At 61.9% G+C, this 57,671-nt stretch carries 46 protein-coding genes, 2 pseudogenes and 1 riboswitch (1 of these 49 running past the window's edge); of the genes and pseudogenes, 21 read left to right on the top strand and 27 right to left on the bottom strand.

Going from position 1 to position 57,671, the window contains the following annotated elements; genetic code table 11:
- The 10 genes from BM235_RS26250 to uxaC form a co-directional block, all read right to left on the bottom strand.
- A complete protein-coding gene (locus BM235_RS26250; RefSeq protein ID WP_090117326.1) occupies positions 1-1,029 on the bottom strand; it encodes a glycoside hydrolase family 88/105 protein in 1,029 nt (342 codons plus the stop codon).
- A gap of 26 nt (positions 1,030-1,055) precedes the next feature.
- Positions 1,056-1,931 (bottom strand): carbohydrate ABC transporter permease, encoded by an 876-nt coding sequence (locus tag BM235_RS26255; RefSeq protein ID WP_177244293.1) that lies wholly within the window; start codon positions 1,929-1,931, stop codon positions 1,056-1,058.
- Between the two features lie 22 nt (positions 1,932-1,953).
- Entirely contained in the window at positions 1,954-2,856 is a 903-nt protein-coding gene (locus BM235_RS26260; protein ID WP_090117212.1) for a carbohydrate ABC transporter permease, read from the bottom strand.
- Between the two features lie 439 nt (positions 2,857-3,295).
- A complete protein-coding gene (locus BM235_RS26265; protein WP_090117213.1) occupies positions 3,296-4,642 on the bottom strand; it encodes an ABC transporter substrate-binding protein in 1,347 nt (448 codons plus the stop codon).
- Between the two features lie 642 nt (positions 4,643-5,284).
- On the bottom strand, positions 5,285-6,829 hold the full coding sequence (locus BM235_RS26270) for a response regulator transcription factor (RefSeq protein WP_090117214.1): 1,545 nt from the start codon (positions 6,827-6,829) through the stop codon (positions 5,285-5,287).
- A gap of 26 nt (positions 6,830-6,855) precedes the next feature.
- A complete protein-coding gene (locus tag BM235_RS26275) occupies positions 6,856-8,622 on the bottom strand; it encodes a sensor histidine kinase (protein ID WP_090117215.1) in 1,767 nt (588 codons plus the stop codon).
- A 375-nt stretch (positions 8,623-8,997) separates the two neighbouring features.
- Positions 8,998-10,701: a glycoside hydrolase family 3 protein gene (locus tag BM235_RS26280; RefSeq protein WP_090117216.1), complete on the bottom strand. Its 1,704-nt coding sequence runs from the start codon at positions 10,699-10,701 to the stop codon at positions 8,998-9,000.
- 408 nt (positions 10,702-11,109) lie between these two features.
- Positions 11,110-12,777, bottom strand: coding sequence for a UxaA family hydrolase (locus BM235_RS26285; RefSeq protein WP_255374610.1), 1,668 nt, complete (start codon positions 12,775-12,777; stop codon positions 11,110-11,112).
- Positions 12,774-14,333, bottom strand: coding sequence for a tagaturonate reductase (locus BM235_RS26290; RefSeq protein WP_090117217.1), 1,560 nt, complete (start codon positions 14,331-14,333; stop codon positions 12,774-12,776). The genes BM235_RS26285 and BM235_RS26290 overlap by 4 nt, the downstream gene beginning before the upstream one ends.
- Positions 14,330-15,784 (bottom strand): glucuronate isomerase, encoded by a 1,455-nt coding sequence (uxaC, locus tag BM235_RS26295; RefSeq protein WP_090117218.1) that lies wholly within the window; start codon positions 15,782-15,784, stop codon positions 14,330-14,332. Before uxaC ends, BM235_RS26290 begins: the two co-directional genes overlap by 4 nt.
- A 166-nt stretch (positions 15,785-15,950) precedes the next feature.
- Between uxaC and BM235_RS26300 the strand changes: the two genes are divergently transcribed.
- Positions 15,951-16,835 (top strand): AraC family transcriptional regulator, encoded by an 885-nt coding sequence (locus tag BM235_RS26300; protein ID WP_090117219.1) that lies wholly within the window; start codon positions 15,951-15,953, stop codon positions 16,833-16,835.
- Between the two features lie 91 nt (positions 16,836-16,926).
- On the opposite strand, the gene BM235_RS26305 is transcribed toward BM235_RS26300, so the two are convergent.
- A complete protein-coding gene (locus BM235_RS26305; protein ID WP_090117220.1) occupies positions 16,927-18,216 on the bottom strand; it encodes a Gfo/Idh/MocA family protein in 1,290 nt (429 codons plus the stop codon).
- Positions 18,217-18,345: 129 nt separating this feature from the next.
- Between BM235_RS26305 and BM235_RS26310 the strand changes: the two genes are divergently transcribed.
- On the top strand, positions 18,346-19,209 hold the full coding sequence (locus BM235_RS26310; RefSeq protein ID WP_090117221.1) for an AraC family transcriptional regulator: 864 nt from the start codon (positions 18,346-18,348) through the stop codon (positions 19,207-19,209).
- Positions 19,210-19,455: 246 nt separating this feature from the next.
- A complete protein-coding gene (locus BM235_RS26315) occupies positions 19,456-20,328 on the top strand; it encodes an Rpn family recombination-promoting nuclease/putative transposase (protein ID WP_158543792.1) in 873 nt (290 codons plus the stop codon).
- 69 nt (positions 20,329-20,397) lie between these two features.
- Here the strand turns inward: BM235_RS26315 and BM235_RS26320 are convergent, their stop codons facing one another.
- A complete protein-coding gene (locus BM235_RS26320) occupies positions 20,398-22,488 on the bottom strand; it encodes an S-layer homology domain-containing protein (protein WP_090117223.1) in 2,091 nt (696 codons plus the stop codon).
- A gap of 191 nt (positions 22,489-22,679) precedes the next feature.
- A riboswitch (cobalamin riboswitch) is annotated at positions 22,680-22,870 on the bottom strand.
- A 237-nt stretch (positions 22,871-23,107) separates the two neighbouring features.
- Between BM235_RS26320 and BM235_RS26325 the strand changes: the two genes are divergently transcribed.
- Positions 23,108-23,968: an SDR family oxidoreductase gene (locus tag BM235_RS26325; RefSeq protein ID WP_090117224.1), complete on the top strand. Its 861-nt coding sequence runs from the start codon at positions 23,108-23,110 to the stop codon at positions 23,966-23,968.
- A 74-nt stretch (positions 23,969-24,042) separates the two neighbouring features.
- Here BM235_RS26325 and BM235_RS26330 read toward each other — a convergent pair whose 3' ends face one another.
- The 3 genes from BM235_RS26330 to BM235_RS26340 all read right to left on the bottom strand — a co-directional run bounded on the left by BM235_RS26330 (position 24,043) and on the right by BM235_RS26340 (position 26,268).
- Positions 24,043-24,777, bottom strand: a complete 735-nt coding sequence (locus tag BM235_RS26330; protein WP_090117225.1) for a hypothetical protein — start codon at positions 24,775-24,777, stop codon at positions 24,043-24,045.
- Positions 24,770-25,309: an RNA polymerase sigma factor gene (locus BM235_RS26335; RefSeq protein WP_090117226.1), complete on the bottom strand. Its 540-nt coding sequence runs from the start codon at positions 25,307-25,309 to the stop codon at positions 24,770-24,772. The genes BM235_RS26330 and BM235_RS26335 overlap by 8 nt, the downstream gene beginning before the upstream one ends.
- 77 nt (positions 25,310-25,386) lie before the next feature.
- The gene (locus BM235_RS26340) at positions 25,387-26,268 is read right to left on the bottom strand and encodes a LysR family transcriptional regulator (RefSeq protein ID WP_090117227.1); all 882 of its coding nucleotides are present in this window, start codon (positions 26,266-26,268) and stop codon (positions 25,387-25,389) included.
- Positions 26,269-26,390: 122 nt separating this feature from the next.
- Here BM235_RS26340 and BM235_RS26345 point away from each other — a divergent pair.
- From BM235_RS26345 to BM235_RS32765, 4 genes and pseudogenes are all read left to right on the top strand, one after another.
- Positions 26,391-27,130 (top strand): annotated as a pseudogene (locus BM235_RS26345) (SDR family NAD(P)-dependent oxidoreductase).
- 167 nt (positions 27,131-27,297) lie between these two features.
- A complete protein-coding gene (locus BM235_RS26350) occupies positions 27,298-27,804 on the top strand; it encodes a hypothetical protein (RefSeq protein WP_090117328.1) in 507 nt (168 codons plus the stop codon).
- Between the two features lie 89 nt (positions 27,805-27,893).
- Positions 27,894-28,760, top strand: coding sequence for an AraC family transcriptional regulator (locus tag BM235_RS26355; RefSeq protein ID WP_177244291.1), 867 nt, complete (start codon positions 27,894-27,896; stop codon positions 28,758-28,760).
- A 177-nt stretch (positions 28,761-28,937) separates the two neighbouring features.
- Positions 28,938-29,800, top strand: a pseudogene (locus BM235_RS32765) (Rpn family recombination-promoting nuclease/putative transposase).
- Between the two features lie 41 nt (positions 29,801-29,841).
- On the opposite strand, the gene rlmN reads toward BM235_RS32765, so the two are convergent.
- Complete coding sequence (gene rlmN, locus BM235_RS26370; RefSeq protein ID WP_090117231.1) at positions 29,842-30,909, bottom strand: dual-specificity RNA methyltransferase RlmN; 1,068 nt, start codon at positions 30,907-30,909, stop codon at positions 29,842-29,844.
- Positions 30,910-30,926: 17 nt separating this feature from the next.
- Positions 30,927-31,316, bottom strand: a complete 390-nt coding sequence (locus BM235_RS26375) for a winged helix-turn-helix transcriptional regulator (protein ID WP_090117232.1) — start codon at positions 31,314-31,316, stop codon at positions 30,927-30,929.
- Positions 31,317-31,427: 111 nt separating this feature from the next.
- Here BM235_RS26375 and BM235_RS26380 point away from each other — a divergent pair, with 111 nt between their 5' ends.
- A complete protein-coding gene (locus BM235_RS26380; protein ID WP_090117233.1) occupies positions 31,428-32,660 on the top strand; it encodes an MFS transporter in 1,233 nt (410 codons plus the stop codon).
- Between the two features lie 24 nt (positions 32,661-32,684).
- Positions 32,685-33,542 (top strand): aldo/keto reductase, encoded by an 858-nt coding sequence (locus BM235_RS26385; RefSeq protein WP_090117234.1) that lies wholly within the window; start codon positions 32,685-32,687, stop codon positions 33,540-33,542.
- A 72-nt stretch (positions 33,543-33,614) separates the two neighbouring features.
- Here BM235_RS26385 and BM235_RS26390 read toward each other — a convergent pair whose 3' ends face one another.
- The 3 genes from BM235_RS26390 to BM235_RS26400 form a co-directional block, all read right to left on the bottom strand.
- Positions 33,615-33,803, bottom strand: a complete 189-nt coding sequence (locus tag BM235_RS26390; protein WP_090117235.1) for a hypothetical protein — start codon at positions 33,801-33,803, stop codon at positions 33,615-33,617.
- Positions 33,804-33,915: 112 nt separating this feature from the next.
- Positions 33,916-35,355, bottom strand: a complete 1,440-nt coding sequence (locus tag BM235_RS26395; RefSeq protein ID WP_090117236.1) for an HD-GYP domain-containing protein — start codon at positions 35,353-35,355, stop codon at positions 33,916-33,918.
- 106 nt (positions 35,356-35,461) lie between these two features.
- Positions 35,462-36,382 carry a methyl-accepting chemotaxis protein gene (locus BM235_RS26400; RefSeq protein WP_090117237.1) on the bottom strand — a complete coding sequence of 307 codons (921 nt, stop codon included), beginning with the start codon at positions 36,380-36,382 and terminating at the stop codon, positions 35,462-35,464.
- Between the two features lie 182 nt (positions 36,383-36,564).
- On the opposite strand from BM235_RS26400, the gene BM235_RS26405 reads away from it, so the two are divergent.
- Both BM235_RS26405 and BM235_RS26410 read left to right on the top strand, forming a co-directional pair.
- Entirely contained in the window at positions 36,565-37,497 is a 933-nt protein-coding gene (locus BM235_RS26405; protein ID WP_158543794.1) for a MerR family transcriptional regulator, read from the top strand.
- A gap of 145 nt (positions 37,498-37,642) precedes the next feature.
- Positions 37,643-39,583 carry a sensor histidine kinase gene (locus BM235_RS26410; protein ID WP_158543795.1) on the top strand — a complete coding sequence of 647 codons (1,941 nt, stop codon included), beginning with the start codon at positions 37,643-37,645 and terminating at the stop codon, positions 39,581-39,583.
- On the opposite strand, the gene BM235_RS26415 is transcribed toward BM235_RS26410, so the two are convergent.
- From BM235_RS26415 to BM235_RS26425, 3 genes are all read right to left on the bottom strand, one after another.
- Positions 39,560-39,796, bottom strand: coding sequence for an NHLP leader peptide family RiPP precursor (locus BM235_RS26415; protein ID WP_090117240.1), 237 nt, complete (start codon positions 39,794-39,796; stop codon positions 39,560-39,562). The two genes, BM235_RS26410 and BM235_RS26415, sit on opposite strands and share 24 nt — an antisense overlap.
- 71 nt (positions 39,797-39,867) lie before the next feature.
- Positions 39,868-40,830, bottom strand: coding sequence for a hypothetical protein (locus BM235_RS26420; RefSeq protein ID WP_090117241.1), 963 nt, complete (start codon positions 40,828-40,830; stop codon positions 39,868-39,870).
- Between the two features lie 215 nt (positions 40,831-41,045).
- Positions 41,046-41,816, bottom strand: a complete 771-nt coding sequence (locus tag BM235_RS26425; protein ID WP_090117242.1) for a spermidine synthase — start codon at positions 41,814-41,816, stop codon at positions 41,046-41,048.
- Between the two features lie 116 nt (positions 41,817-41,932).
- Here BM235_RS26425 and BM235_RS26430 point away from each other — a divergent pair, with 116 nt between their 5' ends.
- Positions 41,933-42,496: a GNAT family N-acetyltransferase gene (locus BM235_RS26430; RefSeq protein ID WP_090117243.1), complete on the top strand. Its 564-nt coding sequence runs from the start codon at positions 41,933-41,935 to the stop codon at positions 42,494-42,496.
- 31 nt (positions 42,497-42,527) lie between these two features.
- On the opposite strand, the gene BM235_RS26435 is transcribed toward BM235_RS26430, so the two are convergent.
- Positions 42,528-42,869: a YrdB family protein gene (locus tag BM235_RS26435; RefSeq protein WP_255374611.1), complete on the bottom strand. Its 342-nt coding sequence runs from the start codon at positions 42,867-42,869 to the stop codon at positions 42,528-42,530.
- A gap of 144 nt (positions 42,870-43,013) precedes the next feature.
- Complete coding sequence (locus BM235_RS26440; protein WP_090117244.1) at positions 43,014-43,379, bottom strand: hypothetical protein; 366 nt, start codon at positions 43,377-43,379, stop codon at positions 43,014-43,016.
- 214 nt (positions 43,380-43,593) lie between these two features.
- Between BM235_RS26440 and BM235_RS26445 the strand changes: the two genes are divergently transcribed.
- On the top strand, positions 43,594-46,203 hold the full coding sequence (locus BM235_RS26445) for a PAS domain S-box protein (protein WP_090117245.1): 2,610 nt from the start codon (positions 43,594-43,596) through the stop codon (positions 46,201-46,203).
- A gap of 18 nt (positions 46,204-46,221) precedes the next feature.
- Here the strand turns inward: BM235_RS26445 and BM235_RS26450 are convergent, their stop codons facing one another.
- Positions 46,222-47,031, bottom strand: a complete 810-nt coding sequence (locus BM235_RS26450) for an ABC transporter permease subunit (protein WP_090117246.1) — start codon at positions 47,029-47,031, stop codon at positions 46,222-46,224.
- Positions 47,028-47,915, bottom strand: a complete 888-nt coding sequence (locus BM235_RS26455; protein ID WP_090117247.1) for an ABC transporter ATP-binding protein — start codon at positions 47,913-47,915, stop codon at positions 47,028-47,030. The genes BM235_RS26450 and BM235_RS26455 overlap by 4 nt, the downstream gene beginning before the upstream one ends.
- A gap of 156 nt (positions 47,916-48,071) precedes the next feature.
- Between BM235_RS26455 and BM235_RS26460 the strand changes: the two genes are divergently transcribed.
- The 7 genes from BM235_RS26460 to BM235_RS26490 all read left to right on the top strand — a co-directional run.
- The gene (locus tag BM235_RS26460; RefSeq protein WP_158543796.1) at positions 48,072-48,665 is read left to right on the top strand and encodes a TetR/AcrR family transcriptional regulator; all 594 of its coding nucleotides are present in this window, start codon (positions 48,072-48,074) and stop codon (positions 48,663-48,665) included.
- Positions 48,666-48,852: 187 nt separating this feature from the next.
- Positions 48,853-50,391 (top strand): response regulator transcription factor, encoded by a 1,539-nt coding sequence (locus tag BM235_RS26465; RefSeq protein ID WP_090117249.1) that lies wholly within the window; start codon positions 48,853-48,855, stop codon positions 50,389-50,391.
- 7 nt (positions 50,392-50,398) lie between these two features.
- Entirely contained in the window at positions 50,399-52,132 is a 1,734-nt protein-coding gene (locus tag BM235_RS26470) for a sensor histidine kinase (protein ID WP_090117250.1), read from the top strand.
- Positions 52,133-52,894: 762 nt separating this feature from the next.
- On the top strand, positions 52,895-54,286 hold the full coding sequence (locus BM235_RS26475; protein ID WP_255374612.1) for an extracellular solute-binding protein: 1,392 nt from the start codon (positions 52,895-52,897) through the stop codon (positions 54,284-54,286).
- 22 nt (positions 54,287-54,308) lie between these two features.
- Complete coding sequence (locus BM235_RS26480; RefSeq protein WP_255374613.1) at positions 54,309-55,271, top strand: carbohydrate ABC transporter permease; 963 nt, start codon at positions 54,309-54,311, stop codon at positions 55,269-55,271.
- Positions 55,268-56,089: a carbohydrate ABC transporter permease gene (locus tag BM235_RS26485; RefSeq protein WP_090117252.1), complete on the top strand. Its 822-nt coding sequence runs from the start codon at positions 55,268-55,270 to the stop codon at positions 56,087-56,089. Before BM235_RS26480 ends, BM235_RS26485 begins: the two co-directional genes overlap by 4 nt.
- A gap of 267 nt (positions 56,090-56,356) precedes the next feature.
- A protein-coding gene (locus tag BM235_RS26490; protein ID WP_090117253.1) for a glycoside hydrolase family 2 TIM barrel-domain containing protein crosses the window boundary here: on the top strand, positions 56,357-57,671 show its beginning. 1,673 nt of this gene lie beyond the right edge of the window; only the first 1,315 of its 2,988 coding nucleotides appear in the window; the start codon lies at positions 56,357-56,359; the stop codon falls past the right edge of the window.

Below are 57,671 nucleotides of genomic sequence, written 5' to 3' on the forward strand. Positions count from 1 at the left end.
TTACCACTCCTGCCGCGCCAGCAGCGACGACAGAAACACGAGCGCGAGCCCCTGGCCCCAGCCCTGGATGCGCTTCTCCGACGTGTCCTTGTAGCCCTGGACGTCGCGCATGACGGCGGTGCCGGCCGACACGCCCGAGACCATGCCGTCCTCGGTGATGCGGTCCAGGATGCCGCGCACCGAACGGTTCGCGTACTTGTTGTACAAGCGTCCGCGCGACAGCAGCGCCGCGGCGATGCCGGCCGAGCCCGACGTCTCGAAGTACGACGACGGATCGTCCAGCACGGTGTGCCACAGTCCCGTCTCCTCGTCCTGCAGCCGCACGAGCGCGCTCAGCTGGTCGCGCAGCGAGCCCTCGATGATCATGAACGACGCATGGTGCACGTCGACGAGCTCGAGCGCGCGCGCCATCGTCAGCGCCGCCCACGCATTTCCCCGCGCCCAGAAGACGCCGGACATATGATTGCCGCCGATGTTGTCCCAGCCGTGGTAGTACAGGTTCGTCTTCGGATCCTGCAGGCAGTTCTCGTGGCCGTGGTACTGGCGAATGCCGTCCATGATGTAGTCCTGCCGCCCGAGCAGATGGCCGACCCGCAGCAGGAAGTAGCCCGCCATGAACATTGTGTCCACCCATGCCTGCTCCGGAAAGTCGTAGGTGTGCGAGTTGACGGTATGCTGGAAGATGCCGTCCCCGAAGCGCACCGCTTCGTGCGTCAGGAACTCCGCCATCTCCGTCGCCTTGTCCAGGTATAGCTGCTCGCCCGTCGCCTTGTGCAGCGTCAGCAGCGAGTGCCCCACCGAGACCGCGTTGACCGTCAGCTTCGGAATGCCGTCCTCCAGCTGTTCGTCGACCCACGCCTTTAACTTTTCCAGATACGCCTTGTTCCCTGTCGCCTCGTAAGCTTCGCATACGCCATAGAAGGCGACGCCCGCCGGCCAGTCCCAGTTGAAGTCCATGCGGAACGTGCGGTCGACCACGCTACCGATGGCCGCGCGTACTTCCGCCTCGTCGAATTGCAATGCTGGCATGTCTACGTCCCCCTTTGCGCCGATCATTATTTGAGACCGCTGGTGCTGATGCCTTCCACGATATAGCGTTGGAAGACGAAGAAGATGACGAAGATCGGGACGAGCGACAGCGTGGCCATCGCGAACATGCCGCCCCAGTTGTTGACCGAATCGCCGTCGAGGAACATCTTGAGCGCCAGCGACACCGGATACAGCTTCGGATTATTTAGGTACAGCAGCGGGTTGATGAAGTCGTCCCATCTCCAGTAGAAGGAGAAAATCGCGGCGGTGACGATCGATGGCACGATGAGCGGCAGGACGATGCGGAAAAAGATGCCGTATTTGCTGCAGCCGTCCATCTTGGCCGCCTCGTCGAGACCGTGCGGGATGGTGCGGATGAACTGCATGATCAGAAAGACGAAGAACGGTACGGCGAAAAACTGCGGCACGATAACCGGCTTGAACGACGACAGCCAGCCGATCTTGGAGAACATGACGTACTGCGGAATCATCGTGACGTCGTGCGGGAGCATCATCGTCATCATCATGCAGGCGAACCAGAAGCCTTTGCCCGCGAACGGGATGCGCGCGAAGCCATAGGCGACGACCGCCGAGGACGCGACCGCGCCGATCGTCGAGATGACCACGATGATAAGCGAGTTTTTAAAGAACGTCGTGAACGTATTGCCCGCGAAGCCGGCCCAGCCGCTGCTGTAGTTTTCCCATGCGATCCGGCTCGGGATCAGGTTGTACGCCTGCGAGAAAATCTCGCCGTTAGGCTTCAGGGAACTGGAGATCATCCACAGAATCGGGTAGATCATGACGAGCGCCAGGAGACCGACGACGAGGTGGAACAGAATCGGTTTCCATCTCTTTCTCGGATTCGCCTTCAGCCTCGTTTGCGCGGGACTGGTCGTCAGCATCGCTTTTGCCGGGATCGCCATCTTAGCTCTCTCCCTTCGACTCGTAGTGGACCCAGTACTTGGACGTCTGGAACAGGATCAGCGCGATGACGCCGACCGTCAGCAGCATGACCCAGGCCATAGCGGAGGCGTAACCCATTTGGGTAAATTGGAAAGCGCGTTTGTAAAGGTACAGCGAGTAGAGCAAGGTACTGTCGAGCGGGCCGCCTTCGCCGCGGGAGATGACGTAGGCCGGCGTGAAGGTCATGAACGCGGAGATCGTCTGCATGATCAGGTTGAACAGGATGATCGGGCTCAGCATCGGCAGCGTGATCTTGAAGAAGCGGCGCACGGCGCCGGCGCCGTCCACGTTCGCCGCCTCGTGCAGCGAAGCCGGGATGCTCTTGAGGCCGGCCAAGAAGATGAGCATCGAGGAGCCGAACTGCCAGACCGACAGAGCGATCAGCGTCCAGATCGCGGTGCCCGGCGAGCCGATCCAGGAGGTGGTCACGTTGGCGCCGAACAGGTTCAGGAACGAGTTGAGCAGCCCTTTGTCGCCGAACACTTGCGTCCACATGATCGATACGGCGACGCTGCCGCCGATCAGCGAGGGCAAATAATAAGCGGAGCGGTACAGGCCGATGCCGCCGATCGCCTTGTTCAGCAGCATCGCCACCGCCAGCGCGAACGCCAGCCGCAGCGGCACGCTCGCGACTACGTACGTGAACGTGACACGCACCGATTTCCAGTATTGGTCGTCGCCGGTGAACATCGTCTTATAGTTGTCGAACCCGACCCAGTTCGGCGCCTCGAACAGGTTGTAGTCGGTGAACGAATAATACAGCGATGCGAGCATCGGGAACATCGTGAAGATCAGGAAGCCGATTATAAACGGGGCGGTGAACAAATATCCGACCAAATGGTTGTTTTCCCGGAACTTTGTCATCTCGATCACTCCAATCTAGGTCGCGTACGCGAATGTAAGCGTATACCTCATACTCTAATTATAAATTTCGGGGCCAAAACCAGAAGGCAAAAAACCGTTCTCTTTGTTCAAAAAACAGGCCTTCGGCAGGGGGAGACCTGTTTTTTGGAAGCTGCATGGGACGTGAAAGCAGACGAGCATGCGAGGTAGGGGTATCCGAATCCGCAACCGTTGATCTACATGCATACTTGAAGGACTGAAGGTCGGTTAGTTCGCAAACTGTTGATCTACGTTCACACTTCGGTTGCCGGAGGTCGGTTAGTCCGCAAACTGTTGATCTACGTTCACACTTGGGCGATCGGGCTTCTGAACGCATTCGCGCCGCAAAAAAAGCCGCCCCCGCACGATTGCTCGCGGCGGGACCGGCTCCGTACCCGTCCGATGACCGGACGGCTTGACGTTATTTATTTTTCGCCAGGATGGCATTGGCCTTCTCGCGGAATTCCGCGGCGCCCTTTTCGACCGTAATTTGCTTATACAAAATCTTCTCGACCTCGGCCTTGAGGAGCGCGTCGACTTCGACGGCGCCGACCGGGTTCGGCGGGTTCATCTCGCTGCTGTTCTTCTCCGCCCAAGCGACGTAGTCGAATACTTTGGTCTGCTCCGGCGTCAGGTTCGGACGGATCGCTTCCTGCACCTTGGACGACACCGGCACGCCGCGCTCGCCGAGGATGACCTTGTTCGCTTCGACGTCGTTGATGAAATAGTTGATGAAGTCGATGGCCGCGTCCTTCACCTTGGACGAGTTGGCTACCGTGAAGTACATGCTAGGCTTCAGGAAGAGCGCCTTGTTCGTATCCCAGCCCGGGACCGGCAGCAGATCGAGATCGCGCTTCGCGGCGGCGGAGATGCCGATGAACTGGTTGGACCACTGGTTCGACGACAGCGCCGTGCCGAGCGCCACGAGATCTTCTTCGGGCGTTCCCTTGCTTTGCGACAGCTTGTCGAGCGACAGCGTGTAGCCTTTGTCGTACCATTCCTGATACTTGTTGTAGTAGTCGATGAAGTATTTGTCGTCGTCGTAGCCGAGCTTCGTGCCGTCCTTCGCGTAGAGCAGCTGGCCCTGGCCGCGCAGGTAGAACGGGAAGAAGACGTCGTGGCGCAGATCCGAGAACAGCAGCTTGCCTTGTGCCTTGGCCTTGTCGCCAAGCGCGGCGAACTCATCCCACGTCCAGCCCTTGTCGGCCGCCGGCTCTTCGATGCCGAGCGACTTCAGCATTGCCGGGTCGACCATCATCGTGAGCGCGTTGGAGCCCGCGTTCATCGCGTACAGCTTGCCGTCGATCTTGCCGCCGGCGAGCGTCGTCTCGGCTACCGAGCTCACGTCGAGCTTGCCGCTCTCGGTGTACGGCGTCAGATCGGCCAGCTGGTTGCGGCCCGCGTACTGGTTAAGGTAGGAGATATCCATCTGGATGACGTCGGGCAGCTGGTTGGCGGCCGCTTGCGGGGCGAGCTTCTTCCAGTAATCGTCGAACGCCGCGTACTCCGGCTCGATCGTCACGTTCGGGTGCAGCTTTTCGTACATGTCGATGACCTTGAGCGTGTAGTCGTGGCGCGATTGTCCGCCCCACCAGGCTACGCGCACCGTGACCGGCTTGTCGTCGCTCTTCGCCGTCGCGCTCGCGCTGCTTCCTGCGCTGCCGGATGCGGCTGCGTTGCCCGCGTTGTTATCGTTGTTCCCGGAGCCGCAGGCGGCAAGGCCGATCATCAAGCTCGCGGCCACCAGCGTCGTCGTCAATTTTTTCATATTTCGTTCCTCCCCCAGGATCGATGGATTCCGTAATTGATAGTGCTTACATTTACTATTATTGCGTTTATGCGGGAGGATTTTAACTCAAAAAACAGAGGTGTTTGTATAAAAAACAGAGTTTCGGAAAGCGCTTTAACGGTGTGAATCTAGCAGGCTGGCGAAGCTGTATTTCACGCACAGTCCCTCCCGGCACGGGTGAGGGAAGCCTATCCTGCAATTGTGCACGATGAAGCGGCGGCGGAGCGATCGCGCGAAGCTATCCTGCAAATCTGCATCATCCAACTCCGAATTTCGCGAAATCGGGCGATTTGGGACTCCTATGATGCACAATTGCACGATAGCAGGGCAATTCCAGAATTAAAGCGAACCTATCGTGTACTTTTGCGCGATAGCAGTCCGTGTTCGGCTCGCGGCAAGCATGATGGGGCCCGAGAAAGACATCATCTGGCTCGTTTAGGTCGTGGTCGGATCGAGCAAGTCATGATTAGGCTCGTTTAGATCGTGGTCGGATCGAGCAAGCCATGATTAGACTCGTTCAGGCCGTGGCGGCTCGGGCAAGCTATGATCGGCTCATTGCATGGCATGACTCGGGAAGCCGGTCCGGACATGGCCAATACGCACAGCCACACCGCCGACTCCTCAACCAAGGCTCTTGATATATTCCGATGGCGTGCAGCCCGCGTATTTTTTGAAAATCTGGCTGAAATACTGCGGATTGTCGCCGAAGCCCAGCCGCTCGGCCAGCTCGAAGATTTTTACGTCGGGCTCGGCCGCGATGTCGGCCATCGCCTGCTTGATGCGCGACTGGGTGACGAAAGCGGAAAATTTCTCTCCCGTTTCCTTTTTGAAAAGCTTGCCCAGATAGTCCGCGTTCATGTACAGCATCTCCTGCGCCACCCAGTTCAGCGACAGCTCCGCATTGCCAAGCTGCGCCTCGACGATCGCGATCACCTTGCGCACGATGGCGCTGTGCTTGTTCACGTTCTGCTCGTAGTTCCACCGCGCGATCTCCTTTGCCGCCTCTTCCAGGAAAGCCTGGATCGCATGAAGCGTCGTCAGATCGACCAATGCGGGGATCTTCTGATAATAGTCGCCCATTCGGCCCGGCTCGCACAGCCGGATCAGCGCGACGAACTGCTGAAGCACGTATGACTTGGCGACGCCGATATCGAGCTGGGCTTCCTTCAAGCCGCCGATGAATTCGGCCAACGCGGCCTCCGCCTCCTCGAGATGGCCCGAGCGCACGGCCATGCACAGCCGCTCCTCGTCGAACGCGAACGAGTCGTCCCGGCTCGGCAGGAGCGTATCCTTGCGGGTGATCAGGCTGCCTTCCTCGACGTAGAAGCCGTAGTTCAGGCAGGACAACGTCTCCCTATACAGACCGCGGGCGTTGGTGATGTGGTCCGGCTCGCTCAGCGCGACCGTCGCCTTCAGCTTGTAGTAGTCTTGGAAAATGTCGCGGATGCGGCCCAGCCTGCGCTGCAGGTCGTCGCCGTCGCCCGCTTCCCGAATGACCAGCAGCACGTGGTCGCCGATGGTCGTGCTGAGCAGCGGTTGCGCGAGCACGTCGCCCGCGATGTTCCGGATCGCGAACAGATGCTCGAACTCGAACGGCGCTTGCAGCTGGAACAGGATGAGCCTCACCCGGTAATCGTAGTCGAGCTTGAACAGCTGCCTGTACCGCTCCCAATCCCGGATGCCGAACGTCTTGTTCGTCACGAATTCCTTCAGGAATTGCTCTTTGACGTGCGGCATGACGGCGTCCATCTCAGTCTTCATCTGCTGCAAAAACGCTTCGCGCCGCTCCTCCTGTCCGAGCTCCGCGATGAGCTCGGACAATGCGCCCGTTATCTTATGCTCGTTGGTCGGCTTGAGCAGGTAATGCTTGACCCCGTACTGCATCGCGCGGCTCGCGTATTCGAATTCGCCGAAGCCCGACAGCACGATAAACCGGATGTGCGGATAGGCTTCGCTCGCTTTTTCCACCAGCTGCAGGCCGTCCATGACCGGCATCTTGACGTCCGTAATGACGATATCCGGCGCCAGCTCCGCGATGCGCTCGAACGCCTCCGCGCCGTTGCGCGCCGTGCCGGCGAGCGCGGTGCCCGCCGACGCCCAGTCGACGATACGGGAGATGCCGTCCAAAATAAGCCGCTCGTCGTCTACCAGAAGCACCTTGTACATGGTCAGTCCTCCTTCGTTCGGTTCGCTCAGGTTCGAGCATCTTCGGCGGGCAACGCCAGCGTAACGCGGGTGGCTTGCCCCGGCTCGCTCTCCACGCGAACGCCATAGGCTTCGCCGAACGCGATTTTGATGCGCTCGTCGATGTTGAGCAGGCCGATGCCTCTGCCTTGACCGCGGGCTTCCCCGCTGCGCAGCCGCTCCAGCATGCGGGGGTCCATCCCCGGTCCGGAATCCTCCACGGTCAGCAGGAGCAGTCCTTCCGCGGAAGATTCCCTGGCGCGGATGACGATCCGGCAGGGCGACATCGAAGGCTCTACCGCGTAGTTGACGGCGTTCTCGAGGAGCGGCTGAAGCGTCAGCTTCGGGATCGTGCGGCCGAGGAGCGCCTCGGGAATGTCCGTCTCGAATTCCAGGCGTTCCTCGAACCGGTACTTCTGGATCGTCACGTAGCTTTCCACCAGCCCCAGCTCCTCACGCAATGGGATGAGCGGGTCGCCGAGCGAGATCGAGTTTCTCAGCAGAAAGCCGAGCGCCTCGACCATTTGCGAGATTTGCGGTTGACGGTTGATCTTGGCCATCCAGTTGATCGATTCGAGCGTATTGTACAGAAAATGCGGGTTGATCTGCGCCTGAAGCGCCTTGAATTCGGTCTCCTTCACCAGCAGCCGGCTCTTGAAGTTTTCGGTGATCAGCGTGTTGATGCGCTCGATCATGATCCGGAACGAACGGTGCAGCAGGCCGACCTCGTCGCGCGGCACGCTGGCCGTGTCGATCGACAGCAGGTTCGCCTCCTCGAAGTTGCCCCGCTCGGCGAGCCGCATGCGGGCGATCAAATCGTCGATCGGGCGCGTCAAACTGCGCGAGAATCGGAAGCCCCACGCGATCACGACGATGAGGAGGCCGACGAACACGAACACGACGAGCTCCTTGATGAAGATAATGCGCTCGAAGATTTGGTTGAACGGCGTCAGGTTGAAGTACATCCAGCCTGAATTGCCCGACTCGATATGGGACACGAAGTACCGCTCGCCGCCGAAGCTGCCGACGAAATACCCGCTGCCGTTGCGGCTCTCCTCCTCGTCCAGTCCGACGTCGGCAAACGCGGGATGAACGGGGTATACGATATCCGAGCCGGACCGGATGAGCAACTCGCCCTCGGCGGGCGCATTCTCGCGCACGATCCGCTCGATATTGATGCGGATGACGAGCATGCCGAGCCGCTTGAGGCTGAAGTCGGTGCCCTCGTACGCACGCACCTTCCTCGCCGTGACCAGCGCGCTGTCGCTCTCGTCCGGATAACGCAGTACCTGCTCGCCCTCCGCCTCATCGGACCGGCTTAACAGATCCGCGATTTTCGCGTCGTTGAGCGCCTTGACGTTGCCCGCGGCATTCTCGTGCCCGAGCGCGTCGTACAGCTGGATCGAGAGCAGGTACGGCTCCGTGCCGGTATAGTTGAGCAGCCGGTCGACGAGATCGCGCCGAAGCAGCAGCCGGTCGTAATCGCTGGTGTCCGGATTCGCGATCTTTTTCAGCAGCGACTGGATCTGCCCGTCCGCCGTCACGTTGTAGGAGATCTGCCGGATGCGCTTCAGCTCCGCCTCGATCGCGGAGGAGGACAGATTCAGCACCTGCGACGATTTGCTGTAGATCTGGCTGTCGTAAATGGAAAACGCGTACTGCTGCACGAGCAGCGTCGCGGAAAAGGAAAGCGCCACGATGAGCGCGATCAGCAAAGACAGCTTGTTGCGTATCCGCATGTTGCGGTAAAAATCGAATCCGAACCGTTTGCGCATGGGATAAACTCCTTCGCGGGAAGACCGGCTCGGAAGCGCCGGCAAGCGATCGGACAAGCCCCGCGCTGCGCGGCGGCCAGTCCGGCCGTTAGCCTCATTTTACTACATAACGCGGCATCTCCGCCCCGCTGCGAATCCGGGGGAAATGTTCAAAATTCAGAGGAATCCGCCGGCGAGGGCGGCATGTGCGAGGATAGGCGCCAATTGCGCGAGTCAGGCTGAATTTGTTTCTATGTAGGAATTCCCGGGGGTGTTGGGTGCAGCGCTGGCCAAATGTGTCCTATGTAGGAATTCCTGGGCGCGCTGGGCGCAACGCAATCGACTGACATGCAAAACGGGACGAAGCAACCGATCTGCTTCATCCCGTTTTTCTAGTTAAAGATTGTCGACCGGCGCTACGCCTGCGAACGGAATCTCGCCGAACAAGGCGCGCACGAACGCTTCGTGGGACGCCGGCACGTTGCTGTAGGCATTGATGGCGACCGGCGCCATGTCGAAGTAGTCGGCGATGAGGTACGGCGAGCCGAATGAAGCCACGACCGACTTGTCCCTGCCGGCCGTCAAGGCGCTCCAGCAAGCGGAGGCTTCTTCGGCGCTGAAGGCGAGCGGCCCCATCGGATGATGGTGGCGCAGGATCGGCGCATAGACGATCAAGTCGACCCCAGGCTCGCGCGCGATCAGATCCTCGTACCAGACGTTGCGGATGAGCTCCGTCTCGATGCCGCGCCGCTCGAACGCTTCCTTGAGCGTGATCAGGTCGTCGTAATCGGCGGTCGACGGGCTGATGCCGACGATGAGCGCTTTGCGCACCGCGCCGGACGCCAGCGGCAGCAGGCCCTCCTCGTCGCGGACGAGCGTCAGGCCGCCCTCGGCCACGCTTTGCGCCGTGCGCTCCGCGAAAGCGGCAATCTCTGCCTGGCTCGCGGGCAAAGCCGTCGCCTTCACCTCGTAGGCAGGCTCGCTCGCTGCGGAAGCTTCGCTGCGCGCCGCGCTCTCGGACGCCTCATCGCCCGCGGCCAGCACGCCGAAGCGCCGCTTCATCTGCAGCACGCGTTCCACCGCATCGTCCAGCCGCTCCATCGTCAGCGCCCCCGTCTCGAGCGCTTTTTCCGCCTCCTCGAAGTATGTGAGCTCCGGCCACAGCAGCATGTCCGTGCCCGCGTTCAGCGTGTGCAGGTACGCTTCGTTGCGCTCGTACCATTTCAGATAGCCGCCCATGATGAGCGCGTCGCTGACGATGGCGCCCTTGAATCCCATCTGCCGCTTAAGCAGTCGGTCGCTCAGCTCCGCCGACAGCGTCGCGGGCAAGTATCGGCCCCCAAGTGCGGTCTGCGACTGGAACGCGGGCAGCGAGATATGACCCGTCATGATGGACGCGAGCCCGTCGTCGACGAGCGCCTGGAACACCGCGCCGTGCTGCGCGAGCCACTCTTCGCGGGACAGCGAGTTGGTCGTCGTCGTCATATGCTGGTCTCGGTAGTCGACGCCGTCGCCCGGGAAGTGCTTGGCAGTCGCGGCCAGCCCGTGATCCTGCATGCCCCGCACGACCGCCTTCAGCAGCGGGATCGCCCAGGAAGGCTTGTCGGAGATCGCCCGGATGGCCGTGATCGGATTGAAGCGGTTGACGTTCAGGTCCGCCACCGGCGAGAACGTCCAGTTCACGCCCGCGAGGCCCGCCTCGAGCGCCGTCGCCTTGCCGTAATCGTACGCGAGCTGCTCGCTGCGCGTCGCGCCCAACGCCATCGGGAACGGCAATTTCGTGAGGCCGGGAATCATGCTGCCGCAGCCGTTTTCCAAGTCCGATGCGAAAATGAGCGGGATGCGCGTCGCCGCCCGGTACTGCTCGGTCGCTTCCTTCACCTGCTCGAAACCGTTGCTCGTCATGACGTCCTTGATGATCTCCGCGCCGACGAAAAAGCCGCCCACAGGATAACGCTCCAAAAAGGCCTCCAGGCTGCCGTGCTTCTCGATCTCCTGCGACCGGCTGGACAGCAGGACGACGGTCTGGCCGATTTTCTCCCTGACGGACAAGTCCGCGAGCTTGACGCCGCGAAGCTTATGATTGTTGTTCGTATGCATATAGTTCTCCCCTTCCAATTGCGTTCATCGACCAGTATGGGGTCTTGAACAGGGGCGCGCCTACTGTAAATTATCCATTTTGTTGCCTTCCGGACTGTCCATTTTTAACTTTACTGTACGGAGGCGGACAGGAAGAAAAAAGAAGCGCTCCTGCGTCATAAAAATGACCGAAGGGCGCTCCTCGTCTATGTGCTTTGCCGACAATGCGGACTATGGATTCGCTATTTTCGCGATATTGGATCGTTTAGCGAAGATTGCGGACCGTGAGTCCGCTATTTCGGCTGAAAGAGGGACACGCCTGCTGCTTCATCGCGAATAGCGGATCCTGAGTCCGGAATATCGGCAGCATGCGCGTTATGGGGACAAATAGCGGATCCACGGTCCGACCGGGCGGGAAAATGGGCTATATTACAGGATGACCCCGTCCTTGAAAATGGCGATCTCGCGGAATCCGTTCCGCTCGTTGTTCGTCTGCGTCTCGCCGGAAACCAGGCCGACGATCTGCGCGAGCAGTTCGTCCCGCAGCGCGTCCATGCCCATGCCTTCGATCAGGCGGCCCGCGTTGAAGTCGATCCAGTTTTTCTTGCGATCCGCGAGCTGGGAGTTGGTAGCGATCTTCACGGTCGGCACCGGTCCGCCGAACGGCGTGCCGCGCCCGGTCGTGAACAGGACGACGTGCGCGCCCGCGGCGGACAGGGCGGTGACCGAGACGAGATCGTTGCCCGGCGCCTGCACGAGATTGAGTCCCGGCTTGCGCGAAGGCTCGCCGTAGGCCAGCACGTCGGTGACCGTCGCATGGCCGCCCTTTTGCGTGCAGCCGAGCGACTTCTCCTCGAGCGTCGTGATGCCGCCGTCTTTGTTGCCCGGCGACGGATTCTCGTAAATCTCCTGGCCGTGGCGGATGAAGTAGTCCTTGAAGTCGTTGACCAGCTTCACGATGTCCCCGAACACGGCCTCGTCGGCCGCCCGCTCCATCAGGATCGTCTCCGAGCCGAACATCTCCGGCACCTCGGTCAGCAGCGCCGTGCCGCCGACCGACGTGATGGCGTCGGCCACGCGGCCGACCAGCGGGTTGGCGGTGATGCCGGAGAAACCGTCGGACCCGCCGCATTTGAGCCCGATGCGCAGCTTGGACAGCGGCACCTCCGTCCGGACGAAGCGCTCCGCATAATCGACCAACTCGCCGATCAGCGACAGCCCTTCCTCCAGCTCGTCTTCGACCTCCTGCGACTTCATGAACTTCACGCGCTCGGGGTTATAATCGCCGATGACCTTCTTGAACGCGTCGACCTGGTTGTTCTCGCAGCCGAGCCCGACGACGAGCACGCCGGCGGCGTTGCCGTGGCGCACGAGCGCGGCCAGCAGCTTCTGCGTGGCGGTCAGGTCGTCGCCGAGCTGGGAGCAGCCGTACGGGTGCGGGAAGTGGAACACGCCGTCGATGCCGCGCCCCTCGAACTGCCGCGACGCCAAGCGGGCGAGCGTCTCGCACGTCTTGTTGATGCAGCCGACGGTGTTCACGATCCAGATCTCGTTGCGGATGCCGACCTCGCCGTCGTCGCGTACGTAGCCCTTGAAGGTGGACTGTCCGCCGGGAAAAGACGCCGTCGATGCCGCCTCCGCGCCGGACTCGGCGGGTTGCGGCTTATAGGTATAATCGAGCACCGCGCCGAGGCCGGTCTTGAGATTATGCGTATGCACCCAGTCGCCGACCGCGATGTCTTCCTTCGCGATGCCGATCGAATAGCCGAACTTGTTCACGTGCTGTCCCGCCGCGACCGGCTTGATCAGCAGCTTGTGCCCGCGCGGCACGTCCCGCAGCGCGCGCGCCGCGCCCTCGCCTCCCGCGCCGTCGGACCAGTCCACCGTCTCGCCGGCGCCGATGTCGCGCAGCGCGATGGCCACCTGGTCGCGCAGATTCAGCACGATGGTGTCGTTCGCCGCGGCAGCCGCAACCGCCGCTTCTGCGGATCCGACAACCGCCGTGCCGGCTGCTATGGCGCCGTCGACAACCGATCCGGCTGCCGCCGTGACGTCCATTCCGGCCGGCGTCGGCTGCCCCTTATCCCTCTCGCTCATGATCCGCTCGCCTCCATTTTCGTCAGCGCGCCGGTCAGCGCCGCGCGCAGCCCTTTGATCTCGCCCAGGTCCCTTCCCCACCAGCTAACGCGGCCGAGGATGTCCGCGACGAGACCTTCCAACGTCAGCTCTCCCCGGTCCAGCCGTGCCCACAGCGCGGCCAGCTCCGTCAGCGTAGCCGCATCGTCCCGCAGCGCGACCGGCCTGCCGTCCAGCCGGCTGCCCGCGAACCCGCCGTCCCCCGTCTCCCGCGCGCGGTACAAGCGCAGCAACGAGGCGAACGCCTCCACGATTCGCGGCGGCAGTCCGCCGGTCCTCTCCGCGTAAGCCTCAAGCGTCGGCAGCAGCCGCACCTTGAACTTGGACAGGCTGTTCAGCGCGATGTCGGCCAGCTTGTGCCGGACGTGCGGGTTCGCGAAGCGCTCCAGCACCTCGCCGGCGTAGCGGCGCATGTCATCCTCAGGCAGCGGCACCGACGGCACGATCTCGTTGATGATCGCGTCGCGGATCAGCTCGCCGTAAACGGGGTGACCTACCGCCTCGCCGACCGTCTCCAGCCCGTTCAACAGCCCAACGCTCGCCATCAGCGTGTGCGCGCCGTTCAGGATGCGCACCTTGCGAAGCTGGTACGGCCGAAGATCGTCCGTCCACAGCACGTTCAGCCCGGCGCGCGCCAGCGGCAGCCTCGCGTCCAGCGCGGCTTCGCCCTCGATCGCCCACAGATGATACGGCTCCGCCGCGTTCAGCAGCCGGTCCTCGGTTCCCTGCGCCGCGAAGACGCGCCCGGCCTCCTCGGCCGGGTAACCGGTCACGATCCGGTCGACGAGATTGTTGAGGAAGCGGTTGTGCGCGCGGATCCAGGACTTGAACGCCTCCGGCAGTCCCCAGTCCTCCGCATGCCGCAGCACGATGTCCCGCAGCTTGTCGCCGTTATTCTCAACCAGCTCGCACGGCAAGAGCAGCAATCCCTTCGCGGAATCGCCGCCGAACGTCTCGAACCGCCGGTGCAGCAGCGCCGTCAGCTTGCCCGGATACGACAGGATCGGCCGCTCCGGCTGCCATTCGGACGCCTGGTAAGCAAGGCCCGCCTCCGTCGTGTTGGAGACGACGACTTCAAGCTCCGGCAGATCCCCCAGCGCCAGGAATCGATCCCACTGCGCGTAAGGATCGACCGTCACAGCGAACACCGACACCAGGTCAAGCTCGTCGACCGGACGGCCGTCCTGCAGACCGCGAATCCACTGATAATACAAGCCGTCCTGCTCCCGCAGCTCGGCCAGCTTGGCCGCGCCCGAAGGACGAGGCTGGCAGACGGCTACGCCGCCTTCGAACAGCCCCTGCCGGTTGCAGCGGTCGATCATCCAGTCCGCGAACCCACGCAAAAAGTTGCCTTCGCCGATCTGCAGCACCTTGACCGGATACGCCTTCATCCGGTCGTAACGCGCCGCCGCTTCTCCGTCCAGCGTCGCCCGGCTCAGACGGGGCAGCGCCGTCCCCTCCTCTGCAGCCGCTACGTTCGCTTGGTTTGCGCGCTCCGCGCCCGCGCCCCCGCTCATACGCCGCTCGCCGTCCGCGCGATCTCGATGCGGGCGGAGTCGGCGCCGAAGCGGAAGTAGGCTTCCGCGTTGCGATAGCAGACGCCCTCGACGATCTCGCCCAGCAGCTCCGTATCGGCGGGCACGAGGCCCGACTCGACCCAGTCTCCGAGCAGATTGCACAGGATGCGGCGGAAATACTCATGCCTAGGGTATGAAAGAAAGCTGCGCGAATCGGTCAGCATGCCGACGAACCGGCTCAGAAGCCCCATGTTCGCGAGCGACTTCATCTGGGCGAGCATGCCGTCGATCGTATCGTTGAACCACCAGGCGGAGCCGAGCTGGATTTTGCCCGGAATGCCGTCCCCTTGGAAGCTTCCGATGATCGAGGCCAACACGTCGTTGTCGCCGGCGTTCAGCGAATACAGGATCGTGCGCGGCAAACCGCCCAGCTTCTCGATCCCGTCGAGCAGCTTGACGAGCGGGCCCGCGAGCGCGCCCGCGTTGATCGAATCGAAGCCGGTATCCGGGCCGAGCCGCTCGAACATCGCCGTATTGTTGTTGCGATGCGCATGGATGTGCAGCTGCATCGTCCAGCCGCGCTCGGCGTATCGGCGCCCCAGGAACAGCAGCGTGAACGTCTTGTACTGTGCCTCCTCGTGAAGGGACACGGCTTCGCCGCGCAGCGCCTTCGCGTAGATCGCCGCGGCCTGCTCCTGCGTCGCGTCGGCATGCATGACGGTATCGATCGCATGGTCGGACAGCAGGCAGCCGGTATCGTGGAAAAATTGCACGCGCTCGCCCAGCGCCGCAAGCAGCAGGCCGTAGTCGGACAGCTCGTAGCCGCAAGCCTCGCGAAGACGCGCCAGCCAGGGGAGGAACGTCGCCCGGTTGATCTCGAGCGCCTTGTCCGGACGGAACGACGGGCGCACCTGGAAGCCGTGGCGGTCCTCTTCGATCAGCTTGCGATGGTACTCGAGCGAGTCCGCCGGATCGTCGGTCGTGCAGACGACGCGCACGTTCGAGCCGCGCACGAGATCCTGCGGGGCGAAGCCGCCGCCTTGGATTTTGGCGTTCGCCTTTTCCCAGATGACCGGCGCGTTCTTCTCGTTGATCAGCTCGTCGATGCCGAACAGCCGGCGCAGCTCGAGATGCGACCAGTGATACAGGGGGTTGCCGATCGTCATCGGCACCGTTTTCGCATAGGCCAAAAACCGGTCGTAGTCGGAGACGCCTTCGCCGCCCGTGACGTACTGCTCGGGAACGCCGTTCGCGCGCATCGCCCGCCACTTGTAATGGTCCCCGTACAGCCACACCTCGGTCAGGTTCGCGAACGGTTTATTGTCGTAGATCGCCTTCGGATCGAGATGGCAATGGTAGTCGATGATCGGCATCGGCGCGGCGAACCGCTCGTAAAGCATCGCGGCCGTGTCGGTATTCAACAGGAAGCGGTCGTCCATGAACGCTCTCACAGGTTATTCAACCTCCACATCGTAATATGCAATCGCTTTCTGTTCACAGATTATCGCAAAAAAGGTTGGAAGTCTCCGCGATTTTTGCTTATATTATAAAAAATCAACTTATTTTGTTCGGAAGCGGAAGATCGAACCCAGGTTGGCGCGGAAAGGAGCGGCGGGGATGTACGACGAGACGGACGCTTTGACCTACGGCGACGAAGAAGCGGACTTTTACTACCACCGCATACGCCGCACGCGACCCTTCGAGCGGACGAACCACTATCATCGCACGTACGAGATTTATTACCTCGTCTCGGGCGAGCGGCTCTATTTCATCAAAGAAGAGACGCACCATATCGCCGCCGGCTCGCTCGTATTCATCGACAAGCAGCAGGTGCACAAATCGTCGATGAAGGACTCGCACGCGCACGAGCGCGTCGTCATCAACTTCAGCGACGCCTTCCTCGGCATGGAGCGGCTGCCGCACTACGACGAGCTGTTCCGCGTATTCCGCGGCGGCTCGCGCGTATTCCGCCTGTCGCCCTACGAGCAGGCCGGCGTGCTCGCGCTGCTGAACCGGATGGGCGCCGAGATCGCGGGCCGCCAGCCGGGCTTCGAGACCGGGCTGCGCCTGCTCCTCGCGGAGCTGCTGCTGTTGGCTTCCCGGCTGCCGGATCCCGGCGGCGAGGGAGCGCAAGCTACGGCCCACCCGCTCCACAGCAAGATTGCGGACGTCGTCAGACATCTGAACGCCTATTATGCGGATGCCGTGACGCTGGCGGATCTGGCGGCCCGTTTCTTCTTGAGCCCCTCCCATTTGAGCCGGACATTCAAGGCCGTAACCGGCTTTACGCTCGTCGGCTATCTGAACCTGATCCGCGTCCGGGAGGCGCAGGCCTTGCTGCGCGAGACGAACCGCAAGATCATCGACGTCGCGGCCGCCTGCGGCTTCGAGAGCGTCACGCACTTCGAGCGCACGTTCAAAAAGACGGCCAAGCTGACGCCGATGCAGTACCGCAAGCTGCACGATCGGCCGACGGCTAAAACGCTAAACCACCCCTCATAGCAAGGGGTTCGTCCCGACGTCCCGCCAAACTGCGAAGGCGCCTCCCCGTCCGTCCGGAGAGGCGCCTGTCGATCATGCGACCCAGTCTTTTTTAATAAAACTTCACGAGCTCGTCGACCTTGACCGCCTGGCCGGTTCGAATCGACTTATTGGCCGCGATGCCCGTCAAAATCGAGCGCGCGCCGTCGACGTGGTTCGCCGCTCGATGGAACTCGTCCTCCACCGGTACGCCGAAGATGTCGTTCAGCAGCACCGGATCGCCGCCTCCGTGTCCGCCCTCGCCCATCTCGAATTCGGCCTTGTACGGCTCGCCGAACATCGGGAAGACGAGAATCGTGACGCCCTGCACCGCGCCCTCGAGCGCCTTGTCCCCGCCCGAATTGACGTACGACTGCTCGACGATCTTCATCTCGATGCGACCCTTCGTGCCGTTAAACGCGATCTGGTAGCCCTCCCAAGGCAGGTAGGCGTTCAGCGAATAAGTGAGCTGCGCTTTGTTCTTGTACTTCACGAGCACGCTCATCGTGTCCTCGATCGAGATGCCGTCGCCGAACACGCTCTGGTCGCGCCGGTAGCCGTCCTCCGGCTCCGCGTCGAGGTACATCGCCTTCAGATGCGGATTGTCGTCGAGCGGCAGGGCGAACGGATCGCCGGCGGCGTTCGGATTGCCCGTCGCGCGCTCGTAGAACTTGGTGACGCCGCGCTTCTCCGCGTTTTCCCGGCCGTAGAAGAGTAGATCGCCCATCGCGAACACGGTATCCGGCTGCGAGCCGATCCAGAAGTTCACCAGGTCGAAGTGGTGCGTCGACTTGTGCACGAGCAGGCCGCCGCTGTTGCGCTTGTCCCGGTGCCAGCGGCGGAAGTAGTCCGCGCCGTGCTGCGTATTCAGCAGCCATTCGAAGTGGATGGACGTGACGTCGCCGATGACGCCGCTCGCGATCAGCTCGCGCGCCTTCGTGTGATGCGGCGCGTAGCGGTAGTTGAACGTCACGCGTACGCTTCTTCCCGTCCGTTCGACCGCGTCCAGAATTTCCTGGCACTTCTCCTCGTCGACCGTCATCGGCTTTTCCGTGATGACGTCGCAGCCGAGCTCCAGCGCGCGGATAATGTACGTATGGTGCGTCCGGTCCACGCTCGTCACGATGACGGCATCCGGCTTTTCGGTCTCGATCATCCGGTCGAACTCATTGCTTTTGTAGGTGCGCACCGCCGGGTAATCGTATTTTTCCTGCAGCAGCTTGTTCGCGTAGTCCATGCGGGTCTGGTTGATGTCGCAAAAGGCGAGCAGCTCGCTCGTCTCGCGATACGAATTGGCGATCGCCGAGTAGAAAAACTCTGCCCGTCCGCCTGCGCCTACCTGCACGTATGTTTTTTTTGCCATCGCTGCCATCTCTCCTCGTCTTAAACAATCTTATGAGGAAAATGTACCGCAAAATGTGCTTATTCGCTCCGCAATTTATGTTATTATTCTTGAAAACCCGCATTTTTTGTCCTCTTGGAGGCGATTGGCTTGAACTTGAACAGCACGCTTCGCTACGGAGACCCGCACGACCCTTTTTACGCAGAATACAATCGGCGGAAGGGCCACTATTCGATGGCCGGCGATCATATGCACGGTCAGCACGAGCTTTATTACCTGTTCGGCGGCGAACGGTTCTACTTCATTAAAGACCGCGCGTATCAGGTTCAGCCCGGCGATCTCGTGATCGTGCCTGGCGACGAGGTGCACAAGACAAGCGATACCGGCGTGCCCAACCACGAGCGCATCGTGCTCTACTATGACGAGCGGTACTTCGCGCAATTCGGCGAGGCGGAGGCCGAGCTGCTGCGCTCGCCGTTCCGCGGGACGCGCCGCCTGCTGCGGCTGGGCGCGCCCGAACGACTGCGTGTCGAACAGCTGCTGTACGGCATGCTTCGCGAGATCCAGGATCGCCCGCCCGGCAGCGATCTGCCCATCCGTCATGCGGCCGCGGAGCTGCTGTTGTTCGCGGCCCGGCACGCGCTCGGCGCGGAAGCCGAAGCCGCAGATGAGGCGCCGTCGCCTACCGCGGCCAAGATGACCGAGGTCGCGCAGCATATCGCCGCGAATTTTCGTGAGCCGATATCGCTGGACAAGCTGAGCAGCCGCTTCTACTTGAGCCCCAGCTACCTGAGCCGAACCTTCAAGCGGTGCACCGGCTTCGGCATTGCCGAATACGTCGGCATCACGCGGGTCAAAGAGGCGCAGCGGCTGCTCCGGGAGACGGACGCGCGGATCACCGAGGTGTCCGAGGAAGCCGGATTCGATAACTTTTCGCATTTCGAAAAGGTATTCAAGGCCTTTACCCGCATGACGCCCAGAAGCTATAGGGCCCAGTTCAGGCGTCCGGGCTAAACACGCAGGCTATCTTTCTGCATGACAGCTGGAGTCGGAGGAAGCCGCCCGGCAGCCCGCTCTTCCTTGACAGCAAAGGCAGCTTAAGCGAAGATGGTTTATATCGTTTCAAGGCGCGAAGCACGCGCCCTGCGTCGATCCTGTGTTCTTCTTCAGGACGGCGAAGGGCGCGTTTTTTGCTTTTTTCCGGCGTGCGGCGCCGTTCGAAAAATCGCGCGATTATGATATACTGGAGGCAAAATAGCGTTGAAAAAGCGATTGAATCCGAAGAACGACTACCTGTTCAAGCGTCTGTTCGGCGAAGCCGACAGCAAGCCGCTGCTGATCGGGCTGCTTAACGCGGTCCTTCGCAGAGGCGAAAGGGACGCGATCGCGGACCTGGTCGTGCTGGACGGCAAGCTGCTCACCAAGCGCCTCGTCGAAGACAAAGAGGGCGTGCTCGATATCCGCTGCGAGACGGCGAACCGGGAGCAGATCAACGTGGAGATGCAGGTCGGACGCTATCGGCACATGGAAAAGCGAAGCCTGTTTTATATGGGCCGGCTCCTCGCGGATTCGATTCGCGAAGGCGAGGATTACGGCCAGCTCAAGAAAACGATCTGTATCAATATGCTGGATTTTTCTTTTCTTCCGCTGGAAGGCTTCCATCGCTCGTTTCACTTGTTCGAGGATACCGAACGGCAATTCAGACTGACGGACCTGATCGAGCTGCACTTTATCGAGTTCCCGAAGTTTCGCTCGGCACCGTACGCCGTGGCGGACCCGCTGCATCGTTGGCTGAGGTTTCTGGACGAACGCACGACCCACGAACAATTGGAGGAGCTGATCGCCATGGATCCGACGATTCGTACGGCCGAAGAACGGCTGAGTCATCTCAGCGAAGACGACATGACCCGCATGCTGTACGAGGCCAGGGAAAAGGCTAACCGGGATCGGATTAGCTTTTTGAAGGACGCGCGGGAGCAGGGGTTGGAAGAAGGCAGGGAGTTGGGCATTGCGCAAGGCAAGGTTGCCGTCGCAATCAATTTGCTGAAGGCTGGAAACGGCATCTCCGTTGTAAGCAGCTTGGCGGAGCTTCCCGTGGAACAGGTACGGCGCCTAGCCGCACAACTGAAATAATAGGCAAACAGCAAATAGACGGCTCGGGCATTTAGCCCGAGCCGTCTATTTGTTGCGCTTATGTCGCTTTTACTTCGAGATCAATCCCTGCTTTAGCAGGTTCGACGCGATGACCGCCGCCATCTCGCGGGTCACCTTGGCCTTCGGATCGAACGCGGTGCCGGAGGTGCCCTTCAGCAGTCCCTTGTCGTAGACTGCGCGAACCGAAGCCAACGCATAGCCGGAGATCTGGCCTTGATCGGAAAATGAAGTCTTCGATCCCGTGCCGTCAAGCTTGAAGGCGCGGGCCAATACGACCGCCAGATCCTGGCGGGAGATCGCCTCGTTCGGCTTGAACGAAGTCGCCGTGACGCCGCCGATCAGTCCCTTGGACTTCGCGGTCATGACCGCATCGAAGTACCAGACGCCCGGCGCAACGTCGGCGAACGACTGCTTGGCGCCGGCGGCCGGCGTCTCGCCGAGCAGACGAAGGATCAGCGCGGCGAACTGAACGCGGGTCAGCTGCTGCTTCGGCGCGAATCTCAGCTCCGTCGTGCTTACGCCTTGGAGCCAGCCGGCCGCATATGCTTCGCTGACAGCGTCGCTAGCCCAGGTAGCGATGTCCGCAGCGTCGGCGAACGACTCGCCGCCTGCCTGACCTGCGCCAACGGCTACCGTGCCCGAATACTTAAGCACGAGCGGCGCGGCGCCTGCGCGGTATCCCGTCACGGTGTAAGCAAGCTCTCCTGCGGACAGCCCTTTGAAGGTTGCCGTGCCGTTCGCGTCCGTCGTCGCCGTTTGGCCGCCGATCGCGACCTGCACGCCTGCCGCCGGTCCCGTCACTTCCTTAAAGCTGCTGTCGTAATAGGTGTATTGCACGTTCACTGCCGTAGCGCCGCCCGCCGCGGCTTTTGCCGTGACGGACTTTACGAGGCCGCTGTCCGAGCCGGACAGATACAGGTACAGCTCGTCTCCCGCCTGCAGGCGGAATTTCTCAAGCGAGGCGTCGATCGGCGCATAGGCGCCGCCGCGCTTGACCGCGTACAGCCAGTAGACGCTCTGGTCGCCCTTGGCGTCGCCGATCGCGGACAGGAACTTGCCGTATTGCGGATCGTCCGTATAGCCGAGCTTCAGCTTGTTGCGGTCCGCGATCTCGACGAGAGCGTCCCACGCATATACCGCCTGCGTAGCGCTCAGCGCGGCAAGCGGACCGTTCAGTCCTTCGATGGCGACGCCCGTCGCGACCCACTGGCTGGCAGCGTTGACGTACACCGAACGGTGCGATGTGCCGAACAGCCCGTACGCGGCCAACGCGCGCAGCGCCTGCTCGGTGGCGAACGCCTTGTCCGACGCGGCGTCGGACAGCTGGTGCTTGAAGCCGCCGTCCGTATTTTTGAACGCCAGCAGGCGCTGGACCAGGTTCGATCCGTCCTTGGCGAACTTCGCGTCCGCCGGATCGATGCCGTAGGCGGCGAGGCCGACGATCGTCTGCGCGATCGCCTCGCTGTTGTCGCCCCCGAGATTGGCGGCCAGCCAAGCGACGGCCTTGTCCGCCGCGGCTGCAACCTCGGGGCGGTCCTTGTACTTGCCCAGGGCGCTGAGCGCCATGCCGTACAGATCCGGTACCGTGGAGCCGTCGATGCCGGAGACGATGGCCGCGATCAGATTGCCGCGCGTCCACGCGGTGCCGGCAGGCAGCTCGTAGTTGCCCGAATCGAGCGCGAGCAGCACGAAAATGTCGGCATACACGTTGGCGAAGGACGGATAGCTCGCCAGCTTCGCGATCAAGTCGTGGCCGCCGATGCTGCGGGCGTCCAAGCCGACCGCGTTCGCGACCAGCGCGAAGCGCGCCAGCGCCGTCGGATCCGGCGAAGCCTTCGCCCACTCGGTCTCTACGCCGGCAGCCAGCTTCGCTGCATAATCGGCAGGTACCGCTTGTCCCGCGCGCGCGAAGCTGAAGGCCAGCCAGTCCGAAGAGACCCCGCCGTTCGCGTTGACGTAGCCGATCGCGGCTTGAATGTCCGCCTGCACGTTGACGGAAGCGGCCGCGGCGACCGTCGTGGCGCTGGCGCCCTCCGCGTAGCTCTTGCCCGCAGGCAGCGCAGCCGACAGCCCGGCGACCGCGAGCGATACCGACAGCGCAAGCGATGCCAGCGATTTGAAACGTTTGAAGCCCAACATGAGTCATACCCCTTTTCCCGAAAAAAATGATGAGTCCTCTTGACCCGCGCCGCTCGTCCGTACCGCATTAAAAAACCACTCCGCAAGGGAGTGGTTCAAGATCGCAGCATGACGCCGCGCCACAGGTCGCGTCCGCCGGAGGGCGGCTTAGCTGGCACAGCCGGTCCCGCCGCTCACTCCGCGAAGCGGGCGGGATACAGTCGTATCGAGGCAGGTCTCCTGGCTCTGCTTCATCGCGACTCCGACGCCTTCCCATTCGGCTGAACAGTGGCATCGCTCGGAGCGCTCGGCATATACAGTGGCGGGACCGCGCCGGACTCTCACCGGACTTCCCTATTAAGCGGCATGGCAGCATGCGCGCGCCTGGTACGAGGATATGCAGTTATGCCCTAATGATAGCGGGTCGTCCGACCTTTGTCTATGAAAAGGGTCGCACATCGTCGGAGAAATCCGCTTCAGTACGCAGCACCCGCCCGGAAATCCTATATGCCTGACTCGGAGCCTTGACTCGCGACCTCGTTGTAGCTATTATGGTTACAACGGATGCCGACGCATTCCCCATCTTCGCACGCCAAGGCGTCGATGCTATCCAATACGACTCCCAGGAGGTTCATTTTTTATGAAAATACTAGTTACCGGCGCAACGGGCCATCTCGGCTCCCTTGTCGTAAAGACGCTGCTCGACCGCGTATCCGCGGAGCAGATCGCCGTGAGCGTTCGCGACCCGCAGAAAGCGGCTGCGCTGGCCGAGCGCGGCGTGGACGTTCGGCACGGCGACTTCGAAGATCCGGCTTCGCTTGCGCAAGCTTTCGCTGGCATCGATCGCCTGTTGATCGTCTCGACCGACGGAGACACGGAAACCCGTATTCGCCAGCACGCGAACGCCGTGGAGGCGGCCCGCAACGCCGGCGTCGGCTTCATCGCCTATACCAGCGCTCCGAATGCCCAAGAGAGCGAGCTGTTCCTGGCGGAAGTACACCGCGAGACGGAAAACGCGATTCGCGCGACGGGCATCCCGTATGCCTTTTTACGCAATAATTGGTACATCGAAAACGAGGCCGGCGCGATCCAGGGCATCGTCGCGGGCGCCCCGCTCGTCACGTCCGCCGGGGACGGCAAAGTCGGCTGGGCTGCGCGCGGCGACTATGCCGAGGCGGCTGCAGCCGTGCTCGCCGGCGCCGGGCACGAGAATAAGGTGTACGAGCTCGGCGGACCGCTGCGTACGTACGCGGAGCTGGCTGGCGCGGTATCCGAAGCGCTCGGGCGCGAGGTTCCTTTTCAGCAGGTCGACGACGACACTTACGTCGGCATTATGAAGAGCGCCGGCGTGCCGGAATTCGCCCTGCCGATCGTCACCGCGATCCAGCAGGCGATTCGCGCAGGCACGCTCGCCGTGGAGAGCGGCGATCTGGAAAAGTTGCTCGGGCGTCCGGCGACGCCGTTGACGAAGGCGGTCGCGGAGATCGCGGGCGTGCAATAAACGATTAGCCGGCCGATAACGGCGCCTAGCGCGCCGTTACCGGCCGGTTTTCCTTTTATAGGGGATGCCAGGCATTAAGACGACGGCGCCTCCAAGTATAAATGCGCGAGCGCAACCGCCTCGTCCGGATCCATGCTCCAGATGCTGATGCAGGTCACGATCTCTTTTTCGGCTTCCTTGTGATAGAGCATCATCTGCCACCTTCCCTTCTGCAGATTCATCAGAATCGCGAGATCGTCGCCGAAGCCCTTTATAAACTTGGAGCCGTGCGGATATTCCGAGTTAAACGTCTGGTTCGGCTTCTTCTTCAAGGACACGGTATAGCTGCTGTCGAAGGCTTGTCTCACGACGGCGCGCCTGCCTTGGGGATCGAGCAAGAAGGTCCAATATTCGGCGTTGCCCGGATCCATTCCGGTGGATCGAACCTCTGTCCAGCCGGCCGGCAAGACCGGGATTCGAATCGGGATCGGGGCCTTTCTTCTGGTTTCCTGCAAAGATAGTGGTGGATACCCCTCTAATAAACGCTTACCGTCGAACGCTTCCAGCGGCGTCAGCATATCCGTCAGATCGTCTTTCTTATCGCTAAAAGAGACGGTCGTGTTAGACCAGTTAGTCATGCCTTGGTAGACCGCCGTGCACGCCCCTGCCAATAGCGCCGCGAGCAGAGGAAGCGCCACGAGCCAATAGCGCCGAAGAGGCCTGCGCGTACGGCTATCCGCCCGCATCCAGAGCTGGTCGAAGGAGGCGATCGGTTTTTCCGATGCGAGCGCTTCATGAATCACCCGTCGATACTTCGAGACATCACTCATGGGTACCATCACTCCCGTATGCGAAATAACGATCCTTCTTTGGCAATCGCGCCCTCAGGTTGTTCAGCGCCGCATGCAGCCTGGATTTGCAGGTTCCGAGCGGTATACCCAGCAAGTCGGCCGTCTCCTGAAGCGTCATCTCCGCATAAAAATGGAGCGTCACGACCTCCCTCGTCTTGAGCGACAGCCCTAAAACCTCGGTCCATAACTCCTGATCGCGCTCGTCCGACAGGACGATGGCTTCGATCGAATCCGGGTCCGCTCGTTCGGGCGGTTGACCGATCAAGTAGAGCCAGCGGCTTTTTCGCTGCGCGTTGCGCGTCAGATTGACCGCGATCCGGGACAGCCACGGCCGCGCCGAGCCGGTGCGCTGCGGATCAAAGCTGCCGTATTTGCGAAAGGCTTGCATAAAAACGTCTTGGGTAATGTCCTCCGCCAGCGATCTGGATTTCGTCAGCATCAGCACGAGACGGTAGATATAAACGGCGTTCTCTTCGTAAAGCCGCTGCGCTTCCGCTTTAGCGATCTCCATTCCGCCCCTCTCCTCCCTTCCAAGCGTATCGCAACTTATACACTCCAACTTGGAAAAGAGTTCGGTTCGCCGCCGCCCTACTCCGCGAGTTCATCCCGCAACGCAGCGTACAGCTTCGCCCCCGCCGGCGTAAGCGGCGACTCCGATGCTCTGCTGAGCAGGCCGCATGCCATATCGACGGCCGTTCCCTCGATCGGACGAGAGGCGACGCCGGACGGAGGCTCGTCCGCCAACACGCGGGGAACAAGGGCGACCCCAAGCCCCATCGCGACATAGGAAGCGAGGGCGGTCATGCTGCCGATCTCCATCGTCTCCGCCGCCGGCGCGGCGCCCCCGGCCAGCAAGAGCTCGAGCTTGCGGCGATAGGGACAATTCGAGGCCGTGACGAGCAGCCTATGGGCGGCGAGTTCCTCCAGCCGGACAACCGCCTGCGATGCCAATGGATGGTCGGCAGGCAGGAGCGCGGCGAAGGGCTCGCGGTACAGCTGCTCGAAGTGCAGGCCCTCCGCATGCTCCGGCATGGCGCAGAGCGCCAGGTCGAGTTCTCCTTTAAGCAGCCGCTCGCTCAAGACCGGCGTACTTGCGGACTCGATGGAGACTCGAATCTTCGGATAGCGTTCCGCGAAGCGCCTCAGCAGCGCCGGCAGCCGGCAGCTGACGGCGGGCTCCGTCGCGCCGAGCCTGACCTCCCCCGCTTCCCCATTGCGCATCTCCGTCAGCGACCGCCGCAGACGGTCCATATCCTGCAGGAGCGGCAGGCTCCGCTCCCTGAGCAATCTGCCTTCCTCGGTCAGCCGAAGCCCGCCGGTACGTTCGAACAGAACGACGCCGAGGTCTTCCTCCAACCGCTGAATCTGCATCGTTACCGTGGACTGGGCGTAATTCAGCTCCTCGGCCGCGAGGCGGAAGCTTCCGAGCGCCGCGATCCGGTGAAAGGCGCGAAGCGATTTGGGATCCATGAGACGCATCTCCGATCGATTTTTATGAATGAAATCTTCAATTTATTCAATTATACGAAACGCGCTACCTCTTATAAACTAAATAACGAATAGATCTCGGCAGAATAGAAGGAGGCGCAGCGATGGATTTGAAAAATCGAACGGCGATCGTAACGGGAGGCGGCACGGGGATCGGAAGGGCGGTATCGCTGGAGCTGGCCGCGCTTGGCGTGTCCGTCGTCGTCAATTACTCGGATCTCGAACCGAAGCGGAAGAAACGGCCGAGGCGATCCGGGCATTCGGCGGACAGGCGATCGCCGTGCGGGCGGACGTGTCATCGGACGCGGAGGTCAGGGCCATGTTCGGCATAGCGGACCAGACGTTCGGATCGGTGGACCTGCTCGTGAACAACGCGAGCGTCACGCGGCATATACCGCTGCAGGACCTGGAGGCGGTGACGGACGACGCATGGGACGAGCTCGTCAACACTAACGTCAAAGGGATGTTCTACTGCGCCAGAGCGGCCGCGCCGCTCATGGTCCGCGGCGGCGGAGGCGCGATCGTGAACGTCGGCAGCATCGCCGGCAAGACCGGCCGCGGCTCCTCGCTGCCGTATGCCGTCTCCAAGGCTGCCGTCCATGGCCTGACGCTGTCGCTGGCGCATGCGCTTGCCCCGCTCGTCCGCGTGAACGCGATCGTGCCCGGCGCCGTGAGCACGCGTTGGTGGGCCGGTCGCGAAGAACAAATGCGCAAGCTCGCGCCCTCGACGCTGCTGGCCTCGATCTCGTCGCCCGAGGATATCGCCCGCGCCATCCGCTTCGCGCTGGAACAGGAGGCGATGACCGGACAGCTCGTCACCGTGGACAGCGGACAGACTCTCTGACCACGGGAGCTGCGCGCCTGCTCGCACCTTTTAGCATAACGTCCGGCCCGGCGCCTCCGTCTGCAGTCTGATTCTGCGCTATGCGCAAGTTGGACGACAGGGCCGAGATCGAGGTGTTAAGCTATAAGCAACCAAGCTTTGCTTATAAGGAGCGATCAATTATGAAAATCCATCGCGGCACGCTGCTCGGTCCCCTCCTGCTTCTGGCCGGCCTTTTTCTGCTGTTTCGCGGCGATCTGCATTTGGGCACGGGCTCGATTTTCGCGTATTTCTGGCCTACGCTGTTCGTTCTCCCGCTGGGTATTTTCTTCCACTGGCTCTACTTCTCGGTGCTCGGCGGCAAAGGCGTCGGCGTGCTTGTCCCCGGCGGCGTCCTGCTCACGGTGTACGGCGTCTGCCAGATCGCCATGCTGCTGGACAACTGGTCGATGATGTGGCCCGGCTTTATTCTCGCCCCTGCCGTCGGCCTGTTCGAGCTGTACTGGTTCGGGGGCCGGAACAAGTGGCTGCTCATCCCGATCAACATTTTGACTTTCCTTTCGCTTCTCTTCTTCGCCATCTTCTCGATCGGCTACGTGCTCGGGAAGCTGACGGGCGGCTCCTCCATTCTGGCCATCCTGCTGATCGGGGCTGGCGCGCTCGCCCTGATGTCCCGCAGGCGGGAATCGATCTGACCGGCAAGCCGGGGCTGTTCGCGAAGAGCACGCCAAGACAGGCGAATCCGGCATGCGGATGATAGAGTGGAGTCAGAGAGGGGATGCGCATGGAGTGGCTTGAGCGAATGCGGCACGCGCTGGACCGGATGGAACGGATGGTAGAGGAGCCCTTCGACATGGCTGAGATCGCGCATGCGGCGTGCACCTCGCCCTATCATTTCCAACGGATGTTCCACATGCTGACGGGCATGACGGTCGCGGAATACATGCGCAAGCGCAAGCTGACGCTGGCGGCTCAGGAGCTCGCGATGGGCGCGGCCAAAGTGCTGGACGTGTCGCTGAAGTACGGCTACGAATCGCCGGAGTCGTTTGCGAAGGCATTCCGCAAAGCGCATGGCATCGCGCCGTCGGAGGCCAAGGCCCAAGGCGCCTCGCTTAAGGCCTACCCGCGTATTTCCTTCCACCTGTCGTTGAAGGGAGACAAGGAAATGGATTATCGGATCGTCAAAAAAGAAGCGTTCAAGGTCGTCGGCAAAATGATCCGGGTCGGCACCGAGAACGGGGAGAACACCCGGAGAATTCCGGCTTACTGGGGAGAATGCGAGGCCGACGGGACGCTCTCCAGATTAGCGGAGATCGGCTCCGGCAACCCTTTGCTTGGCATCTGCTCGATGCCGCCTGGCGAAGAACTGCTCACCTACTTGGTCGCGGTGGAGTGCGACGCGGAGGCGGAGACGCCGGAAGGCTGCGTCTCGTGGATGGTGCCCCAGGCCACCTGGGCGGTGTTCACCTCGGTCGGCCCCGTGACGCCTTCGATTCAGCGGCTATGGGGACGCATCTATAGCGAATGGTTCCCGTCCTGCGGCTACGAGCATGCCCCGGCACCCGAGCTGGAGGTGTACCTGGAGGGAGACACGAACGCGGAGGATTATCGCTGCGAGGTATGGATTCCCGTCGTCGCGAGTCAGGCGTAGCACCCTCGGATTGACAAACCCTCCCGCGCGAGCGAAGATGGATTCAAGCAAGGCAAGCGGACGCGAAGCACGCGCCGCCGTTAACCCCGATTTTGCGGGTTTAACGGACGGCGCGTGCTTTTTTTGCGTCCTCCAAGCGCTCAAAAGGCTATGGTATACTGAGGGGAGAACGGGAACATGAAGAAGCGATTGAATCCGAAAAACGATTACTTGTTCAAACGGCTGTTCGGAGAAACCGACAGCAAGCCGCTGCTGATCGGGCTGCTTAACGCGATCCTGCGACGGACGGACCGGGCGGCGATCGCCGATCTGACCATCCTGGACGGCAAGCTGCTTACCAAGCGCCTCGTCGAAGACAAAGAAGGCGTGCTGGATATACGCTGCGAGACGGCCGACCGGGAGCAAATCAACGTCGAGATGCAGGTCGGACGCTACCGGCACATGGAAAAGCGCAGCTTGTTCTACATGGGGCGCTTGCTCGCCGACTCCATTCGCGAAGGCGAAGACTACGGCCAGCTCAAAAGACGATCTGCATCAACATATTGGACTTTCCGTTTTTGCCGCTTGAACACTTCCATCATTCGTTCCAACTATACGAAGACGGCGCCAGGCAATATCGGCTTACCGATTTGATCGAGCTGCATTTTATTGAATGCCCCAAGTTTAGAGCCGGGCCGTACCGCCGCGAGGATCCGCTGCATCGCTGGCTGCGGTTTTTAGACGAACGGACGACCCCAGAACAGTTGGAGGAGTTGATCGAGATGGATCCGACGATTCGAAACGCCGAAGAGCGTCTGTCTTACCTGAGCGAGGACGACATGACCAGAATGCTGTACGAAGCGCGGGAAAAGGCGCAGCGGGATCGAATCAGCTTCATCAAAGACGCGCGGGAAGAAGGATGGGAAGAAGGACGAGAAGCCGGGATCGTCGAAGTTGCTCGCCGTATGCTAAATGAGGGCGCCGACGTCGCGCTCGTTAGTCGGCTAACGGGAATGCCGACGGAAAGCGTTCGGACACTCGCAGAACAGAATGAACGCTAATAAAGCGAAAGGGGCCGCTCAACGGGCCCCTTTCGCTTTATTCAATTCGCCTTCGCGATCTGCTTGCTGCGCAGCTGCCCGCAGGCCGCGTCGATGTCGGCGCCGTGCTCCAGCCGCACGCTCACGCTGACGCCGCGCTTCTTGAGCGCGTCGTAGAAGCCCCGTACCGCCTCCTGCTCGCTGCGCTGGTATTGGCTGTGCTCGTCTACCGGATTGTACGGGATGAGATTTACGTTCACCTGGCTCCGCCGCGCCTCGCCGATCAGATCGGCCAATTCCTCGGCATGCTCCCTCCGATCGTTCACGTCCCGCAGCAAGATATACTCCAGCGTAAGCCGCCGGTTCGTCCGCTCCAGATAATAATCGATCGCCTCCATCAGTTTCGCGATCGGAATGGCGCGGTTGATCTTCATGATGCGCGTGCGCAGCTCGTCGTTCGGCGCATGAAGCGACACGGCCAGGTTCGTCTGCAAGTCCGAATCCGCGAATTCCCGCAGCTTGTTCGCCAGCCCGCTCGTGGATACGGTGATGTGACGAGGCCCGATGGCCAGCCCCTTGTGGTCCTTCATGACGCGGATGAAATCCGCCATGTTGTCGTAGTTGTCGAAGGGCTCACCGATGCCCATCACGACGATATGGCTGACGCGCTCTCCGCCGCCTGCGGCGTCGAGATGCGCCTGAACCTGCATGATCTGCTCGGCGATCTCGCCCCCCGACAGATCCCGGCTCTTGGCGAGCAGTCCGCTCGCGCAGAAGCTGCAGCCGATATTGCAGCCGACCTGGGACGTCACGCAGACGGACAAGCCGAACTTGTGACGCATGAGGACCGTCTCGATGAGATTGCCGTCGGACAGCCGGAACAGGAACTTCACGGTTCCGTCCGCGGACTGCTGCTTGACGTGCTCCGTCATCGTCCGCAGCGCGAAGTTTTCTTCGAGCAGCGCGGCCGCCGCCGGTTCGAGAGCGGGGACCATTTCCGCAAAATCCGCGACGCGGCTCCGGTACAGCTGCTCCCACACCCGGTCCGCACGGGACTTTTTGAAGCCCCGCTCCGCCAGCCAAGCGGCCAGCTTATCGTAAGGCAAGCCGTATATCGATGGCTTGGTCATTTGCAAATACCTCTCTTCTAGCGGTTCAGCACGTTGTCTTCGAGCACCGCGTATTTGTCCCCGTATTCCTTGATGATATGCTGCTCGCCCCAGTTGCACAAGGAGTCGAGTATCGACTTCAGGCTCCACCCGTAAGCGCTGAGCTCGTACTCGACGCGGGGCGGCACTTCGTTATATACGATCCGGTTAACGATGCCGTCATCCTCGAGCTCGCGCAGCTGCTGCGTGAGCATCTTCTGCGTGATGGCGGGCATGAGGCGCTTGAGCTCGCTCGTGCGCTTCTTGCCGTGCGTCAGATGGCACAGGATGACGCACTTCCACTTGCCGCCGATGACTTCGAGCGTCGCTTCCACGGAGATGTTGTATTTTTTGGCCAATGCGATCGATCTCCTTCCGCATGCCGCCATGGGTACTTTTTAGTACCTATATCACTAAAAAGTACGTACTGTCCATTCGGGCGACATTCATCCATAATAGCATTCACCGGCCGGGATATCTACTACGGGAGTGATGCTCCAATGACGTTAGCCGCCAAGAAAAGCACGGCTGCGCTGCTTGCGCTCGCGGTGAGCGCGTTCGCCATCGGCACGACCGAATTCATCAGCGTCGGGCTGCTGCCCCTCATCGCGGATGATCTTCATATATCCGAATCCATGGCGGGCCTTACGGTCACGCTATACGCACTGGGCGTTATGGCGGGAGCGCCGATCCTGACCTCGCTCGCCGCAGGCGTGCCGCGCAAGACGCTGCTCCTCTGGATCATGGTCGTCTTTATCGCGGGCAACGTCCTCGCCGCCGCTTCCGGCAGCGTCGTCCTGCTACTCGCCGCCCGCGTGCTGTCCGCCTTCGCCCACGGCGTATTCATGTCCGTCGGCTCGACGATAGCGGCGGATCTCGTGCCCCGGGACCGCAGGGCCAGCGCGATTTCCACCATGTTTTCGGGTCTTACGATCGCGACCGTGACCGGCGTTCCCCTTGGCACGCTGCTCGGGCAGCACCTCGGCTGGCGGGCCGCCTTCGCGGCCATCGCGGCCGTCGGCATCGTAGCCTTCGCGGCCAATCTCGCCCTCGTCCCCTCGGGACTGCGCGGCGCCGCCCGGACCAAGCTTCGCCACCAGTTGCCGCTGCTGGGCAACCGCCGGCTGCTGCTCGCCTTTTCCATCACCGCGCTCGGCTATGGAGGCACGTTCGTCGTCTTTACTTATTTGTCTCCGCTTCTGCGGGATATAACCGGATTCGGCGAATCGTCGATCGCTTTGATCCTGCTGTTTTACGGAATCGCCATCGCGATCGGCAACGTCGTCGGCGGCAAGGCCGCCAACAAGCGGCCCGTTCCGGCGCTGCTCGTCATGTTCGCCCTTCAGGCGATCGTGCTGCTCGCGCTGAACTTCGCCGCGCCCTACCGCGCAGCCGGGCTGGCGACCGTCCTGCTCATGGGCCTGCTCGCCTTCATGAACGTGCCGGGACTCCAGCTCTACGTCGTGATGCTGGCGGAGCGGTACGCCAAAAACGCCGTCGACTTCGCCTCGTCGCTCAACATCGCAGCCTTTAATGCCGGCATCGCGATCGGCGCCTTCCTTGGCGGCATCGTCGTGGATCGGCTCGGCGTCGCGCATACGCCTTGGGTCGGCGCCGTCATGGTCGCCGCCGCCGTGCTGCTGACGGCTGCAAGCCTGCGCCTCGAAAAGGCGGAAGCCCGATCGAACAATGACCGCCGAACGCCGGCGACACCAGCCTCAAACTCATTTTAATCCGTTAAGGGGATCATTCAGATCATGACGACGCATAATGAGATTCAAAATCTCCAAAGCGCTTTTCCGCTCGCGAACGGCGTCCGCATGCCGTGGCTCGGCCTCGGCGTGTTCAATGTGCCGGAGGGCGCCGAGGCGGCGAATGCCGTTAAGGAAGCCATTCGCCAGGGCTACCGCAGCATCGATACGGCCGCGATCTACGACAACGAGACGAGCGTCGGCGCCGGCATTCGCGAGGCGCTCGCCGAGACGGGACTCGCCCGCGAAGCGCTGTTCGTGACGTCAAAGGCATGGAACGCCGACCTCGGATACGAGGAGACGCTGGCGGCTTACGAGACGAGCCTCCGCAAGCTGGGATTGGACTACCTGGATCTTTATCTGATCCATTGGCCGGTCGCGGGGAAATACAAGCACGCTTGGCGCGCCCTCGAAAAGCTGTACGCGGACGGCCGAGTCAAGGCGATCGGCGTGAGCAACTTCCACGTCCATCATCTTGACGACCTGCTGCAAACCGCGACCGTCGTACCGATGGTCGATCAAGTCGAGCTGCATCCGCGGCTGCAGCAGCCGGAGCTACGGGCCTATGCCGCCGAGCGCGGCATTCGGATCGAGGCCTGGTCCCCGCTCATGCAAGGCGGATTGCTGGACGATCCCACGCTGACCGCGATTGCGAGCCGGCACGGCAAGTCCGTCGCCCAGGTGATCCTTCGCTGGGACCTCGAGATCGGCGTGGCGACCATCCCCAAGTCGACCCGGGCGCACCGGATCGCCGAGAACGCCGACGTCTTCGGCTTCTCGCTGACCGAGGAAGATCATCGCCTGATCGCCGCGATGGATCTCGGCCGGCGGGTCGGACCCGATCCCGACAACTTCGATTTTTAAGCAAACAAACGGCGCCGCTTCCCGTCCGGGAGCGGCGCCGTTTTCGATTCGCCGAGATCCGGCGGCTGCTGCTTATGGTTTGGACTTGTCCCGCTCCTGCTGCGACTGCTGGGACTGTTGAGACTGTTGGGACTGCTTGGCTTCCCATTCCTCGGCCTGGGGCTCGATGTCCTGCCTGCGGTCTATCTTCTGGTTCTGCTCGAGCGAATTGTTGTCCCGATCCTCGGCATTGCGCGCCTGATCGCCGGTCAGCTTGGTCATGGTCCTCATCTCCCGTCGGTTGGTTATACAGGACTTTACCCGCTGCCCGCAGGAGGCAAACCGCGCGCGTGCGCGCTCCAAAGCGATGACCGCAGGCACGTATGCTTAACGGTCAAGCGAGCGCCGATCTGCCCAGTCCCCGCTCCCACAGCGCCGAGCCCTCCCGGGTCATATCCGGTTCGGCCTGGCAGGCCCGTTCCCACGCTTCGACGCAGGCGGGCTCGAAGTGCGTCCCCTTGCTCGCGTTCAGGATCGCCATCGCATCCTCGTGCGACATCGCAGGCCGGTACGCCCGGTTGCTCGTCAGCGCGTCGTATACGTCCGCGACCGCCACGATTCGCGCCATACGGGGAATCTCTTCGCCGGCCAGGCGATCGGGATAGCCTTCGCCGTTCCACTTTTCGTGATGCGAACGAATGATGCCCAGCTCCTCCTCCATGAACCCGAGGTTTCTGCACATCTCGTATCCTCTCGCCGGATGCTCCTCGATGATCGCCCGCTCCTCCGGCGTCAGCCGCCCCGGCTTGTTCAGCACCGCGTCGGGCGTCTCGATCTTGCCGACGTCGTGCACGATCGTACCGCCGACGAGGGCGCGGAGCTGCTCCGGGCGAAGCTGCATCTGCTCCGCGATCTTAAGCGCGTACAGCGTCACGCGGAAGTTGTGGCCCGCCGTATACGGATCCTTGCTCTCCGTGGCGAGCATAAGCGCGCGGACGCTCGGCTGCAGCGCGTTCGTGATGCGCTCGACCGGGTCGGTCGTGAACAGCCCTTTGATGGCGCCGGCGAGCGAACGCCTGGAGGCATATTGACGGTAGAGCCCGAACAGGACGACCAGCATCGCCGCAAGCAGCAGGAAGTGATACAGCCACCAACTGCTGCGCCATACGTCGCCTTGCGTCATGATGAGCTGGGCCGCGATCAGCCAAGCCGTGGCGTAGACGATCGCCAGTTCCAATGGAAAACGCGAATATAGATAAGATCTGTAATACCGGTAGCCCGTGACGATATTGACGGCGATGACGAACAGCGTGGCCGAGGTGTTCAGCGGATGGACGTCGAGACGAATAAAGTCGACGATCTCGGGGCGCAGCAGGCCGATCAAGCCGACGAGCGCCAGCAGTATGGTCCATAGCGGTAAAAGCAGCCGTTCGCGGCAGGATAAAAAATGGATGAAAGGGTGGTCGGAGCGCCAGGAGGAGAGCCAAAGCCAGACGGTGGCGAAGATGACGCTGAGCGGGGCGCTGATCTTCGGCAAAGGCGTGACGCCTATAAGAAAATTAGGCGTAGACAATCCGTGCACCATGAAAAGCACGGCCAACGAGACGAAGGACAACGCGAGGAAGCTCACTTTGATGTTGCGCACGCGCCTGCCGGCGACGGCGACGAACCCGGCCACGACGAGCGCCAGCAGCGCGACCGAGCTGACGATGTAAAAGTGCGCGCCGGGCAGGACGAATATGCCGTCCCAGCCCGGATTCCTGCTCAATACGACGAACGCGGCATAAGGAAGAATCGAGGCGGCGAGCGGGCCAAGCAGAGAGCGTGCGTTCATCGGCTTTTTTCTCCATTTCTCCGATCTGGGACATTAGGCCTGTCTCTCTCCATCTTAAAGCACGGCGTTCAAAATGAAAATACTAGAAATCGCCGCCGCCATCGCATTAACGGCCGACGGGCGCCTCCGACCGTTCGTCCAGCCGGCGCGCCGCGTCCTCGATCCGCCTAAACGCTTCTACCGCGTCCTGAAGCCTGCGCAGGCTCTCTCCCGCCGAAGTCTGCGCTCTTTTCGTCCCGCTGCCGATCTCCGCCATCCGGGCGACGACCTCCTCCACCTCGCCGTTCGCCTTTTGGGCGGCGTCCCGGACTTGGCCCGAGAGCTTGCGCACCTCCGAGGCGACGACTTCGAACCCCCGCCCGAACTCGCCCGCGCGAGCCGCCTCGATCGCCGCGTTCAGGGCGAGCAGCTGCGTTTGCCCCGCCACCTCCCGGATCGCGCGCACGATGCCCCTGATCGCGTCGGCCTGACGCTCGAGGCGGCTCAGCAGCTCGAGATTGTCGAGCGAATCCGCGCGCATCCGGTCGATGGCGGCTTCGATCTCTCCGCTCTTCGTTACGCCTTCTCCCGCCCGGCTCGACAGTTCCTGCGCCATGCCCTTCAGCTCTTCGGCATGCCGGATCGCGGCTTCCTCGCGAGACGTGATGTCCGTCGCGACCTTGATCACGGCTTCGTAGCCGCCATCCGCCCCGCGTACCGGCATATACGTCGCCTCCAACCAGAGCAGGCTGCCGTTCTTGGCGACCCGTTGGATTTTTTCCTGAAAGGACTTCCCGCTCCGCAGATTCGACCACAGTTCGCGATAGGCGTCGCTGGCCGCGAACGCGGGCGTGCAAAAGCGCCGGTGCTGCAGTCCCCGCATCTCCGTCTGGCCGTATCCCAGCGCGTCCGCGAAGTTACGGTTCGCCCACAGCACGGTACCTTCCATATCGAATTCGACCATCGCCAAGGACCGTTCCATCGCCCCCAATACGGCCTCCGCGTTCAACACCTGCGTATGGTCTTCGCATTGCGTCCGTTCGCCCATAACGTCCTTACCGTCCTCTACCGTGTTTTTGTATATCTTTTGTATAGATATTGCTTTTAATTGTACACAATCTATACAAGACAAGCAATAAATAATGGTCTATGTTATACCGAAAGCTCTCTTTCCGGATATACTAAAGAAGTTTTGTATCATTTATGTATAATGTTGGGTGGAGGTGCGCCATGTACAGCATTCAGAAAGTATCGGACATGCTCGGCATCCCTGGCGTCACGCTTCGCGCCTGGGAAGCACGCCACCGTATCGTCAATCCGCTCCGGAGCGCCGGCGGGCATCGTCTATACAGCGAAGAGGATGTCGCCACGCTCAGAAGCGTCAAGCGGCTGATGGAGGAGCAGGGTCTGAAGATCGGGGAGATCGCATACCAACTCAAACAAGAAAAACAAATAGATAGGGCGGACCCTTATTCGGGCGGCCGCCCCCTTATTTCGAACGCGTCCGAAGCTGCGCGTTCCGTCCGGATCGATACGCATATCGCGGAGCGCTTGTACCCGGCGCTGGTCGCCTTCAATACCGAGGAGGCCAACCAGGCCATCGACCTCGCCATGTCCCTTTACGGCTACGAAAAAACATTCCACAGCATTCTCGCTCCGCTCCTCGTCCGGATCGGAACCGACTGGGAAGCGGGTAAAATCGCCGTGGCCCAAGAGCATTTCGCCTCGCAGCTCATCTTGCAGCGATTCATGCAAGTGTTCCGGTCGCTGCCGGTCGACCCGAACATGCCGAGCGCCGTCGCCTTCTGCCCGCCCGGCGAGCACCATCAACTCGGGCTGCTGCTGTTCAGTCTCTATCTGCGCAAGCGGGGCGTCGACGTCATCTATCTGGGCCCCGATACGCCCTATGAGGGGCTCGGCCAGCTGATCGAAATGAAGGATGTGCGGGCGGCGGCGATATCCGTCACCGATCCGGCGCATATCGCACCGCTCTCCGAGTGGCTGGATCGGGCGACCAGCCGATATCCAGCGCTTCGCGTCCTGCTCGGCGGCCCCGGCTTCGGTCCGCAGAGCGCCGACAGACGGCAGTGGGACCGCGTCAGCTACGAGGACGGCGTCGACTGGGAGGCATGGTGCCTCGCCGCTTTCGCTCCTAGGCAATAAGGCCCAATCGCGTCTGAACTTTTGCCCTGCGATTTGACGGATCATACAGGAGTTTGAATCATGCTGTCGAATTTTAGTTGGTAACAGGCAATTTTTCCCGCGGCAGATCTTGCCAAAGCATGCGGTATGTAAAATGGGGTGCAATATGAAAGCGGTTCGCTTAATCGCAGCGTTGGCATATGCGGTCGCCATCGCCGCGCTGTTTATTATAGGGCCGAATACGAGCTGGGCGGCGACGCCGGAAGCGAAAATCGACCATTGGCAGGTCATGTGGATTCCGGACGGCGCGCAGCCCGGCGTCTCGCCGCCCGACGGCGGCAAATGGATCGATGCCGAGGCGGGCACGCCGCTGGTCGATCTGCCGGCCGACGCCCAAGGCGCGTGGATTCGCTTGCGGGTGCCGCCGACGGACGGCTGGCAGCGGCCGGGATTGCTGGTCAGGCGATTGTACGGACTGGAGTTGGCCGCCTTCAAAGAAGGCGATCTGCTCTTCGAGTCGAAGCGCGACTTCGACTTTCACCTGAACAGGCTGCTGCTGCCGCTTGGCTCCTACGACCAAGCGTCGAACATCGACGTGCGAATCCTCACGACGGGGACGCGCGCGGGATTCATCACGAACGCCCGCGTCGGCGAGTTCGCGCCGCTGGAGGAGAGCTACATCCGAAGAGAGCTGCCCGATCTGATGCTGGGAGGCTCGATCTCGTTTCTGGCATTGATCATGCTGATTTGCTCGAGCTACCTGAACCGCCGGCAGCGAAGCTCCTGGATCTCGCTTTGCCTGATCGCACTGACTATCGGCACGCTGATATCGGTCTATTCTCCGATGCTGTATATCTATTACAAGTCTTACGCCAATCTCTTTTTATCGCTATTCGACCTGTCGATGTTCGTACTCTTCCCCGCGCTTAGCTATTACGTCGACGAGGTACTGGGGAGTCGTTTCCGCTTCTTTACGAGATTCCGCAAATGGCAGGCAGGATTTTCCGCCCTTTGTTTCCTGGCCTTCATCGTTTATAAGGCGACCAACGAGCGCTACTATGACCTATACTACCTGCTCACGAACCCGATCCTCGGTTCGCTGATCCTGGTTCAGCTGCTGATCATTGCCGTGCTGTCCGTGATCAATGCGCTGCGCAAGAACAGGGACGCGATCATTTTATCCGCATCCCTCTTCCTCTTGGCGCTCTCGGGCGCCACGGATCTGATCCTCTACTATTCCAGCGGCAAGAGTTACATTCTTTTCTTGTGGAAAATCGGGGTCGTCCTGCTGATCGTCGGGCTCGTGATCATCCTGGCAAGGCGGATATCCGCGGATTACCGGATGCTGCTCTCCTACTCCAAGCGTCTGGAGCTGTTCAACCATCGGCTGGAGCGAACGGAGAAGCTGAAGATCATCAGCGACCTGGCCGCGTCGGTCGCGCACGAGGTCCGCAATCCGCTTCAGGTCACGCGAGGCTTCCTGCAGCTGCTGGCGGGCCGGGGGGATAGCGAGAGCAAGAAGCATTTTAACATCGCGGTGAGCGAGCTGGACCGCGCCTCGGGCATCATCACGGACTTTCTGACCTTCGCGAAGCCCGAGCTCGAGACCGTCTCTCCCCTGAATCTGGCGGAGGAGCTGGCGCAGCTCGAAGTCATCATCGCCCCGCATGCGGCGATGCACGGCGGCAGGCTGCAGATTAACGCGGATCCGGGATTGACCGTCATCGGCAGCTCGTCCAAGTTCAAACAGGCGCTCATCAATCTGCTGAAGAACAGCATCGAGGCCTTCAAGGAAGACGGCTATATCGAGATCAACGCTTATGAGGAAGACGGAGAAGCGACCATATGGATCAAGGATAACGGGGAAGGAATGGACGAAGCGCAAATCGCCAAGCTGGGCGTGCCTTATTTCTCGACCAAATCGAAGGGTACCGGCCTCGGGACGATGGTCACCTTCCGCATCATCGAGGTGATGAAAGGGACCATCGAATTCAAGAGCCGCAAGGGGCAGGGAACCGAAGTGTTGATTCGGCTCCCGATTGCCAGCGATGCCGCCATGGAAGAGGCGGCCGCGGCAGGCATCCTACCAAACAACCTCGACGTTTGATTCGCCGTCGCCGATATCCTCGGGATTCGGGGGGATGACCAGATAGTAGTGCGAAGCGGTCTCTTCGACGGTCGTCACTTGAATCTCCTGCGGCAGATCGACGCCGAACGCGTCCTTGACCGCGGCCTTAGGGTCGGCCAGCAGCTGTTGCTTGAACGCGGGATCTTCCCATGCTTTTTTGATGACCTGGACTTTGAGCGATTCGAGGGACATTCGATTCACGACCTTTTCATATGTTTGGGTCTATCAACCCATATCCTACCATACGAATAGGCGATTCGTCCCTATAATTCTTTCATTTTTGATAAAAAATATGAAAATCCGCCACCGCTAGCCAATTTATCCGTCGTATCCCGGGTCGCTTGGACATCGTTCATTATTCCCGCTACGATCTCCTGCTGGAACCGAACCAAACCCGGCGCGACGTTCGGCAGCGCGGACAACCGTTCGCCGTGACCGAGCAAGATTGACGCGAGCTGCTCCAGCGCGCCTTTGCGGTAGATCGCCTGCAGGACCAGCCGCTCCTGCAGCGGTTGATCCTCCGGCAGGGCGAGGCTCTCGCGCCTGACCAAGGTCAGGAAAGCGTTGCTTCGCTCTTCCCCGGGCAGGTCGTCCCGCCAGTCAGCCCAGTCGTCCGCCAGCTGCAAAGACGCGAGCGCTACCTCTACGGCCTCCGCCGCGTCGGCAATTTGGTCCGGAAGTCCTGCAGACAGCAGAGCCGCGACGGCGCCGAGCTTCACCGGGGCCGACTTGCGCGCCAGCGCGCGGAAGTCGCGCGGATCCGCCCGCCTCAGCCCCTCGTCGGAGACGGCGGTTGCCCATTCGGCCAGATACGTCCGGTAGTAGGCCCAAAGGGGAGAATCCGGCGGATAGTGGCGGCCGTAACGCTCCATGAAAAGCGCTTGCAGCAGCTGGCCGGCCGCTAAGGCGCGCTTGTCTTCCAGGCCGGCGTCACCTCCGTCCATCACGTCGTCGAGCAGAAAAAAATGCAGCATCGCATAAACGTTACCTACCGCCAGATCGCGGCACAACGCGGGGTTGGCTCCCGTCAGCTCCCCGATCCAGGACGGCAGCAAAAAGGCGATATAGTTGGATTTGCGGTCCCGACCCGTCGGATCGGCCCGCATGACGAGCCCGCGGACCAAAGCGCCCAGCGGCTCGGGGTATGCATCCGCTCCCGCCGCGGCTTCCGCGAAGACGCCGGCGATCTCGCGTGCGGCATCATGCACGGCTTGTACGGTTTTCATGAAGAGGCCTCCAATATGTAGGGCACCCCTCTTCCGTAGTCGCGTCTGCAGGCATGCGGGACGGGGCGCATATGCTTCTATCATACCGTACGGCAGACTAAAATTCTGTAACCGCGCTCGCAAATTTTAGAAATTCTAGGCCTATTTTCCCGCAACGACAGGCCCCTTCGAACAGGACTGACGACGCACCTGCAAACGAATGACGACGAAGCCGTTCATTCCGGCCCGCCTTGCTCTCCAAGGCTGCCGACGCGATCCCTACGCACGTATCCCGGCTCGATCTCCGCCGGCTCGCAGCCCGGCGGCATCTCGACGCGCGCAAGCGTCCGGGGCCCGGCGATCAGGATCAGATTGTCCCCCGCCTCGCCGCCCGGCGCTGCGGCCGATATCGCGGCCGCGTAAGGGAAAACCGCCTGCAGCGTCGCCAGCATGGAGGCGACCCGCCTGTCCCCCTTGCCGCGGCCGATGACGTTCAGCAGCATTGCGCCTCCGTCCCGCAGCCGATCCCGCGCCAGGCCGTAAAACTCCAGCGTCGCCAAATGCGGCGGCGTTCCTTCGGCGGTAAAGGCGTCGACGACGACATAGTCGAAGCTCCCCGCCTCCGTCCCGGCGAGCAGCTCGCGCCCGTCGCCGATCGCGACGTTCCCGTGCCGGCAGCCGAAGTAGACGCGGCTCCATTCCGCGACCAGGGCGTCGATCTCCGCCGCCTGGATCCTTTCGCTCCCGTAATGCCTCGCGATCGTCCCCGCCCCGTGCCCGATGACGAACGCCCGCCCGAAGGACGGATCGATCGCGTCCATGAGACGGATTAATGCCCGCTGGTAAGCCAGCACGACGCGCGAAGGATCTCTCAGGTCGATCGCTCCCTGGACGGCCCCGTCCGCGAATTGCAGGATGCGAAATCTGCCGACTTCGCCGTATAGCGCGGTCGTATCGTAGATCCTCAGCTCTCCGTGCGTTCCCTGTTCGTCCGCGATCAATTGCATGGCCGACTGCCTCCCTTTCGTTCTTTGCAGCATAAGCGGCGCTTCATTCATTTTATTTTAAGGCTGGCGGCTTATAATAACCGGCATACATCCGACAACCGAAGGTCAGTGACATCATGAGCTGGTATTCGCAATTTCCGCCGCTTCGCACGGAGCGACTGCTGCTGCGCCAAGTGACGGCCGAGGACGCGGAGGATCTGTACGCGCTCAGCGCGGATCCGCAGGTCACCAGCCTGCAGGATTGGCACGGCCCCGCCTCCGTATCGGAGACCGAGGCGATCATCGAGAGCTGGCGCCAAGGCTACGCCGACAAACGCGTGATCGCTTGGGGCGTCACGCTGCTGGGACGCAGGCCGCTCATCGGCACGGTGACCCTGATGCCGACGCGGGGCAGTTTCGAGGACCTGCCGCGGTTTCCGCTGGCGCTGGGCTATGACCTGAAGCCGCGCTTCTGGAACCGCGGCATCGCGTCCGAGGCGGTGCGCGCCGTGCTCGACTTCAGCCGCGCGCATATCGGCCCGCACCGGATCCAGGCCGAGGTGCATCCGGACAATGCCGCGTCGCTGAAGGTGCTGAGAAAGCTTGGCTTCCAGGAAGAAGGCCTGCTGAGACACTATCTGATGCATGAGGCGACCCGGCAATTCATCGACGTCCTGATGCTCGCTTTGTTGTTCAACTGAAGCCGCGGACGACCGCGGGCGACCGCTACGCCTACTGGTCCCAGACTGCGATCAGGATGCGGTTAACGGCCCAGACGCCGAGCAGCGCGGCCGCGCTCGCCGGGCGCCCCGCCGCGTACAAGGCGGCCGCGGCAACGCCGAACACCGCGAGCTCGATCGCCAGCTTCAAGCCGGCGTGCAGCGGAACCGAAGCCTTGGGCGACAAGAATGCGCCCCAGACGACGGCCGCGACGGCCGGCGAGCCGATGCCGAGCATCCAGCGATACGCGGATGCCGCGTCCGCCTTGAATCCCCAATAGCCCAATGCGGCGAGCATCGCCAGTTCGAGCGCGAACCGGAGCGCCAGGTTCGCCGCTTTTATCGCTTCCATCATACCGTCGCAGCCCCTTCGCCACAATGCTAATGTCATTAGTTTTAATATAACTAACGTCATTAGTTTAGTCAATCCCTCATTACTAAATCCCGGCGGCAAGAGACGAATAGCTCTCGTCGCCGGGTTTGTGCGCTGTCCTTTACTTCACAAGCCGGGGGTCGCGTCGAACGTCCTGCCGCAGGAGGAGCAGAACTTTGCCTCTAGCGGCGCCGTCTTGCCGCAGGCGCATTCCTTTTCGTCGGAGAGGGCGTTGATCTGCGCCTTGTTCTCCTGGATCTCATGCTCGAGCGCCAGGATCCGATCGTACTTGGGCTGCAGCTCGTGAATCCCGACCTCGACGCGCCGGCCGACGGCAGCCTCGAACACCAGCTGGCCGATCTGCTGCTGGAGCTCTTCGATTTCTTTTCTTTTCGAGCTGTTCTGAAGCTTGAGGCGATTTACGTCGACCAGGACCTTGGCTTTGTTGCCCGCGTCGTTCAGCCCGGATTTGACTTTGTCCAGAAATCCCATTGTCACGGCCTCCTCTATTCTCGCTCGGACTATTGTCCATTGCTGCCAGTATACTATATTTATGGAACGGCGAGACGACATATGCCTCGCGGAGCATACGCGAAAACGACGATTCCCGCGCGGCTTCGCGGCCCAAGGACATTATTCGCCGATTCCGCTAGGCCTCCGGCGTTCTTCCTGATAAACTCAGTATAAAGCGGGAGGAGGAACTTCTTTGGAGCATGCATTCGCGAACCCATCCTTGCCTTTTGAACAACTCTATTATCATTCGCCGATCGGCACGGCGTTCCTCTCCCCGGACGCGGACGCCTGGGTAGGCGCCAATCCGTCGTTTTGCGGGATGCTCGGGTACGGCGAGGAAGAGCTGCAGAGCATGCCATATTCGCAATTGGCCGTTCTCTCCGTCAGCGATCGCGAAGAGCGCCTCGCGCCTCTGCTTGCCGGCAGCCTGCCGAGCCTGGCGTTAACCGAGACCTTCGCGCGCAAAGACGGATCGCCCGTCACCGCCCGCCTCCATTTGATTCCGATTCGAAGCGAAGGTATCATCCAAGTCATCGCGGTCCAGGTGACGGAGCTCATCCCGACCGCGCCGGCCGATACGCTGTCCGAGGAGACGATCCTGCGGCTCGTGCTCGATCACGCGCAGGACCTGATCACCGTCTCTACGCCCGACGGCATCACCCGCTATGTGTCTCCGGCGATTCAATCGGTATTGGGTTACGAACCGGCCGAGCTCATCGGCCGCAACAATATGGCGCTGTACCATCCGGACGATGTCAGGCAACTGATGACGCAGACCTTCCGCGACGTCGACGTGTTCGAGTGCCGGGTGCGCCACCGGGACGGACATTATCTCTGGTTCGAGACGACGTTCGAGGTGCTGCGGACCGCTAACGGCGAGTTGGACAAGATCGTCGGCATCGGGCGAGACGTCACCGCGCGCAAGAAGTTCGAGGAAAATCTGGCCGAGGCGCAGCGTCTCGCGCGCATCGGCTCGTGGGACTGGGAGATCGCCGGCGGCCGGTTCTCTTGCTCCGACGAGATGCATCGCATGTTCGAGGGCCGGATCGACCGGGACCGAATCGATCTCGAAGCTTTTTTCGCCTGCCTGCATGTCGACGACCGAGACCGCATTGAGGCGAATTTGCAGAAAGCGCTTAAAGGCGGCTTTCACGAGGCGGACTTCCGCATCGTGACCGCGGGCGGGGACACGCGTCTGATCCATGCCCGGATCCAGTCGATTCTTATGCCGGATACCGGCGAAGTCGAACGCTTGCTCGGCACGGTACAGGACATTACCGAGCGCAGGCAGATGGAAGAGCAGCTCCGGGAGAGCGAACAGCGCTACAAATCTCTGTTCAACTACAATCCGTCGGGCGTATATTCGTTCGACCTGGAGGGCAACTTCACTTCGCTCAACGGGAGCCTGGAGAAAATGCTCGGGTACACGCGCGAGGAGCTGATGCCTGGATCGTTCGTCCGTCTCGTGTTCCCGCCGGACCTGCCGCGCACGCAAGCTAACTTCAATCGCGCCGCGCAGGGCGTGCCGCATAACTACGAAGCCCTCATCGTTCACAAAAACGGCTCGCTGCTCGACCTGAGCGTCACGAACGTGCCTATCTTCGTAGACGACCGCGTGGTCGGCGTGTTCGGCATCGCCTCCGATATTACCGAGCGCAAGCGCCACATGGAGCAAATCGAGAAGCTCAGCGACGAGCACGCGCTCATCCTGAGCTCGGTATCCGAAGGTATCTTCGGCGTCGACCGGGAAGGCCGCGGCATCTTCCTCAATCCGCCCGGCGCCCGCATGCTGGGCTGCGAGCCGGAGCTGTTCGCCGGTCGTCCGTACCAGGAATCGGTTCACCATACCCGCGCGGACGGCAGCCGTTACGCCGAGGGCAAATCCCCCGTTCACCTGACGATCCAGGACGGCCAGCCGCGCGCGGCGCGAGAGGATGTCTTCTGGCGGACGGACGGTTCGAGCTTTCTCGCCGACTACCGCGTGACGCCGATCGCGGACCGCGGCGAGATCCGCGGCGCCGTCGTCGTGTGGCGGGATATTACGAGCGAAGTCGAGGTGCTGAAGGCCAAAGAATCCGCCGAGCGCGCGGACCACGCCAAGTCGGAGTTTCTCGCGATCATGAGCCATGAGCTGCGGACGCCGATGAACGGCATCATGGGCATGACCGACCTGCTGCTCGACACGCCGCTATCGGATACGCAGCGCGAATATGCGGAGATCGTCATGAAGAGCAGCCGCAACCTGCTTCGCATCCTGAACGACATCCTGGACTTCAGCAAGATCGAAGCCGGCAAGCTCGATCTCGAATGCGAGCCCGTCGACCCCGCCCAACTGCTCGAATCCGTCCGCGAGCTGTTCGAGGTCAAAGCCGACGAGAAGGGGGTCGTCCTCGACATGCGCATTGAAGACGGCACCCCCGCGACCTTCGGCGGCGATGCCGCCCGTATTCGGCAGGTGCTCGTCAATCTGGTCGGCAACGCGATCAAATTCACCGACGCGGGCCGCGTCTCCGTCAGGCTTCGCAGGGCGCCTAACGAGCGACATGCGCCGGACATGCTCGAGTTCGAGGTGTCGGACACGGGCATCGGCATCCCGGCGGACAAGCTGGACCGCCTGTTCCAATCCTTCTCGCAGCTGCACCCGGGAATCAACCGCAAGTACGGCGGCACCGGCCTGGGCCTTGCCATCTGCAAGCGTCTAGTCGAGCTGATGGGCGGCCGAATCGAAGCCCGCAGCGAGGAAGGCGCAGGCTCCCTCTTTCGGTTCACGCTGCTCGCTTCGTGCGATTCGGAGCAGCGCTAGGCGCAGGCGAAGATCGGATTAAAGCGGCAGATCCCTTCGTTTGAATACTAGTATAGCGGCTCCGAAGGAGGCTAGCCCGATCGCCGCGAGCAGCGCGAAGCCGAGCGCGGGGAACGCCTCGCCGCCGACGATGTCGCCCGGCCTGTAGAGGGAGAAGATCGAGAGGCCGCGCATCCAGGCGATGCCGTCGCCGAGCTTGCCCAGCAGGTCGAGGCTGTAAAATCCGAAGACGATCGCGCCCGAGAGGCCGAGCGCCCGCTTCTCGTCGCTTGACGCGGCAGAGACGAGAAACGCGATGCCTGCGACTGCGAAGAACATCAAGAAGGCGGCGGCGTTGAGCAGGACGAAGCGACCGCCGTCGAACGCGTAGCGATCTCCAAGCAGCCATGCCTTGCCGGCAAAACCCGCGAGCGTCGTCGCGCCCAAGATGAGCAGCAGGCCTGAGACCAGCACGCAGGCCTGGGTAAGCGCGATCCGGACCCGCGTCGTCGGCGTCGACAGCAGATAGGCAATAGAGCCCCGGTCGATCATCCGCGCCATGAGCTGCGTCGAGAGCTGCACGCTGACGATCGCGAGGATGAGCACGAGGATGAGGCCGTAATATTCGCCGGAGATGAAGGCCTCGGCACTGTCGAACCCGTTCAAGCTGAAGGCTCTTCCCACGCCCTCCGGCATCGTCGCGACGATGTCGTCGAGGGCTTCCGTATTTTTGGCGATGCCGGGATAAAGCCAGAACATGAGGAAAATGTAGAAGGCGGATCCGAAGGCGTAATTCAGAAATCCCTTCAGGTTGACCCGCATCATCTGTTTGTACAGCGCTCCGCTCATACCCCCTCCCCCTTCCGGTCATAGTAATCCATGAAGATGTCCTCGAGATTTTGCGTGAAAAGGTCGATATTGCGGACGCGCCGCTTCGCCGTCTCCTCCGCGAACCGCCCGTAGTCGCCCTTGACCGCGACGCGCACGCGGTTGCCGTCCAGCGACTCCACGCTGAGACCCGACTTCGCGAAGGCAGCCGCTTCTTCCGCGGTGTCGAAGGTGACCTCGAACAGCTTGCGCTGCATCCGCTGCAGCTCATGGATGTCCGCGATCGTCACGATCGCGCCGTCCTTGATGATCGCCGCCCGGTCGCACGTACGCTCGATCTCGGGGAAGCTGTGCGAAGACATCAGGAACGTCTTGCCCCTGGCCTTCTCCTCCAGCACGAGCTCGACGAACACCTTCTGCATGAGCGGATCGAGTCCCGACGTCGGCTCGTCCAGGATGACGACCTCGGGATCGTGCATGAACGCCGCGACAATGCCCACCTTTTGCTTCATCCCTTTGGACATTTTGCGGATGGGCGTATTCGCGTCGAATTGCAGCCGCCCGATCAGCCGCTCCCTTCTGCCGCGGTCTCGCACCCGCTGCATGCCGGACAGAAAGTCAAGGAATTCTCGCCCGGTCATTCCTTCGATGAAGGCGATCTCTCCCGGCAAATAACCGATTCCCGATTGTACCTCGCCCTGTCGCAGCCACGTGTCCATGCCGTTTACGATCGCGCGTCCGCGATCCGGCTTCATGAAGCCCATGATATGCCGGATCGTAGTCGATTTGCCCGCGCCGTTCGGTCCCAGAAAGCCGAACACCTCTCCCGGACGGACCGAGAAGGACACGTCCCGAATGCCTCTTCCGTTCTTAAAGGTCTTCGTCAGATGCTCCACCGTCAGCATAACGGCGCCTCCAATCGAAAAATAATGAAATTTTTTATCACCCATATTTCATATGTTATACTAGACCCCGAAGATGACTGCGTCAACGATTTCGTGAAATATTCATTTAAATATATTTCATCATTTTCCGGGTCGGCGGAAATAAGGAGCATGCGCATGAACGGGTTCGAGAAACGAGCGCAGCAAATCAAAGAAAAAATCCGCGGCGCAACGCTGGAGATATTGCGAGAAGCAGGGCCCGGGAAGCTGCGTATCGCCGATCTGTCCAAGCGGGCCGGCGTCTCGCAGGTTACGATCTACAACTACTTCGGCAGCAAGGAAGCGGTGGTCCGGGACGCGTTCAAATCTTACATGGACCGTGCGGTCGAGGCGTTCGAGGCTTACATGCGCGAAGGACATTCGATGCGCGAGCAGATTGCCCATATTTTGCAGCTGGAGAAGGATTCGTACCGCGATTTTCCGCCGGGCCTGATCAAAGAGATGCTGGCGGAGGACGCGGAACTGGCTGCGTATATCGACACGTTGTACAAGGAAAGGACCGTTCCCTGGACCGTTCGCCTCATCGAAGAAGGCAAAGCCGCCGGCGAGATCTCGGGGCGCGTCGACGCGGAGCACGTACTGGCTTTTATCCAGTTGTACATGAACCAATATCAAACGTTGCTGGAGATGGCGGAGCGGAGCGAGGACAAGGACAGCTTCCTGGAGGGAATGGTCCATATGTTCTTCTACGGGGTTTGCGGGAAGGAATAGCGTACGTTGCGCAGGACGCACGGAGAAGCGCCTCCGTTCGTCCTTTTTTTGCGCGCTCCGCAGCCCCTGCCGACGCTATGCCCGATGCGGTTCGGACGCTGCCCGATTGACGAATCGGCCTCGGTTAACGGATGATACTCCTATTGATCCATTCGGAAGACCCCAGGTCAGGAAGGAGCCGGTCGGAATGAATCCCGTGAAAGTCATGATCGTGGACGACGAAGTGCTGGCGATCGAGCATCTGAAGAGCCTCGTCTCCTGGGAAGCGCTCGGCTACGAGATCGTCTGCACGGCGACGCGCCCCGCGCAAGTGCCCGAGCTGGCCCGCAAGCATCGCCCCGACCTCGTCCTTATGGACATCGTCATGCCCGGTCAAGACGGCCTGGCGCTCAGCAAGACGCTGCTCGCGGAAGGCACGGCGCTGAAAATCGTGCTGCTGACCTCGTACAAGGAATTCGAGTACGCCAAGGAGGCCGTCCGGCTCGGCGTCGCCAGCTACTGGGTGAAGCACGAGATGGACGCCGATACCTTCAGCCGCGAGCTGGGCGGCCTGCGCGAGGAGATCGTCCAAGCCCGCAGCGCGCTGCGTAACGGTCGGGATCGGCTGCTGATCGACTGGCTCGGCGGGCGGGAGCTGTCCGACGCCGGCTGGCGGACGGCGACGGACGGGCGCTGCGACAGCTTCGACCGCTGGCAGCTCGTCGTCCTCCGGCCCGACCGCCCGCCGTTCTCGCTGCCCGGGATGCCGGCGCTTCCGCCGCTGCCGGACGCCTGGCCCGCTTCGAACGAGCCCGGCCTGCTGGCGGCCCTCCCCTTTCTGGAGGAGTACTTCGTGCTCCTCTACGGAGACGTCGCCGCCCGCGGCGAAGGACGCCTTCGCGAGACGGCCGAAGCGCGGGCGGTCGAGGCGGCGGCCGCGCTGGCATGCCTCGCGGGCGGCACGGTCTCGGCCGCAAGCGCCCACGGGTTGGCGGACCGCGACGCGGTGCCCGGACGGCTCGCCGAAGGCTTGAGGCGGCTTGGGCTCGCCGTTTATTACGGGCCGCGGCAGCTGTTCAGGCTGAACGAGCCGCCGCCCGAGGCGGCCGCGGCAGCTGCCGGCACCTTCGACTGGAGCGCGGGGCTTGCCGCCGTGCGGGGAAGGCTTCAAGAGGGGCGGTATGCGGAGGCTGCACTCGGACTGCCCGGCCTGTTCGCGCAGGCGGGCGCCGCGATGGACGTCCCCGGCCTGTCCGAGCTGTGCCGCCAGCTCGCATCCGCGATCGCCGGCTGCCGCGCGCAGCTCGGCATGTCCGACCCGGCCGAGCCGCAGGATGCCGCGGGCTGGACGTCGCTGGCAGCGATCGAGGCCGCGTTCGCGGAGCGGATCGCCGCCCTCGAAGCGGCGGCCGGCGCGCCGGCCGCCTCGCGCAAGGTGCGCGCGGCCATCGCGTACCTGGAGCGGCACTACGCCGATCCGGATATCGGCGCCGACGCCGTTGCCGGCCATCTGGGCATCAGCCGCGATCACCTGCGCCACGTCTTCAAGGAGGAGACCGGCCATACGGTGCTCGACCGCCTGACCGAGATCCGCATGGCGCAGGCGAAGCGGATGCTCGCGGACGGCTCGCTCAAGATCTACGAGATCGCGGAGCGCGTCGGCTACCGCAACGGCCAGTATTTCAGCCAGGTATTCCGCAAGCAGACGGGCATGAATCCGAACGAATACACGGAGAAACGCAGGTGAGCGCCGCATGCGCATGAAGATCCGCACCAAGATCATGGCGAGCGCCGCGCTTGTCGTCTCGTTGTCGCTCGCCGTGAGCGGCTTCTTTATTTACGACTACGCCCGCAATATCATCCGCGACCAATCGATCAAGGACAGCCGGACGAAGCTCGCGCAGATTTCTTTCCAGCTGGGCAAGATTCAGGAGCAGGTCGCCAAGACGGCCGAGTACATCGTGTCCGACGAGGAGATCGCGGACCAGATCTACGGGCAGCCGGGCGACAGCATCGAATCCGAATACTTTCGCAAGCAGGCGGTCCAGGAAAAGCTGGGCAGGTTCGTCGCGCTCGGCAACTTCATCTTGAACGTGCTGATCGTGCCGCCAAGCGGGGAGACGTACTCGAACTTCAGCGGCTACGAGGACTATTTCGCCGACTATCTGAAGCAGGACTGGTTCGCCAAGCTGGCCGGCGAGCGAAGCGCCTACAGCGAGCCGCACTCGTTTTTTTACATCAGCGGGCAGCGGCAGGTCGTCAGCTACGTGCTCAAATACCGGCCCATCGGCATCAACGCGTCGGCGGACAGCTATCTCGTCATCGACGTCGCCTACTCGGAGCTGTCCAACGTCTTCCTCCAAACCGCGCGGGACTTCGAGCAGATCGAGCTGTACTCCGGCCAGGGCGCGCTGCTGTACGCCGCGAACGAGGAGCTGCCCGCGGCGGACCGCGACTTCATGGCGCGCGCGCTCGGCCCGGACGCGGACTATGCCGAGGACGACAGCCGCATCGCGCTCGCCGACGGCGGCATGAACTACGGCTGGCGCCAGACGGCGCTCCTGTCCAAGCATACGCTTTTCGAGAAAATCAACCGGATCTTCTACTTCTACGTCCTCATCATCCTCTGCGGCATCGTGGCGTCGACGGTCGTCATGCTCCCGATCATCGTGGGCCTCACCCGTCCGCTCATCCGCCTGACGAACGCGATGAAGCGCGTCGCCGTCGGCGATCTGGGCACGACGGTAGACATCCGCAGCGGGGACGAGCTGGAGATTCTGGGCGGCGGCTTCAACCGGATGGTCGGCGACCTGAAGGAGACGATCCAGGCCTCGGTACGCAGCGAAGCGGACAAAAGGCAAATGCAGATCGACCTGCTCATGGCGCAGATCAATCCCCACTTTTTGTACAATGCGCTCAATACGGTCATCTACCTGTCCCATGCCGGGCGCAGCGCGGAAGCCGCGGAGGTGACCCAGGCGCTCATCGCCATTTTGCAGGATACGATCAAGACGGGCGAAGGCGCGGTGCGAGCGCCGCTCGCCGACGAGAAGCGCATCGTGGACAAGTATGCGGTCATTCAGCAGACCCGTTATCCCGGCCGCTTCCGACTAATCTGGGAAGCCGACGAAGCGCTTCTCCCCCGCTCGGTCCCCCGGATGGCGCTGCAGCCGCTCGTGGAAAACGCGATTCTGCACGGCATCGTCCCCTCGGATGCGGAGACCGGCACGATTACGCTGCGCGCTTACCGGGATGGCCCGGACCTTTGCCTCGAGGTGGAGGACGACGGCCTCGGCATGACGCTGCCCGCCGCCGGCTGGCTGCCTCGCGGCGGCGCCGGACATGAACGGACGCGCGGCATCGGCCTGTCCAACATTCAAGAGCGGCTCCGCTCGCACTTCGGCGCGCGGGCGCGGCTCGAGGTCGAGAGCGAGCCGGGGCATGGCACGCTCGCCCGCATCCGGCTGCCCTGGACGGAGCCGGGCTGACGCCGCGGCGCGGTGCGGCGCCGGGGCCTGCCTTGCTTAGCTTGGTTAGCTTAGTTTGGCTTGGCTTGGCTCGCATCGCCTTGATCGGCTCGCATTGCCGCCTTGTGCGCTGCCTTACACTCAATATCTCTATGTTGCAAAGAACGTGACAAAATAGCCGACGTTAGCGCCTATTTGCGCTTATCGACACCGTCCGGAGCGTCGCAGTTGCAGCGTTAGTGCCCTTTTGCGCTTATCGACACCGTCCGGAGCGTCGTAGTTGCGGCGTTAGTGCCCTTTTGCGCTTATCGGCACCGTCCGAGCGTCGCAGAGGCGGCGTTAGTGCACATTTGCGCCTATCGGCACCGTCCGGAGCGTCGCAGTTGCGGCGTTAGTGCACATTTGCGCTTATCGGTATGGAGTTGCGCGGTTTTTCCGCCCGAGCGGCGGTTTCTACGGGAGTTGCGCGGTTTTTCCGTGTAACTCCGCTCCCGAGCGGCGGTTTCTACGGGAGTTGCGCGGTTTTCCCGTGTAACTCCGCTCCCGGGCGGCGGTTTCTACGGAAGTTCCGCGGTTTCCCCGTGCAACTCCGCTCCCGAGCGGCGGTTCTACGGGAGTTGCGCGGTTTTTCCGTGCAACTCCGTTCCCGGCGGGTCGTTGCGCCGACGAACCTCCGGATTTTATACAAAATCGCCGGTTTCCCGCATTATCCGGACAGGCTCCCCCGGGTTACGATATTCATGCAAGCACTTACAACGAAGTTCTATAGGGGGTCCATCCAAAGTGAATCACTTGCTCACGAAAAGCCGTACAGCCGGCGCGCTCTCGCTGCTCCTGCTCTCCGGCGCGCTCGCGGCCTGCGGCGGCAACGGCAACGAAAACAACGGCGCATCGCCGTCCGCTTCGTCTCCCGCGGCAAGCAGCGCAGGCGCCTCGTCCTCCGCGCCCGCGGCCAGCGCCGACCCGACGCAGCTTAGCGGCACGGTCAAGGTGTGGGATTGGGACGAAGCGTTCCAGAAAGGCATGATCGCCGAGTTTAACAAAACCTACCCGAACATCAAGGTCGAGGTTACCGTCGTTAACCCGAACGACTACCTGCAGAAGCTGCAAAGCGGCATCGCCTCCGGCTCGGACGTGCCGGACGTCATCCTCGGCGAATCCGCCTACCGCGGCAAGCTGTTCGATCTCGGCGTGCTCGACAACCTCGAAGGCGCGCCTTACAACTTCGACAAGAGCTCGGTGCTTGATTTCACCGTCCCGTACATCTCGAACGGCAAGGGCGAAGTCATCGCGGTCGACCAGGCGATCACGCCGGCCGGCTTCGCGTATCGCCGCGACCTCGCCAAGGAATACTGGGGCACCGACGATCCCGCCGAGCTGGAGAAGCTCATCTCCACCTGGGACGACTTCGTCGCCAAGGGCAAGGAGCTGAAGGACAAGAGCGGCGGCAAGGTGCTCATGATGCCCGGCCTCGGCGACGCGTTCATCGCGCTGAAGGGCCAGAACTTCGCATCGTACGTGAATGGCACCGAAGTCGATCTGACTGCCAAGGTCAAGGAGCCGCTGACTCGCCTGTTCGAGATGCGCGACGCCGGCATCCTGGGCAAAAACGAGCTGTGGACGCCGGCCTGGTCGGCCTCGATGGCCAAGGGCGAGTTCATGTTCTATCCGATGGCCCCGTGGGGACCGAAGTGGCACATCTCGGCCAACGATCCGGAAGGCAAAGGACGCTGGGGTCTCGTCAAGGCGCCGGAGGGCGGCTTCACCCGCGGCGGCACCGCCGTCGGCATTTACAAAGACAGCAAAAACAAGGAAGCGGCCTGGGCGTTCGTGCAGTATGCGTACCTGTCCGATGAAGGCTCCGCCTACAACTTCAAGACATTCGGCAACATGACCGGCTCCAAGTCGTTCTATGAGACGCATAAGGACCTGATCGAAGCGCCGGGACCGTACGACGAATTCTTCGGCGGCCAGAACCTGGCGAAGTACTTCATGGAGAAAATCGTGCCCGACATGAAGGGCGAGCCGCAGTCGAAGTACGACTCGGTCGTGGACGGCGTGTTCAACGCGCTGTACCCGCTCTGGACGAAGGATACGTCGGTCACCGCGGACGCCGCGCTGCAGAAATTCATTTCAGAGACCAAAAACAAAGCGTCGGACGCGACCGTCAAGTAACCTACAGAATAGAGGGATGAACGTGAACGCGGAGCAAAGCCTCGCACCGGCCGCCGCCACCTCCGCCGCATCCCGCAAACGCAGATGGGGGCCACATTTGTGGCCCTATCTTTTCGCGCTGCCGTTTGTGCTGGCTTATGCGGCTTTTCAACTGTACCCGGTCCTCTACTCCTTCGTGCTGAGCCTGCATGACTGGAACGGCATTAGCGAGAAAACGTATATCGGCTTCAAAAACTACGTCCAGCTGTGGACGAACGACCCCTTGTTCATCAAGTCGCTGTGGAACACGCTGATCATGATGGTCATGTTCATCCCCCTCACGCTGATCCTCGGCCTCGTGCTCGCGTACTGGACGTTCCAGCTGACGCGGGGCAAGCGCCTGTTCCAGACGATCAACGTGCTGCCGTACATCACGACGCCCGTCGCGATCGGCTTCATCTTCTCCTACCTGTTCGACTGGCAGACCGGGCTCGTCAACCTGCTGCTGACGAAGTTCGGCTGGCTGCAGGAAGGCTTCTACTGGCTGCAGGACCCTTGGGGCTCGCGCGCGATCATCGCCTTGATGGTCATCTGGCGCAATCTCGGCTACTTCATGATCATCTTCATGGCCGGCATGACGGTCATTCCGCAGGACGTGTACGAAGCGGCCAAAATGGACGGTTCGACGGGCCTGCACACATTCCGCAAGATCACGATGCCGCTGCTGCGCAACATCACCGTATTCCTCGTCGTTACCTCGGTCATCGGCGGGCTGCAGCTGTTCGACGAGCCGAAGCTGCTGTACGGCGGCTGGTCGGGCTCCGCGCAGGTCGGCGGACCGGACAACACGGCGCTTACCGTCATTTGGAAATTCGTGGACGAATCGTTCATTTCCAATACGCGTTTCGGGTACGCCTCCTCGATCGCCTACTCGCTGTTCGTCATCATCGTATTCTTCTCGATCTTGAGCTACCGGCTGACGGCGCCGAAGGAGGACAAGCGATGAACGCGGCAAAAACGGCAAAAACGCTCATGTGGATCTGTCTCATCGTCATCTCGGCGCTGTCCCTGTTTCCGTTTTACATCATGATCGTCATGGGCACGCACTACAACGAGGACCTGTTCAAGGGCATCCCGATCCTGCCCGGAAACTATCTGGCCCACAATCTCAAGACGGTCATGTCCGCCGACTTCATGGGCGTCTACCTCAACAGCCTGATCGTGTCGGTCGTCTCCGTCGTCCTGGCAACGCTGACGAGCACGCTGATCGGCTACGCGCTCGCGAAGTTCGAATTCCGCGGACGGAAGGCGCTGCAGACGTTCGTCGTCCTGACCATGATGGTGCCTACGCAGGTCGGCCTGATCGGCTACATCATCGAAATGCGCAACCTCGGCGTAGGCAATACGCTGTGGCCGGTCATCCTCGTGTGGGCGGCGTTTCCGTTCGGCGCGTTCTTCATGGTCCAGTTCATCCGCGATTCGATCCCCAACGACTTGCTGGAGTGCGCGCGCATCGACGGATGCTCGGAGCCGGGCATCTTCGCCCGGATCGTGCTGCCGATCATGAAGCCGGGTCTCGCGACGCTCGCCACGCTCGTCTTCCTGTGGTCGTGGAACAACTACCTGCTCCCGCTCGTGACGATCAACAAGTCGGAATGGTACACGCTGCCGATCTTCATCTCGAACCTCGGCATCGTCCACCGCACCGACTACGCGGCGCGGATGCTCGCGCTGACGCTGACGACCGTGCCGGTGCTGATCCTGTTCGTGCTGGGGTCGAAGACGTTTATGAAGGGATTGACCGCGGGGGCGGTCAAGGGTTAGGGCAGGCGTCTGCCGCGACAAACGTTGCAGCGTTGCTCGCGTGGAGACTGCTCGATCGTACGGTGGTAGCACGCCGCATGTTGAGGCTGGTCGGCGACTTGAATAACTGCATTCATGCAGTTATTCGCGCCGGACGGCCTCTTCTTGCCGCGGATAACTGCTAAATTGCGCTTAAAACCATTGATCGACTCCGCGACACAGACTTCGGAACGCTGGAAGTGCGCGAAGGTTACATAAAGTTACTTAGTAGAACGGAGTGTTGCGACGATGCGGATGAACGACAGACAGATGCGGCTGGACGGAGAATGGCGGTTCCTGCTCGATCCGGACGATCGGTATGCGGATGCGCCGCCGGACGACGCCTTCGGCGAAGGCACGATTCAGGTACCCGGCTCCTGGGAGGAGCAGGGTTATGGGGACGAGCCGCCGTTCGGCCAGATCGATACTTGGACCAAGGTCCGCGAGTACGAGGGCGCGGCGTGGTATCGGACGACGTTTCGCGTCGGGGACGGGGAGTCAGCGGACTGGACCGGGACGGCGACGGAAGGCGGTCGCGGAACGGGTGCCGTTGCCGGCGACCGGGCCGACGCAGCGAGCGCAGCGGAAGGCGGCGCGGATCGATTGTCCGAGGCAGCCTGGGCGCTGAGGATCGCTGGCGCGCGCTGGACGACGGAGGTATGGGTCAACGGCGCGTATGCGGGCAGGCAAGACAGCCTGTCCGCGCCTCACGTACACCTGTTGGAGGGCCTTGTCCGAAATAGCGCGAACGAGCTGACCGTCCGCGTGGACAACCGGATGCGGCTGCCGCTCGCGGACAGCCATATTCATACGCGCCATACGGCCACGGCCTGGGGCGGCATCACGGGCGGCGTGCGGCTCGCGCGGCTTGCCCCCGCGCGGATCGCGCGCATCGCCATCGAGCCCGATCCGGCGGCCGGCCTCTTTCGCTGCCGGGTGACGGCTCGCGGCGAGCTCGCGCCGGGCGACGCCGTCGTCGCGACGTTCCGCGCGCCGGACGGCGAGACGTTCATCGCGACCGCGGCGTTCGTCCCGGCCGACGCGGCTAACGCCGTGCCGGGTGACGAAGACAACGCGAGCGGATCGCGCGATTCCGCCGCGGCGCCCTTCCTCGCGGAGCTCGCCTGCGTGCTAGGCGAAGCGCCCGCGCTGTGGAGCGACGTCCGGCCGCAGCTGTACGACGCCGAATTCGCGCTTGTCCGCGACGGCGAGACTCTGGACCGGACGACAAGGCGCCCTGGCCTGCGGCGACTCGCAGCCGAAGGCAAGCGTCTGCTGCTGAACGGGCATCCCGTCTGGCTGCGCGGCTACGTCGACTGCTGCATCTTCCCCCTGACCGGGTATCCCGTCTGGGACAAAGCGCATTACGAGCGTCAATTCCGCATTGCGAAGTCGTACGGCTTTAATCATATCCGGCTGCATGGGTGGACGGCCCCGAAGCCGTTCTGGGAAGCGGCCGACGAGGCAGGCATGCTCGTACAGGCCGAGCTGCCGCATTGGTCGGCGCACTATCAACCGCGCGGGGCCGAGCCGCCCGCCGACGTCGACGCCTTCCTCGAAGCGG

Origin of the sequence: Cohnella sp. OV330, assembly GCF_900112065.1 — a bacterium.
Classification (GTDB): Bacteria; Bacillota; Bacilli; order Paenibacillales; family Paenibacillaceae; genus Cohnella.

Bases quoted from the DNA above. Each gene is read 5' to 3' on its own strand.
- BM235_RS26290 (WP_090117217.1), bottom strand. From the start codon at position 14,333: ATGAGCGGGGGCGCGGGCGCGGAGCGCGCAAACCAAGCGAACGTAGCG.
- BM235_RS26405 (WP_158543794.1), top strand. From the start codon at position 36,565: ATGTACAGCATTCAGAAAGTATCGGACATGCTCGGCATCCCTGGCGTC.
- BM235_RS26250 (WP_090117326.1), bottom strand. From the start codon at position 1,029: ATGCCAGCATTGCAATTCGACGAGGCGGAAGTACGCGCGGCCATCGGT.
- BM235_RS26265 (WP_090117213.1), bottom strand. From the start codon at position 4,642: ATGAAAAAATTGACGACGACGCTGGTGGCCGCGAGCTTGATGATCGGC.
- BM235_RS26335 (WP_090117226.1), bottom strand. From the start codon at position 25,309: ATGGAGATCGCTAAAGCGGAAGCGCAGCGGCTTTACGAAGAGAACGCC.
- BM235_RS26485 (WP_090117252.1), top strand. From the start codon at position 55,268: ATGAACGCGGCAAAAACGGCAAAAACGCTCATGTGGATCTGTCTCATC.
- BM235_RS26460 (WP_158543796.1), top strand. From the start codon at position 48,072: ATGAACGGGTTCGAGAAACGAGCGCAGCAAATCAAAGAAAAAATCCGC.
- BM235_RS26465 (WP_090117249.1), top strand. From the start codon at position 48,853: ATGAATCCCGTGAAAGTCATGATCGTGGACGACGAAGTGCTGGCGATC.
- BM235_RS26420 (WP_090117241.1), bottom strand. From the start codon at position 40,830: ATGAAAACCGTACAAGCCGTGCATGATGCCGCACGCGAGATCGCCGGC.
- BM235_RS26340 (WP_090117227.1), bottom strand. From the start codon at position 26,268: ATGGATCCCAAATCGCTTCGCGCCTTTCACCGGATCGCGGCGCTCGGA.
- BM235_RS26305 (WP_090117220.1), bottom strand. From the start codon at position 18,216: ATGGCAAAAAAAACATACGTGCAGGTAGGCGCAGGCGGACGGGCAGAG.
- BM235_RS26395 (WP_090117236.1), bottom strand. From the start codon at position 35,355: ATGAACGCACGCTCTCTGCTTGGCCCGCTCGCCGCCTCGATTCTTCCT.
- BM235_RS26325 (WP_090117224.1), top strand. From the start codon at position 23,108: ATGAAAATACTAGTTACCGGCGCAACGGGCCATCTCGGCTCCCTTGTC.
- BM235_RS26425 (WP_090117242.1), bottom strand. From the start codon at position 41,816: ATGCAATTGATCGCGGACGAACAGGGAACGCACGGAGAGCTGAGGATC.
- BM235_RS26320 (WP_090117223.1), bottom strand. From the start codon at position 22,488: ATGTTGGGCTTCAAACGTTTCAAATCGCTGGCATCGCTTGCGCTGTCG.
- BM235_RS26400 (WP_090117237.1), bottom strand. From the start codon at position 36,382: ATGGGCGAACGGACGCAATGCGAAGACCATACGCAGGTGTTGAACGCG.
- BM235_RS26255 (WP_177244293.1), bottom strand. From the start codon at position 1,931: ATGCTGACGACCAGTCCCGCGCAAACGAGGCTGAAGGCGAATCCGAGA.
- BM235_RS26390 (WP_090117235.1), bottom strand. From the start codon at position 33,803: ATGACCAAGCTGACCGGCGATCAGGCGCGCAATGCCGAGGATCGGGAC.
- BM235_RS26375 (WP_090117232.1), bottom strand. From the start codon at position 31,316: ATGGCGGCATGCGGAAGGAGATCGATCGCATTGGCCAAAAAATACAAC.
- BM235_RS26300 (WP_090117219.1), top strand. From the start codon at position 15,951: ATGTACGACGAGACGGACGCTTTGACCTACGGCGACGAAGAAGCGGAC.
- BM235_RS26330 (WP_090117225.1), bottom strand. From the start codon at position 24,777: ATGAGTGATGTCTCGAAGTATCGACGGGTGATTCATGAAGCGCTCGCA.
- BM235_RS26380 (WP_090117233.1), top strand. From the start codon at position 31,428: ATGACGTTAGCCGCCAAGAAAAGCACGGCTGCGCTGCTTGCGCTCGCG.
- BM235_RS26410 (WP_158543795.1), top strand. From the start codon at position 37,643: ATGAAAGCGGTTCGCTTAATCGCAGCGTTGGCATATGCGGTCGCCATC.
- BM235_RS26270 (WP_090117214.1), bottom strand. From the start codon at position 6,829: ATGTACAAGGTGCTTCTGGTAGACGACGAGCGGCTTATTTTGGACGGC.
- BM235_RS26470 (WP_090117250.1), top strand. From the start codon at position 50,399: ATGCGCATGAAGATCCGCACCAAGATCATGGCGAGCGCCGCGCTTGTC.
- BM235_RS26355 (WP_177244291.1), top strand. From the start codon at position 27,894: ATGGAGTGGCTTGAGCGAATGCGGCACGCGCTGGACCGGATGGAACGG.
- BM235_RS26275 (WP_090117215.1), bottom strand. From the start codon at position 8,622: ATGCGCAAACGGTTCGGATTCGATTTTTACCGCAACATGCGGATACGC.
- BM235_RS26435 (WP_255374611.1), bottom strand. From the start codon at position 42,869: ATGATGGAAGCGATAAAAGCGGCGAACCTGGCGCTCCGGTTCGCGCTC.
- rlmN (WP_090117231.1), bottom strand. From the start codon at position 30,909: ATGACCAAGCCATCGATATACGGCTTGCCTTACGATAAGCTGGCCGCT.
- BM235_RS26260 (WP_090117212.1), bottom strand. From the start codon at position 2,856: ATGACAAAGTTCCGGGAAAACAACCATTTGGTCGGATATTTGTTCACC.
- BM235_RS26385 (WP_090117234.1), top strand. From the start codon at position 32,685: ATGACGACGCATAATGAGATTCAAAATCTCCAAAGCGCTTTTCCGCTC.
- BM235_RS26455 (WP_090117247.1), bottom strand. From the start codon at position 47,915: ATGCTGACGGTGGAGCATCTGACGAAGACCTTTAAGAACGGAAGAGGC.
- BM235_RS26450 (WP_090117246.1), bottom strand. From the start codon at position 47,031: ATGAGCGGAGCGCTGTACAAACAGATGATGCGGGTCAACCTGAAGGGA.
- BM235_RS26285 (WP_255374610.1), bottom strand. From the start codon at position 12,777: ATGAGCGAGAGGGATAAGGGGCAGCCGACGCCGGCCGGAATGGACGTC.
- BM235_RS26440 (WP_090117244.1), bottom strand. From the start codon at position 43,379: ATGGGATTTCTGGACAAAGTCAAATCCGGGCTGAACGACGCGGGCAAC.
- BM235_RS26415 (WP_090117240.1), bottom strand. From the start codon at position 39,796: ATGTCCCTCGAATCGCTCAAAGTCCAGGTCATCAAAAAAGCATGGGAA.
- BM235_RS26280 (WP_090117216.1), bottom strand. From the start codon at position 10,701: ATGCATACGAACAACAATCATAAGCTTCGCGGCGTCAAGCTCGCGGAC.
- BM235_RS26430 (WP_090117243.1), top strand. From the start codon at position 41,933: ATGAGCTGGTATTCGCAATTTCCGCCGCTTCGCACGGAGCGACTGCTG.